62 protein-coding genes and 1 tRNA gene (2 of these 63 only partly in view) are annotated in these 55,523 nt (G+C 69.2%); 56 read left to right on the forward strand and 7 right to left on the reverse strand.

Annotation, left to right across the window (positions count from 1 at the left end):
• Nucleotides 1-236, reverse strand: the start of a protein-coding gene (locus tag D1350_RS02680; RefSeq protein ID WP_125773539.1) for an ABC transporter ATP-binding protein. 676 nt of this gene lie to the left of the window's left edge; the window shows 236 of its 912 coding nt (coding positions 1-236); it begins with the start codon at nt 234-236; the stop codon falls past the left edge of the window.
• Nucleotides 237-441: 205 nt separating this feature from the next.
• Here D1350_RS02680 and D1350_RS02685 point away from each other — a divergent pair.
• From D1350_RS02685 to rplA, 5 genes are all read left to right on the forward strand, one after another.
• Nucleotides 442-517 (forward strand) — tRNA-Trp (locus D1350_RS02685).
• 111 nt (nt 518-628) lie between these two features.
• The gene (secE, locus tag D1350_RS02690) at nt 629-895 is read left to right on the forward strand and encodes a preprotein translocase subunit SecE (protein WP_125773541.1); all 267 of its coding nucleotides are present in this window, start codon (nt 629-631) and stop codon (nt 893-895) included.
• 166 nt (nt 896-1,061) lie between these two features.
• Nucleotides 1,062-1,901, forward strand: coding sequence for a transcription termination/antitermination protein NusG (nusG, locus tag D1350_RS02695; RefSeq protein ID WP_125773543.1), 840 nt, complete (start codon nt 1,062-1,064; stop codon nt 1,899-1,901).
• Nucleotides 1,902-1,987: 86 nt separating this feature from the next.
• Nucleotides 1,988-2,419, forward strand: a complete 432-nt coding sequence (gene rplK, locus D1350_RS02700; protein WP_125773545.1) for a 50S ribosomal protein L11 — start codon at nt 1,988-1,990, stop codon at nt 2,417-2,419.
• A 97-nt stretch (nt 2,420-2,516) separates the two neighbouring features.
• Entirely contained in the window at nt 2,517-3,227 is a 711-nt protein-coding gene (gene rplA, locus D1350_RS02705; protein WP_125773547.1) for a 50S ribosomal protein L1, read from the forward strand.
• Between the two features lie 137 nt (nt 3,228-3,364).
• Here the strand turns inward: rplA and D1350_RS02710 are convergent, their stop codons facing one another.
• The gene (locus D1350_RS02710; protein WP_125773549.1) at nt 3,365-4,672 is read right to left on the reverse strand and encodes a glycosyl hydrolase family 18 protein; all 1,308 of its coding nucleotides are present in this window, start codon (nt 4,670-4,672) and stop codon (nt 3,365-3,367) included.
• Nucleotides 4,673-4,953: 281 nt separating this feature from the next.
• Here D1350_RS02710 and D1350_RS02715 point away from each other — a divergent pair, with 281 nt between their 5' ends.
• From D1350_RS02715 to D1350_RS02725, 3 genes are all read left to right on the forward strand, one after another.
• The gene (locus tag D1350_RS02715; RefSeq protein WP_125773551.1) at nt 4,954-5,592 is read left to right on the forward strand and encodes an RNA polymerase sigma factor; all 639 of its coding nucleotides are present in this window, start codon (nt 4,954-4,956) and stop codon (nt 5,590-5,592) included.
• Nucleotides 5,580-6,143, forward strand: coding sequence for a hypothetical protein (locus D1350_RS02720; protein WP_240643833.1), 564 nt, complete (start codon nt 5,580-5,582; stop codon nt 6,141-6,143). The genes D1350_RS02715 and D1350_RS02720 overlap by 13 nt, the downstream gene beginning before the upstream one ends.
• Before the next feature lie 113 nt (nt 6,144-6,256).
• A complete protein-coding gene (locus tag D1350_RS02725) occupies nt 6,257-7,765 on the forward strand; it encodes a S8 family peptidase (protein ID WP_125773553.1) in 1,509 nt (502 codons plus the stop codon).
• Nucleotides 7,766-7,906: 141 nt separating this feature from the next.
• On the opposite strand, the gene D1350_RS23540 is transcribed toward D1350_RS02725, so the two are convergent.
• Nucleotides 7,907-8,545, reverse strand: coding sequence for a hypothetical protein (locus tag D1350_RS23540; RefSeq protein ID WP_164544997.1), 639 nt, complete (start codon nt 8,543-8,545; stop codon nt 7,907-7,909).
• A gap of 336 nt (nt 8,546-8,881) precedes the next feature.
• Between D1350_RS23540 and D1350_RS23545 the strand changes: the two genes are divergently transcribed.
• The 40 genes from D1350_RS23545 (at nt 8,882) to rplQ (ending at nt 44,107) form a co-directional block, all read left to right on the forward strand.
• Nucleotides 8,882-10,513, forward strand: coding sequence for a CHAT domain-containing protein (locus tag D1350_RS23545; protein ID WP_164544998.1), 1,632 nt, complete (start codon nt 8,882-8,884; stop codon nt 10,511-10,513).
• Between the two features lie 257 nt (nt 10,514-10,770).
• Nucleotides 10,771-13,389: a CHAT domain-containing protein gene (locus tag D1350_RS02735; RefSeq protein WP_125773557.1), complete on the forward strand. Its 2,619-nt coding sequence runs from the start codon at nt 10,771-10,773 to the stop codon at nt 13,387-13,389.
• A 264-nt stretch (nt 13,390-13,653) separates the two neighbouring features.
• On the forward strand, nt 13,654-14,184 hold the full coding sequence (rplJ, locus tag D1350_RS02740; RefSeq protein WP_125773559.1) for a 50S ribosomal protein L10: 531 nt from the start codon (nt 13,654-13,656) through the stop codon (nt 14,182-14,184).
• 81 nt (nt 14,185-14,265) lie between these two features.
• Nucleotides 14,266-14,649 (forward strand): 50S ribosomal protein L7/L12, encoded by a 384-nt coding sequence (gene rplL / locus D1350_RS02745; protein ID WP_125773561.1) that lies wholly within the window; start codon nt 14,266-14,268, stop codon nt 14,647-14,649.
• Nucleotides 14,650-15,054: 405 nt separating this feature from the next.
• Nucleotides 15,055-18,567 (forward strand): DNA-directed RNA polymerase subunit beta, encoded by a 3,513-nt coding sequence (gene rpoB / locus D1350_RS02750; RefSeq protein ID WP_125773563.1) that lies wholly within the window; start codon nt 15,055-15,057, stop codon nt 18,565-18,567.
• Nucleotides 18,568-18,597: 30 nt separating this feature from the next.
• A complete protein-coding gene (locus D1350_RS02755) occupies nt 18,598-22,479 on the forward strand; it encodes a DNA-directed RNA polymerase subunit beta' (RefSeq protein WP_125773565.1) in 3,882 nt (1,293 codons plus the stop codon).
• Between the two features lie 419 nt (nt 22,480-22,898).
• A complete protein-coding gene (gene rpsL / locus D1350_RS02760; RefSeq protein WP_125773567.1) occupies nt 22,899-23,273 on the forward strand; it encodes a 30S ribosomal protein S12 in 375 nt (124 codons plus the stop codon).
• Between the two features lies 1 nt (nt 23,274).
• On the forward strand, nt 23,275-23,745 hold the full coding sequence (gene rpsG, locus D1350_RS02765) for a 30S ribosomal protein S7 (RefSeq protein WP_125773569.1): 471 nt from the start codon (nt 23,275-23,277) through the stop codon (nt 23,743-23,745).
• Nucleotides 23,746-23,841: 96 nt separating this feature from the next.
• The gene (fusA, locus tag D1350_RS02770) at nt 23,842-25,944 is read left to right on the forward strand and encodes an elongation factor G (protein WP_125773571.1); all 2,103 of its coding nucleotides are present in this window, start codon (nt 23,842-23,844) and stop codon (nt 25,942-25,944) included.
• 128 nt (nt 25,945-26,072) lie between these two features.
• Nucleotides 26,073-27,269, forward strand: coding sequence for an elongation factor Tu (gene tuf / locus D1350_RS02775; protein ID WP_125773573.1), 1,197 nt, complete (start codon nt 26,073-26,075; stop codon nt 27,267-27,269).
• Nucleotides 27,270-27,775: 506 nt separating this feature from the next.
• On the forward strand, nt 27,776-28,084 hold the full coding sequence (rpsJ, locus tag D1350_RS02780; RefSeq protein ID WP_019146773.1) for a 30S ribosomal protein S10: 309 nt from the start codon (nt 27,776-27,778) through the stop codon (nt 28,082-28,084).
• A gap of 14 nt (nt 28,085-28,098) precedes the next feature.
• On the forward strand, nt 28,099-28,752 hold the full coding sequence (gene rplC, locus D1350_RS02785) for a 50S ribosomal protein L3 (protein ID WP_125773575.1): 654 nt from the start codon (nt 28,099-28,101) through the stop codon (nt 28,750-28,752).
• Between the two features lie 5 nt (nt 28,753-28,757).
• Nucleotides 28,758-29,456, forward strand: a complete 699-nt coding sequence (rplD, locus tag D1350_RS02790) for a 50S ribosomal protein L4 (RefSeq protein WP_125773577.1) — start codon at nt 28,758-28,760, stop codon at nt 29,454-29,456.
• A complete protein-coding gene (gene rplW / locus D1350_RS02795; RefSeq protein WP_125773579.1) occupies nt 29,453-29,755 on the forward strand; it encodes a 50S ribosomal protein L23 in 303 nt (100 codons plus the stop codon). The genes rplD and rplW overlap by 4 nt, the downstream gene beginning before the upstream one ends.
• Before the next feature lie 33 nt (nt 29,756-29,788).
• Nucleotides 29,789-30,625: a 50S ribosomal protein L2 gene (rplB, locus tag D1350_RS02800; RefSeq protein ID WP_125773581.1), complete on the forward strand. Its 837-nt coding sequence runs from the start codon at nt 29,789-29,791 to the stop codon at nt 30,623-30,625.
• Between the two features lie 14 nt (nt 30,626-30,639).
• Nucleotides 30,640-30,921: a 30S ribosomal protein S19 gene (gene rpsS, locus D1350_RS02805; RefSeq protein ID WP_100348861.1), complete on the forward strand. Its 282-nt coding sequence runs from the start codon at nt 30,640-30,642 to the stop codon at nt 30,919-30,921.
• A 71-nt stretch (nt 30,922-30,992) separates the two neighbouring features.
• Nucleotides 30,993-31,361 carry a 50S ribosomal protein L22 gene (gene rplV / locus D1350_RS02810; protein WP_125773583.1) on the forward strand — a complete coding sequence of 123 codons (369 nt, stop codon included), beginning with the start codon at nt 30,993-30,995 and terminating at the stop codon, nt 31,359-31,361.
• Nucleotides 31,361-32,197, forward strand: coding sequence for a 30S ribosomal protein S3 (rpsC, locus tag D1350_RS02815; protein WP_125773585.1), 837 nt, complete (start codon nt 31,361-31,363; stop codon nt 32,195-32,197). The genes rplV and rpsC overlap by 1 nt, the downstream gene beginning before the upstream one ends.
• A 2-nt stretch (nt 32,198-32,199) precedes the next feature.
• Nucleotides 32,200-32,619, forward strand: coding sequence for a 50S ribosomal protein L16 (rplP, locus tag D1350_RS02820; protein ID WP_125773587.1), 420 nt, complete (start codon nt 32,200-32,202; stop codon nt 32,617-32,619).
• Nucleotides 32,619-32,858, forward strand: a complete 240-nt coding sequence (gene rpmC, locus D1350_RS02825; RefSeq protein ID WP_125773589.1) for a 50S ribosomal protein L29 — start codon at nt 32,619-32,621, stop codon at nt 32,856-32,858. The genes rplP and rpmC overlap by 1 nt, the downstream gene beginning before the upstream one ends.
• 7 nt (nt 32,859-32,865) lie before the next feature.
• Nucleotides 32,866-33,156: a 30S ribosomal protein S17 gene (rpsQ, locus tag D1350_RS02830; RefSeq protein WP_125773591.1), complete on the forward strand. Its 291-nt coding sequence runs from the start codon at nt 32,866-32,868 to the stop codon at nt 33,154-33,156.
• A 124-nt stretch (nt 33,157-33,280) separates the two neighbouring features.
• Nucleotides 33,281-33,649: a 50S ribosomal protein L14 gene (gene rplN / locus D1350_RS02835; protein ID WP_125773593.1), complete on the forward strand. Its 369-nt coding sequence runs from the start codon at nt 33,281-33,283 to the stop codon at nt 33,647-33,649.
• Between the two features lies 1 nt (nt 33,650).
• Nucleotides 33,651-33,992, forward strand: a complete 342-nt coding sequence (gene rplX / locus D1350_RS02840; RefSeq protein WP_125773595.1) for a 50S ribosomal protein L24 — start codon at nt 33,651-33,653, stop codon at nt 33,990-33,992.
• A 1-nt stretch (nt 33,993) separates the two neighbouring features.
• Nucleotides 33,994-34,569 (forward strand): 50S ribosomal protein L5, encoded by a 576-nt coding sequence (rplE, locus tag D1350_RS02845; RefSeq protein ID WP_125773597.1) that lies wholly within the window; start codon nt 33,994-33,996, stop codon nt 34,567-34,569.
• A 1-nt stretch (nt 34,570) separates the two neighbouring features.
• Nucleotides 34,571-34,756 (forward strand): type Z 30S ribosomal protein S14, encoded by a 186-nt coding sequence (locus D1350_RS02850; RefSeq protein ID WP_125773599.1) that lies wholly within the window; start codon nt 34,571-34,573, stop codon nt 34,754-34,756.
• A gap of 93 nt (nt 34,757-34,849) precedes the next feature.
• Nucleotides 34,850-35,248: a 30S ribosomal protein S8 gene (gene rpsH / locus D1350_RS02855; RefSeq protein WP_125773601.1), complete on the forward strand. Its 399-nt coding sequence runs from the start codon at nt 34,850-34,852 to the stop codon at nt 35,246-35,248.
• 20 nt (nt 35,249-35,268) lie between these two features.
• Complete coding sequence (gene rplF, locus D1350_RS02860) at nt 35,269-35,805, forward strand: 50S ribosomal protein L6 (protein WP_125773603.1); 537 nt, start codon at nt 35,269-35,271, stop codon at nt 35,803-35,805.
• Between the two features lie 2 nt (nt 35,806-35,807).
• Complete coding sequence (gene rplR, locus D1350_RS02865; RefSeq protein ID WP_125773605.1) at nt 35,808-36,179, forward strand: 50S ribosomal protein L18; 372 nt, start codon at nt 35,808-35,810, stop codon at nt 36,177-36,179.
• Nucleotides 36,180-36,213: 34 nt separating this feature from the next.
• Nucleotides 36,214-36,870 carry a 30S ribosomal protein S5 gene (gene rpsE, locus D1350_RS02870; protein WP_125773607.1) on the forward strand — a complete coding sequence of 219 codons (657 nt, stop codon included), beginning with the start codon at nt 36,214-36,216 and terminating at the stop codon, nt 36,868-36,870.
• On the forward strand, nt 36,870-37,052 hold the full coding sequence (rpmD, locus tag D1350_RS02875) for a 50S ribosomal protein L30 (protein WP_125773609.1): 183 nt from the start codon (nt 36,870-36,872) through the stop codon (nt 37,050-37,052). The genes rpsE and rpmD overlap by 1 nt, the downstream gene beginning before the upstream one ends.
• A 2-nt stretch (nt 37,053-37,054) precedes the next feature.
• Complete coding sequence (rplO, locus tag D1350_RS02880; RefSeq protein WP_125773611.1) at nt 37,055-37,552, forward strand: 50S ribosomal protein L15; 498 nt, start codon at nt 37,055-37,057, stop codon at nt 37,550-37,552.
• Between the two features lie 192 nt (nt 37,553-37,744).
• Nucleotides 37,745-39,040 carry a preprotein translocase subunit SecY gene (gene secY / locus D1350_RS02885; protein ID WP_125773613.1) on the forward strand — a complete coding sequence of 432 codons (1,296 nt, stop codon included), beginning with the start codon at nt 37,745-37,747 and terminating at the stop codon, nt 39,038-39,040.
• 86 nt (nt 39,041-39,126) lie between these two features.
• Complete coding sequence (locus D1350_RS02890) at nt 39,127-39,684, forward strand: adenylate kinase (RefSeq protein WP_125774009.1); 558 nt, start codon at nt 39,127-39,129, stop codon at nt 39,682-39,684.
• A 2-nt stretch (nt 39,685-39,686) separates the two neighbouring features.
• The gene (locus tag D1350_RS02895; protein WP_125773615.1) at nt 39,687-40,577 is read left to right on the forward strand and encodes a type I methionyl aminopeptidase; all 891 of its coding nucleotides are present in this window, start codon (nt 39,687-39,689) and stop codon (nt 40,575-40,577) included.
• A 276-nt stretch (nt 40,578-40,853) separates the two neighbouring features.
• Nucleotides 40,854-41,075, forward strand: coding sequence for a translation initiation factor IF-1 (infA, locus tag D1350_RS02900; protein ID WP_024286981.1), 222 nt, complete (start codon nt 40,854-40,856; stop codon nt 41,073-41,075).
• A gap of 128 nt (nt 41,076-41,203) precedes the next feature.
• Nucleotides 41,204-41,317 (forward strand): 50S ribosomal protein L36, encoded by a 114-nt coding sequence (gene rpmJ / locus D1350_RS02905; protein WP_009740505.1) that lies wholly within the window; start codon nt 41,204-41,206, stop codon nt 41,315-41,317.
• 161 nt (nt 41,318-41,478) lie between these two features.
• Entirely contained in the window at nt 41,479-41,853 is a 375-nt protein-coding gene (rpsM, locus tag D1350_RS02910) for a 30S ribosomal protein S13 (protein ID WP_125773617.1), read from the forward strand.
• Between the two features lie 65 nt (nt 41,854-41,918).
• The gene (gene rpsK, locus D1350_RS02915; RefSeq protein WP_125773618.1) at nt 41,919-42,323 is read left to right on the forward strand and encodes a 30S ribosomal protein S11; all 405 of its coding nucleotides are present in this window, start codon (nt 41,919-41,921) and stop codon (nt 42,321-42,323) included.
• A gap of 186 nt (nt 42,324-42,509) precedes the next feature.
• On the forward strand, nt 42,510-43,520 hold the full coding sequence (locus D1350_RS02920; protein ID WP_125773620.1) for a DNA-directed RNA polymerase subunit alpha: 1,011 nt from the start codon (nt 42,510-42,512) through the stop codon (nt 43,518-43,520).
• Nucleotides 43,521-43,573: 53 nt separating this feature from the next.
• The gene (rplQ, locus tag D1350_RS02925) at nt 43,574-44,107 is read left to right on the forward strand and encodes a 50S ribosomal protein L17 (RefSeq protein ID WP_125773622.1); all 534 of its coding nucleotides are present in this window, start codon (nt 43,574-43,576) and stop codon (nt 44,105-44,107) included.
• 94 nt (nt 44,108-44,201) lie between these two features.
• Here rplQ and D1350_RS02930 read toward each other — a convergent pair whose 3' ends face one another.
• Nucleotides 44,202-44,963 (reverse strand): ROK family protein, encoded by a 762-nt coding sequence (locus D1350_RS02930; RefSeq protein ID WP_125773624.1) that lies wholly within the window; start codon nt 44,961-44,963, stop codon nt 44,202-44,204.
• Between the two features lie 37 nt (nt 44,964-45,000).
• Here D1350_RS02930 and D1350_RS02935 point away from each other — a divergent pair, with 37 nt between their 5' ends.
• Nucleotides 45,001-45,906: a tRNA pseudouridine synthase A gene (locus tag D1350_RS02935; RefSeq protein ID WP_420807792.1), complete on the forward strand. Its 906-nt coding sequence runs from the start codon at nt 45,001-45,003 to the stop codon at nt 45,904-45,906.
• 201 nt (nt 45,907-46,107) lie between these two features.
• Here D1350_RS02935 and D1350_RS02940 read toward each other — a convergent pair whose 3' ends face one another.
• Complete coding sequence (locus D1350_RS02940) at nt 46,108-46,521, reverse strand: DUF5709 domain-containing protein (RefSeq protein ID WP_125773628.1); 414 nt, start codon at nt 46,519-46,521, stop codon at nt 46,108-46,110.
• Between the two features lie 430 nt (nt 46,522-46,951).
• Between D1350_RS02940 and rplM the strand changes: the two genes are divergently transcribed.
• From rplM to D1350_RS02960, 4 genes are all read left to right on the forward strand, one after another.
• Entirely contained in the window at nt 46,952-47,401 is a 450-nt protein-coding gene (gene rplM, locus D1350_RS02945) for a 50S ribosomal protein L13 (RefSeq protein ID WP_125773630.1), read from the forward strand.
• Between the two features lie 33 nt (nt 47,402-47,434).
• On the forward strand, nt 47,435-47,920 hold the full coding sequence (rpsI, locus tag D1350_RS02950; RefSeq protein WP_125773632.1) for a 30S ribosomal protein S9: 486 nt from the start codon (nt 47,435-47,437) through the stop codon (nt 47,918-47,920).
• 203 nt (nt 47,921-48,123) lie between these two features.
• A complete protein-coding gene (glmM, locus tag D1350_RS02955; RefSeq protein ID WP_125773634.1) occupies nt 48,124-49,485 on the forward strand; it encodes a phosphoglucosamine mutase in 1,362 nt (453 codons plus the stop codon).
• Between the two features lie 156 nt (nt 49,486-49,641).
• Nucleotides 49,642-50,490 carry a DedA family protein gene (locus D1350_RS02960; RefSeq protein WP_125773636.1) on the forward strand — a complete coding sequence of 283 codons (849 nt, stop codon included), beginning with the start codon at nt 49,642-49,644 and terminating at the stop codon, nt 50,488-50,490.
• Here the strand turns inward: D1350_RS02960 and coaA are convergent.
• On the reverse strand, nt 50,487-51,479 hold the full coding sequence (gene coaA, locus D1350_RS02965) for a type I pantothenate kinase (protein ID WP_125773638.1): 993 nt from the start codon (nt 51,477-51,479) through the stop codon (nt 50,487-50,489). The genes D1350_RS02960 and coaA overlap by 4 nt on opposite strands.
• 70 nt (nt 51,480-51,549) lie before the next feature.
• Between coaA and glmS the strand changes: the two genes are divergently transcribed.
• Both glmS and D1350_RS02975 read left to right on the forward strand, forming a co-directional pair.
• Entirely contained in the window at nt 51,550-53,439 is a 1,890-nt protein-coding gene (glmS, locus tag D1350_RS02970; protein ID WP_125773640.1) for a glutamine--fructose-6-phosphate transaminase (isomerizing), read from the forward strand.
• A 34-nt stretch (nt 53,440-53,473) separates the two neighbouring features.
• Entirely contained in the window at nt 53,474-53,824 is a 351-nt protein-coding gene (locus D1350_RS02975; protein WP_125773642.1) for a holo-ACP synthase, read from the forward strand.
• A 36-nt stretch (nt 53,825-53,860) separates the two neighbouring features.
• On the opposite strand, the gene D1350_RS02980 is transcribed toward D1350_RS02975, so the two are convergent.
• On the reverse strand, nt 53,861-54,892 hold the full coding sequence (locus tag D1350_RS02980) for an LLM class F420-dependent oxidoreductase (RefSeq protein WP_125773644.1): 1,032 nt from the start codon (nt 54,890-54,892) through the stop codon (nt 53,861-53,863).
• A gap of 89 nt (nt 54,893-54,981) precedes the next feature.
• Between D1350_RS02980 and D1350_RS02985 the strand changes: the two genes are divergently transcribed.
• A protein-coding gene (locus D1350_RS02985) for a bifunctional ADP-dependent NAD(P)H-hydrate dehydratase/NAD(P)H-hydrate epimerase (RefSeq protein WP_125773646.1) crosses the window boundary here: on the forward strand, nt 54,982-55,523 show its 5' end (the start). It continues 1,174 nt past the right edge of the window; the window shows 542 of its 1,716 coding nt (coding positions 1-542); its start codon is at nt 54,982-54,984; its stop codon lies beyond the right edge, outside the window.

The following is a 55,523-nucleotide window of genomic DNA, read 5'->3' on the forward strand; positions in this document are numbered from 1 at the left end:
TGGCCCAGGACGGCGACCTCCCCCGCGTCCCGCTCGCGGAAGCCCTCGAGGATCTCCACGGTGGTGGTCTTCCCGGCGCCGTTGGGGCCGAGCACCGCGACGATCTCGCCGCGGTCGATGTCCAGGTCCAGGCCGGCGACGGCGTGCTTGAAGCCGGCGCGTGGAGTGCCGTACCGCTTGCGCAGACCGCGCACCCGCACGGCCCTGCCCGACGAGATGGTGCCCGTTGTGTCCATGCCTCCACGATGGTCCGAGGATGGGCTGCGGCGGGACCCTCGCCTGGTGGAACGCCCGTCAACCGGTCGGTGGACGGGCGCGACGAGGCTGGTTCGACCCAGGGGCCCGGGTGCCGTACAGTTGTGCCTCGGTGATTGACGTCCGCGATGCTGGAGCGCGCCCAGGGAGACCTGAGTCGTTCGGCGGAAAGATGTCAAGCAGCGAAGGGTAGTGGCGCAATTGGTAGCGCAGCGGTCTCCAAAACCGCAGGTTGCAGGTTCGAGTCCTGTCTACCCTGCCAGCGTGATCCCCAGCGGGGCCGCGCGCAGCGGGGCCACGCACGTGGCTTCGGCAACGCCAGTCCGCGCCGCCGCCAGGCGGTGCACACCGTGTCACGGAGTGGGGTACACCAGTGAGCGAGTCGCCGGCTGAGGCCGTGGGAGCACCGGCCGAACGCGCCGCGGAGCGCCCGTCCAACGGGCGTCCCAACGTGTTTTCCCGGATCGTCATCTTCGTCCGCCAGGTTGTGGCGGAGCTGAAGAAGGTCGTCGCACCCACTCGTTCGGAGCTGATGACCTACACCTCCGTGGTGCTGGTGTTCCTGCTCGTGGTGATGCTCTTCGTGACGGTGCTGGACTTCGGCATCTCCAAGCTCGTCTTCTGGGTCTTCGGCGGCTGACGCCGGACACCGGTCGCCCCTCGTGGGCGACGCCCGGCCCTGACGGCCAGGCCAGTGGGCGTGCACGACGAGCGCCGTCCGGCGGCGTCGCGAGACAATTCTCGTCGTAAACGCACACAGGTGCCGGGGCGCAGCCCTGGCACGGGAGAAGAAAGCAGGTTCGTTCGTGTCCCAGGATTCGCTGGACCAGACGGAGAACATCGACGTCACGCCCGACGCCATCGGCGACGAGGCGACGGTCGACGTGCCCGCGGACGCCGAGCCTGCCGACGCGGCGGACGCGACGGACTCGGCGCAGGACGATGACGCGACGGAGCCGGAGGACGTGACGGAGCCCGAGGGCGACGACGCGGCCGAGGGCGACGAGGAGCGGCCGTCCGACGAGGACGGCGACGTCGTCGAGGACGAGATCGCGGAGTTCAAGCGGACGCTGCGCGCTCAGGCCGGTGACTGGTACGTCATCCACTCCTACGCGGGCTACGAGAACCGTGTGAAGGCCAACCTGGAGAACCGCATCCAGAGCCTGAACATGGAGGACTACATCTTCCAGATCGAGGTCCCCATGGAAGAGGTGGCCGAGATCAAGAACGCGCAGAAGAAGATCGTGCGCCGGGTGCGTATCCCCGGCTACGTCCTCGTGCGCATGGACCTGACGGACGAGTCGTGGGGTGCCGTGCGCCACACGCCGGGCGTCACCGGGTTCGTCGGCCACACGCACCAGCCGGTGCCGCTGACCCTCGACGAGGTCTTCTCGATGCTGGCCCCGACGCTGGCCCCGCGGCCGGACGGCGGCAAGAAGGGTGCCGGCGGCGCGTCCGCCAAGGCCACGATCGAGGTCGACTTCGAGGTCGGCGAGTCGGTCACCGTCACGGACGGCCCGTTCGACACGCTGCCTGCCACGATCTCCGAGATCAACGTCGAGGCGCAGAAGCTCAAGGTCCTCGTCTCCATCTTCGGCCGGGAGACCCCGGTCGAGCTGTCGTTCAACCAGGTCGCCAAGATCTGATTGCCGGCCGGGTCTCCCGGCCGCGGCAGCACTGCAACCGGGTCATCGCCCAGGGCGTCGGCCCACAACACCAGAAAGAATGAGAAATGCCTCCCAAGAAGAAGGTCTCTGGCCTCATCAAGCTCCAGATCAACGCTGGTGCTGCGACCCCCGCGCCGCCGATCGGCCCCGCGCTCGGTCAGCACGGCGTGAACATCATGGAGTTCTGCAAGGCCTACAACGCGGCCACCGAGTCGCAGCGCGGCAACGTGATCCCGGTGGAGATCACGGTCTACGAGGACCGTTCCTTCACCTTCATCACGAAGACCCCGCCGGCCGCTGAGCTCATCAAGAAGGCCGCAGGCGTGGCCAAGGGCTCGCCGACCCCGCACACCACCAAGGTCGCCTCGCTGACCGCGGACCAGGTGCGCGAGATCGCCACCCAGAAGCTCGCGGACCTGAACGCGAACGACCTCGACGCCGCGTCGAAGATCATCGCGGGCACGGCCCGTTCCATGGGTATCACCGTCCAGGGCTGATTCGTCCAGGGCTGATCCAGCCCCGCTGGCGCCTCGGCGCCGGACTGCACGAGTGGGAGGGCCGTCAGGCCCGACACGACCACAAGGAGAAAGAAACATGGCACAGCACAGCAAGGCCTACCGGGCCGCCGCGGAGAAGATCGACCGCGACAACCTCTACACGCCGCTCGAGGCGGTCCGTCTCGCCAAGGAGACGTCGACCATCAAGTACGACGCCACCGTCGAGGTCGCGTTCCGTCTCGGCGTGGACCCCCGCAAGGCGGACCAGATGGTCCGTGGCACCGTGAACCTGCCCCACGGCACCGGCAAGACCGCCCGCGTGCTGGTCTTCGCGAACGGCGCCAAGGCGGACGAGGCCCGTGCCGCGGGCGCCGACATCGTGGGCGGCGACGAGCTCATCGACCGGGTCGCCGCCGGCTTCACCGACTTCGACTCCGCCGTGGCGACGCCGGACCTCATGGGCAAGGTCGGCCGCCTGGGCAAGGTCCTGGGCCCGCGTGGTCTCATGCCGAACCCGAAGACCGGCACCGTGACGATGGACGTGACGAAGGCTGTCACCGAGATCAAGGGCGGCAAGATCGAGTTCCGCGTGGACAAGCACTCGAACCTGCACTTCATCATCGGCAAGGTCTCGTTCGACGAGACCAAGCTGGTGGAGAACTACGCCGCGGCGCTGGACGAGGTGCTCCGTCTCAAGCCGTCCGCCTCGAAGGGCCGGTACATCACCAAGGCCACGATGGCGACGACGATGGGCCCGGGCATCCCGCTGGACCAGACCCGCATCACGCGGCTCCTCGAGGACGGCTGAGCCTCCTCGCTGACCGAGGCTGAGCCTCGGTAGAGCACAGCTGCACGACGGCGGCCGGCCACCTTCCGTACGGAAGGTGACCGGCCGCCGTCGTCGTGCCCGGGGCTTGCGCTCCGGGTGCGTTCAGGGCCGGGGGATCAGCAGGCGCCGAGGTCGCGCCAGACGCCCCACTGGCCGCTCTGGCTCGGGATCTCGCCGAGCGTCCACCACTTGGCCTCGTAGAGGCGGCCGGAGTAGGAGACGCGGTTGCCGCCTGTGTAGACGGTGGTGGACGACCAGGCCGACACGGCGCCGCACGACGCCGGGGGCGGCGTCGGGGTGGGGGTCGGGGTGGGCGTGGGCGTCGGCTTCGGCGTGGGGCTGGCCGTGGGGGTCGGGGTCGGGCTGGGCGTGGGACCGGGCGGCGGGGTGCCGGTGCCTGAGCCGAGGCGCTGGCCCACGACGTTCGCGACCTGGTAGCCGTTGGTGGCGTCCCAGTTGATCGACCACGTCATGACGCCGCCGATCTTGCCGTACGGCGTGGCGGGCCGGAAGGAGCCGCAGCTCGTGCCCTTCTCCAGGCAGTCCACCGCGGCGACGACGTTGGCGATCGGCTGGTAGCCGCCGCCTGCCGCCGACCGGACGGCGGGCACGCCGATGCCGACCTGGTCGGGGCGCAGCCCCATCTGGAGCTGGATGCAGGTCAGGGCCGTGAGGAAGTCGACCGTGCCCTGCGCGTAGACCTTCTGGTCGCAGCCCATCATGGTGCCCGAGTTGTAGTACTGGGTGTTGACGATCGTGAGGATGTCCTTGATCTTCAGCGTGAGCTGGTAGTAGGGCATCGTCGTTGCCTGGTAGTCGATGGTCTGCGGGGCCATCGCAATGATCAGGCTCGGGCCGGCGAGCGACCGGAGCTGGCGGAGGGCCTGCTCCATGTAGGTGGCGTTGATGCCGTGCTCGAGGTCGATGTCGACCCCGTCGAACCCGTACTGCTGCATGAGAGACCACGCGGAGCTGGCGAAGTTGGCGGCCTGGGTCGCGTTGGTGACGCTGACGTTGCCCTTCTCGCCGCCCACCGACAGCACGACCTTGCGGCCCTGTGCCTTGATCGCCGCGAGGTCGGTCTTGAACTGCGCGTCGGTGTAGCCGCCCAGCTCGGACGACGCGACGGTGAAGGTGATGCCGCCCGGGGACGACGTCGAGGCGTCGGCGAACGCGACCGCGACCAGGTTGTAGGCGGCCGGGATCTGGGACAGCCGCAGGGTCGTCGAGCCGTTGTTGAAGTTGTGCCAGTAGCCGGTGAGCCACTGTGCGCCGGTGGCCGCGGGGGCGACGGCGGCCGGGGCGGGGGCCGCCGTGACAGCCGGCGCGGCCGAGGCGACGACGGCGCCGGTAAGAGTGGCGGTGAGGCCGGCGGCGACGAGCGCTACCAGCACGCGAGGGACGCGAGGTCGTGAAAGGGGCATGGTTTCCTCCTTGAGGGGCATGGCTCGTCCACGGTATTCGTTAGGAGTCTTTCTGTGGATGAGGGAAGTCCCGTACATCACCTCGTTGCACGTATCAAGACCGGGTGCTACCCCTCTTTCCCTGGTGAGCAAGGTTCATCGCGTCGAGCCGGGAGAGGGGTGAAACCCGCATGGGCAGCATCTTTCGTCGCCTGGGAACAAGCAGGACCGCCCTAGACTCGGTAGGTCCAAACCCTGTGCGTCCCGTCACGGCGGGCGCCGTGCACCCCCTCGGCGATGCGATGACACGACCCACCGATTCCCCTACGGGCGTCAACGACCAGACCGGGGCAAGCCTCGGTGACCGCGCGGCCTTCGCGCTCCTCGAGTTCCGGGAGGGGCGGCAGCAAGCACTGGGCGACCTGATCCGCGAGGCGTCGCCGCTGCTGTGGCACACGGTCCGCGCTCAGGGGGTCGCCCACCAGGAAGCGGATGACGTGGTGCAGCACACGTGGGCGGCGCTGGTGAAGCACGCCCACACCATCACGGAGCCGCACGCCGTGCTCAAGTGGCTGCTCGTGACCGCGCGCCGGGCGGCCTGGGAGGCCGTCCGCAAGACGCGGGACGATGCGAAGCGCAGGGCGGAGCTGCCTGACGACAGCCCCGACCACCCCGCGTCGCTCCCGTCGTCCGACCCGCTCCCGGACACCCAGGTGCTCCAGGAAGAGCGGGACCAGATGTTGTGGAACTCGTTCCGGCAGCTGCCGGAACGTTGCCAGGAGCTGCTACGGCTCGTGTCCCTCGCCGACCGCCCGGACTACCGGGCGATCTCGTCGGCGATCGGCATGCCGATGGGCAGCATCGGATCGACGCGCGGACGCTGCCTTGCCAAGCTGCGCACCATCCTTGACGAGCAGGGGGACTTCTCGTGGACGACCTGACCTTGGGCCCGGACGAGCTGGGCCCCGACGGCCTCGGCTACGACCCCGACGAGGCTCCCGACGACGTGGACGTTGCGGTGCTGGCCGCCGTCGCGCGGATCGCCAACCTGGTCGACCCGGTGCCGGCGGGGCTCGTGGAGCGGGCGCAGTTCGCGGCCACGCTCGCCAGCCTCGAGTGCGAACTCATGGAGCTCTCGTACATCGAGGCGCCCCTCACCGGGGTGCGGGGCAGCGACTCGCTGAGCGGGATGGCAGGTGATGCTGCCCCCGTCGAGGCCCGGACCATCACGTTCACGCACGACACGCTGACCGTGATGATCTCCCTCTCGGGTGCAGACGGCGGGCGCGTGCGCGTGGACGGCTGGGCCGCCCCGTCGGGCGCCCTGACCGTCGAGCTGCTCCGCCCAGGCGCCGAGGCGCTGTCAGTGGAGTCCGACGAGGACGGGCGGTTCGCCTTCGAGTCCGTCGACCGGGGGCCGGCAAGCCTCGTGGTGCGGCGGTCCGAGGCAGAAGGCGCCGGCGCCGTGAGTACGCCCGTCATCGAGCTGTGATCGCTTCGCCCTGACAAGGGCCGAGCGCCACCAGGCGGCTCATAACCGCCACCACCGGCTGCACGGGGGTACTGCCGGACTCGTGAGACACCCGACGATCGAGAGGTACTTCAGTGAGCGAGCCCATGCCTGAGCCTGTCCTGCGCGTTCGTGATCACGCGGGCGGTGGCTGGCGCCCCGTCCGCGAGCTCGACCCGGCCAGCGCGCAGCGCCGCCGCGGCGGCCGCATCGCGCCGACCCGGTACGTGGCGGACCGGCTGATCATCCGTGGCATCCCGGGCGCCGACGACGACGCCGTCATCGCCGCTGCCATCGCCGCCGCCCAGCGGCGTGGGCTTGCCTACACCCTGCAGGAAGCGCCGGTCGCTGCCTCGCGCGGCGAGGTGCGGCGCACCGCCGTGTCGCTCGTGGTCGAGGGCGACGACGCCGACGCCTGGGACCTGCTCGACGAGGCGGTCGCTGAGCTGGGCGACGAGGAGCGGGTGCGGGCGGGGCTGGACCATGTGCTGGTGGGGCACAAGAACACTGTGGGCTTGGGCAGGCCCGGTGGGCCCAAGCCTGGTCACCGGCCTGGCCCGCCCCCCCGGCGCACCCACGAGGTTGGCTCGAATCCAGAGATAACGGCTGACGGAGTGCGCCGCCCGGTTGTCGCGATCGTCGACACCGGGATCGGTCGCCACCCCTGGTTCGACGACAGCGACGCTGTGCTCCGCGGTGTCACACTCTCTGACGGGCCGATCGGTACCTACCCAGCGGAAGAGCCGGATGGTGACGCGCTGCCTCAGCGTTCCGAGGAAGGTGAGGTGATTCCCAGCCACGCCGGCCACGGCACGTTTATCGCTGGCATCGTGCATCAGGTTTGCCCGGACGCCGTGCTGCTGCCCGTCAGGGTGCTCGGCACCGACGGTCTCGTCTCGGAGTGGGACCTCGCCCGGACCCTGGAGCGACTTCTGGAGTATCACGTAAGCGGAGTTCGCGGGGCCGAGGATCGTTCAGGCGTTGACGTTGTCATCCTGGCATGCGGATTCCTCCCCGAGGATCTCGCGGACGACGACTACGAGGGCGTGCTCCGGGGTGTGCTGCGCGACCTGCGCCGCGAGGGAGTTCTGGTTGTCGTTTCAGCAGGCAATGACGGAACGCGGGCGCCCGTGTTCCCTGCCGCCTGGGCGCCCGTCGTTGAGGTTGTGGGTGACCGGGTGCGCCCTGCGAACCCGGACGATCTCACGGATGAGTATCCACCGCTGCTCGTAGTCGGGGCTGGCAATCCCAACGGAACGCTCGCAGACTTCAGCAACGACGGACCGTGGGTCACGACAGCACGTCCTGGGGTTGAGGTGCTCAGCACGATGCCGGTCAGTTATGACGGCCCTGCGGTCCCCCAGACCCGACGCGCAGACGGGGAGCAGGAGGCGCTTGACGCAGACGACTTCACGGGTGGCTTTGCTCTGTGGAGCGGCACGTCGTTCGCGGCGCCCGTGCTGGCGGGGGAGCTTGCGGCCGCCCTGCTGCAGGGGCGTGCTGGCGGTCCGGAGATCGACCGCCGCGATCGCTACGCCCGTGTCAGCACCGCGTGGGATGCTGTGTACTCAGTGGAAGGGCTGTACGAGGCGCCCACCGTGTGACAGCAGCCGAGGGGGTGCGGGCGTCTGATGGCAGGCGAGGCCTGGGAACGGTACGTGGCCCGTCTTCAGGAAGCACGAGAGTACAGCCTTCGTGCTGAGGCGGGTATGGCGTCGCTGCTCTACGAGCGACTCGCGAGCGACCTAGCCGTGGTGCGTCCGGCGCCCGATGATCCGGACCTCGAGCGCTGGGCGCACCTTCTCGTTCGCACGTATCTCGGGCAGAGTACCTGCGTTCTCCGGGAGCCGGACGGTATTCCGAAGGTATTCGAGATGCTCCGCCAAGCCGAGGAGGTCGCCAAAGCGGCGTCCTCGGCTTCTCTCGCCGGTCTGGTGGCTGGACAGCGAGGTCTGGTCTTCATCCGCACTGGCCATCCGCGTGAAGCCCTCAAGGCGCTCTCGACAGCAATTGACCTCCACAGTGCGGGGGAGCCAAGGGATCTCGCGACGTTCTTGTTGAATCGCGGAAGTGCCTACGTGGAACTTGGCGATTTTGAGGCAGCTCTCGCCGATTATGAATCTGCGTATAAGCACGCCGCCGCCCTCAATCATCCGTTCTTTGTAGCCTTTGCCCGCCACAACATGGGTTATGCGAGGTACCTGCTCGGAGACCTGCCAGTCGCACTCACGGACATGGCAGACGCAGCGCGAACCGCCCCTGATCAACGGGACGGAATACCACTTCTTGGCCGTGCGCAAGCGCTCTTTGAGGCCGGTCTTGTAGCGGACGCCGAAGCGCTCCTCAGTAGGGCGGTTCCGCAACTCACTGCCGCGGGTCTCCATCTCGACCTGGCAGAGGCTGAGTACTACCGCGCCCGCAGTTTGCTGGCGCTACGTCGCTACGAGGAGGCCCGGTCGTTGGCCAGGCGGTCCAGGCGTCACTTCACCCGGGTGGGTTACGCGCCGCGTGCCGTCCTCGCCCGCGTGCTGGAACTTGAAGTTGCGCTGACGCCCACTCGGCTTGAGGGATCCGCGAACCGGGCAACCGCGCTGCGCCGAGCACATGCCGCGCTCGAGGCTGCCGAAGGTGGGTTTACGGCGGGGCCAGTTCTGGGCCACCACCCGGGGCATGCGGCCCTCATAGTTGCGGCACAGTGGCTGCTCCAGGCGCGGGAGACCATGCGTGCCCGAGAGATCCTTGATCGAATCCCCCGGGATGATCCAGGCACCCCGCTGACTTTCCGCCTGCAGCGTTACGTCGCAACCGCCGAGCTCGCCTTCGCCGAGGGCGACCGCCGTCGCGGCCTCCGCGCCGTCCGCGAGGGCTTTGCGCTCCTGGCCGAGCACCGCTCGCGGCTGGGCAGCGTGGAGTCGGTGACGGCGGCCGCCGTCCACGGCGTCGAGCTCCAGTGGGTCGACGTCCGCGCCGCCCTCAAGACGGGCCGCGCTGCGGCCCTCTTCGACGCTCTCGAGCGGGGCCGAGCGGTGGGCGCCGGCGCCGGCCGGGTCACCCCGCCTGACGACCCAGAGGCAGCAGCCCTCCTCACCGAGGCGCGCGGCCTGCTCGCCAAGGCGCGTGAGCTGCCCGCCACGGGTGGCCGTGCGGTCACCGCCGAGCGGGAGGCCCTGACCCGCAAGGCACGCCGCATCCAGGCGGAGGTGCGTGAGCGATCTTGGCGGCACGCGGGGGAGACCGTCGCAGATCGCGCGGTCACTGCCCGCGAAGTGTCCCGGCTGCTCGCGGCCAGGGACGACGGTGCAGTCGTCGCCAACTACTCGGTCGTCGACGGTCAACTGCGAGCGGTCCGGATCGGCGCTCGCGGTACCACGATGCTCCACCTTGGCCCCATTATCGAGATCGCGGAGCGGGTCCGCCGGGTGCGGGCCGACCTCGTCATCACCGCCAACGACCTCATCCCCGCCCCGCTGCGCGCCGCCGCCCGCGGTTCGCTCGAACGCAGCCTCAAGGCGCTCGACGAGGCCCTGGTCGCACCGCTCGGTGCGTGTGGCGACCTGTACGTCGCGACCCGCGAGCCGCTGCTGAGCATCCCGTGGTCGGCGCTGCCGTCCAGGGCAGGCCGGCGCACGTCTGTGCGGTCGTACGTCGCACGCGGGCGTCACCACGCCGCCCCGACCGGCGGTCGTCGGATCTTCGCGGCTGCGGGTCCCGGAGTCGACGAGGGCGACACGGAGGCACGGGCAGTCGGCGCAGTCTGGGCAGGCGCGGTGCTTGACGATGTACCGGCAGCCGCCGAGAACAACACTGTCCACGCTGGGGAGTCAGCCTCCGAGCGCGATGTTGTTCTCGTGGGCCAGCCGGGTACGGTGGCCGAGCGCGTCCGAGAGGTGTCAGTCCTGACCGGCGCCGCAGCCACCACCGCCGCCGTCCGCGAGGCCCTCGCGACGAGCGACGTGGTGCACCTCGCCGCCCACGGCCAGCACGACGTCGACAACCCCCTTTTCGCGTCGATCGAGCTCGCCGACGGCCCGCTGTTCGCCCACGAGCTGGACGGCCTGCGGCTGCCGGACTCCGTCATCGTCCTCTCGTCGTGCGAGGTGGGCGGCCACACCGCGGTGCTCGGCGGAGAGGTCCTGGGCCTCACGTCGGTCCTGCTGCGCCTCGGCGCCCGCGCGGTGATCGCCTCCGTGGCCCCGCTCTCCGACGCGCTCGCCGCCGAAGTGATGCCCCGGCTGCACGAGCACCTGCGCGACACCGACGACCCGGAGGCGGCGCTCGCCGCTGCGATCGCGGACGTCGCGGAACCCGTCCCGCTGGTCTGCTTCGGCTCCGTGGAGGGCCTCACCTCCTGACGGCCCGCGCACATCACATCGGCACGTCGTCGTCGGTTCGGCAGTTCAAAATACCGAACCGACGACAATCTGCCGAACCAATGTGCGCGCGACCTGCACGGCGCACCCGGCCGGCCCGGTGCACCCGCCCGCCCCACCGCCGTCGGGCAAGCGATTCCCCGGTCACGATCCACTACGCCGCATTGAGCACCGCGCCCCCGCGGACGTACCGTTGGCCCCGGTCTGCCCCGCCGGGGCCGGGAAGAGGTGGGCGCGAGGTGTGGCCGGAGCTCGAGACGGAGCTGCTCGCTGCCCGGGACCTGCACTTCCGGTCGCGGCCGGCGCGGGCGCTGCGGCGCTTCCGCCGCATCCTGGACGGCCTGCGAGCCATCGACAAGGGCACGCTCGGCCCGGAGGACCATGCCCGCTGGGCCGACGCCATGGTCCGGTCCCTCATGGGCGAGGCGTTCGGGGTGCACGCCGTGGCCTCGGACCTGGACGGCGCCCTGACCATCCTCGACGACGCGGCCCGGCACGCCGCGCGGTCCCCGAAGCCGCTGCGTCGGGGGCTGGTCGCTGTGGCGGTCGGCTACCGCGGCCTGGTGCTCCTGCGGTCCGGGCGGTCGGCGGAGTCGCTGCCGCTCTTCGACAGCGCCCTCGCGGGCGCCGCCAGCCTTCCGGGCCGGACCAGCATCCCCGACCGCGACCTGGCCACGCTCCACGTGAACCGGGGCGCAGCCCTCACCGATCTCGGCAGGCTGGTGCCGGCACTCCGCGACTACGAGGCGGCGATCGTGGTGGCGCGCCGCAGCGGCAACACGGCGCTGGCCGCCCTCGCCCTGCACAACATCGGGTTCGTCCGCTACGCGCTCGGCAACCTGCCGGGCGCGCTCAGCGCCATGAACGAGGCCCGTGCCGCCGCACCCGACCGGGAGGACGGCGTCCTCGACATCGGGCGCGGCGCCGTCCTGTTCGAGGCCGGGCTCCTCGCCGACGCGGAGCGGGTCCTCGCGGCCGCCCTCCGCCGCATGCGGGGAGCGGGCCGCAGCCTCGACCGCGCGGAGGTGGAGTACTACCGGGCACGCTGCCTCCTCGCTCTCCACCGGTACGACGAGGCCCGCCGCAGCGCCGCCTTCATCCGCCGGCACGACGTCCGGAGCGGGCACGGGCCCCGCGCCGCCATGGCGCGCGTCTTCGAGCTCGAGGTCGACGTCGCCGAGGTCCGTGACGCGGTCCGGGCGGGCAAGCAGGTGCCGAGCGGGCTCGCCCGCCGTCGGGCCCGCCGAGCCCTGGCCGTCGCCGCTCACGCGGACGGTGCGGGCAAGGTGCTGGGGCGGGAGTCGGGCGGGGCCGCCCGGCTCGTCGCGGCGCAGTGGCACCTGGTCGTCGGCGACGTGAAGGAGGCCGCGCAGCTCCTCGCGGCGCTGCCCCGCGGTTTCGCCGGCGCGACCCTCACCCACCGCGTCCAGTACTACGGCACAGTCGCGGAGCTCGCGTTCGCCACCGGGCGGCGCGCCGCGGGCCTCCGCGCCGTGCGCTCCGGCTATGGGCTGCTCACCGCCCACCGGGCCCGGCTCGGCGCCGTCGAGTCGATCGCAGCGGCCGGCACGCACGCCGTGACGATCCAGCTCGTCGACGTCCGCGCGGCCCTCGGGACAGGCCGCGCCCCGGCGGTCTTCGACGCGATCGAGCGCGGCCGGGCCATGGGCGCGGGGTCGGGACGGCTCACGCCGTCGGGCGACCCGGGCGTGGCCGGGCTGCTGACGCAGGCCCGCGGCCTCATCGCCCAGGCGCGGCACCTGCCTGCAGGGTCGGGCGAGCGGGAGCGGCTCACCACCACCGCGCGTGCCCTGCAGGAGCAGGTCCGCGAGCAGACCTGGGTGCATGCGGGCGACGCGGACGTGGTGCGGCCCGTGACCGCCCGCGAGCTGCGCAAGGCCCTGGCCGACGGCGGCGAGGGCACCGTCGTCGCGAGCCTCGCCACGTTCGGTGGCCGGGTCGTGGCCGTCCGTGTCGACGCCCACGGCACCCGGCTGCTCGACCTCGGCGACCCCGCACAGGTCGCCGAGCAGGCCCACCGCGTCCGGGCCGACCTCGCGGTGGTCGCCAACGCGTTCGTCCCCCCGCCGCTGCGCGACGCCGCCCGCCGCTCCCTCACCCGCGGCCTCGACCGGCTCGACACGATGCTCGTCGCCCCGCTCCACGCACCCGGACCGCTGCACCTCGTGGCGCGCCACCCGTACGTGGGCCTGCCCTGGTCGGCGCTCCCGTCGCGGCGCGGCCTGGCGACCTGGGCCAGGTCCTACGTGGCGCGCAGGCGCCCGCTCCCGGTGGCCGACGACGGCGGTGCTCGCCGCGTGCTCGTGGCCGCCGGGCCGCAGGTGACGGAGGGTGCGGCCGAGGCGCTCGCGGTGGGGGCGGTGTGGCCGGGCTCGCTCGTCCTCCTGGGCCGGGACGCGACCACCGAGGCGGTGCGCGACGCCCTGGCGACCCACGACGTGGTGCACCTGGCGACGCACGGCCGGCACGACGCCGCCAACCCGCTCTTCGCCTCCGTGGACCTCGCCGACGGCCCGCTGTTCGCCCACGAGCTTGACGGGACCCGGCTCCCGGGGTCCGTCGTGGTGCTCTCGTCGTGCGAGGTGGGCGCGTCGTCGCCGCGGGGCGGGGGAGAGGTCCTGGGACTCACGTCGGTCCTGCTGCGCCTCGGGGCACGAGCGGTGATCGCGTCGGTCGGCCCGCTGTCCGACGCCGTCGCCGCCAAGCTCATGCCCCGCCTCCACGCCGAGCTGCGGGCGGGGCGCTCGCCCCAGGCCGCGCTCGCCACGGTGCTCGCGGACGAGCCGGACCCCGTCCCGCTGGTGTGCTTCGGCTCGGTGGACGGGCTGGCGCCGTGAGGGTGTGGCGAGGGCCACTCACATGAATGTGCACATCCGAATGGGCACAGGGTATGGTTCACCTGTAACCCAAGACCGCCGGTCGTCCGACGCTGCCTGGTAACGGGAGAGCAGAAGACCGAAGTCCCGCGAATGCGGAGCCTGCGCAGGTGAACGAACTCGAGCACGGTCCGCCGTGCATCCCCGAGCCCCGTGCGCCTGCGCCGGGGCTCCTTTCTTTTCCGGGGCGGAGATGCCGGTGGTACCACCACCGGAAGGATTGCCATGGCGAGGCCGGACAAGGCAGCCGCCGTCGCGGAGATCGCGGACAAGCTCCGCGGTTCGAACGCGGCCGTGCTGACCGAGTACCGCGGGCTCACCGTCGCGCAGCTGAAGACGCTGCGTCGGTCGCTCAGCGGCAACGCAACCTACGCCGTGGTGAAGAACACGCTGACCGCCATCGCGGCGAAGGAGGCCGGTGTCGAGGGTCTCGACGCCGAGCTGTCTGGTCCTTCCGCGATCGCGTTCGTGACCGGTGACCCGGTCGAGGCCGCGAAGGGTCTGCGTGACTTCGCCAAGGCGAACCCTGCACTGGTCATCAAGGGCGGTGTCCTCGACGGACGCGCCCTGACCGCTGCAGAGGTCACCAAGCTCGCGGACCTCGAGTCCCGTGAGGTTCTGCTGGCCAAGGCGGCCGGCGCGATGAAGGGCAAGATGTCCCAGGCTGTCTACGCCTTCACCGCGAAGCCCGCCCAGGTCGCCCGCATCATCGATGCCCTGCGTCAGAAGCAGGAATCGGAGGGCGCAGCCGCCTGACCAGGTGGCAGCGCCAATAAACACCCCCTGCTTCTGGCGGGCTGACAGCCCGCGAAGCGATTACCGAAAGGAACGCCGATCATGGCGAAGCTCAGCACCGACGAGCTCCTGGCCGCTTTCGAGGAGCTCACCCTCATCGAGCTCTCCGACTTCGTGAAGGCCTTCGAGGAGAAGTTCGACGTCACCGCCGCCGCTCCGGTGGCCGTTGCCGGCGCTGCCGGCCCCGCGGCCCCCGCCGAGGAGGTCGAGGAGAAGACGGAGTTCGACGTCATCCTCGAGGCTGCCGGCGACAAGAAGATCCAGGTCATCAAGGAGGTGCGCGCCCTCACGTCCCTCGGCCTCAAGGAGGCCAAGGACCTGGTGGACGGCGCCCCCAAGCCCGTCCTGGAGAACGTTGCCAAGGACGCCGCCGAGAAGGCCAAGGCCGCTCTCGAGGGCGCCGGCGCCACGGTCACCGTCAAGTGATCCTGCGGGCCGCCTGAGGACCTCGTGCCCGACGGCGCCCGCCCCGCATGACGTGAGGCCCGCACCCCTGGTGGGGTGCGGGCCTTCGCGCGTCTTTGCTCGTACGTCTCGTAGGCCCCCTGTGCGCCCCACTGGACGGTGGATGTGGTTGCGGATACGCACCAATTCACCGGTTCGACGTGCGCGTACTGAGGCAAGTAGACATACTTGAACTCATTAGGTATGCTAGCGCTTTGCGCCCGCGTGTGCCCTCGACGCCTCCACTGCCATCACGTATCCCCTGGTCATCAAGCCGCCCGCATCCCTGTTGAGGGATGCCCTGTGGCGACCGGTCACGTGGCAGTTTGCATCCTGCAGCACCGCAGAGCGTACAGCGTTCACCCGAACTGCAGGGAAGGACCCCTCTTGGCTGCCTCGCGCACCCCTTCAGCTCCGTCCGCCGACGCCATCGCGAACCGCACCGCCTCCCGTCGCGTCTCTTTCGCCAAGATCTATGAGCCCCTCGAGGTCCCCGACCTGCTCGGTCTCCAGACCGAGAGCTTCGACTGGCTCCTGGGCAACTCCGCCTGGCAGTCCAGGGTCGAGTCTGCCCTCGAGGCCGGCCGTAACGACGTCCCCGCGACGTCGGGCCTCGAAGAGATCTTCGAGGAGATCTCGCCGATCGAGGACTTTGGCGCCTCGATGTCGCTGTCGTTCTCCAACCACCGCTTCGAGCCGCCAAAGTACACGGCCGACGAGTGCAAGGAGAAGGACTTCACCTACGCGGCCCCGCTCTTCGTCACCGCGGAGTTCGTGAACTACACCACCGGTGAGATCAAGAGCCAGACCGTGTTCATGGGCGACTTCCCGCTCATGACCGAGCGCGGCACCTTCATCATCAACGGGACCGAGCGCGTCGTCGTCTCCCAGCTGGTGCGCTCGCCCGGTGTCTACTTCGAGCGCACGGCCGACAAGACGAGCGACAAGGACATCTTCTCCGCGAAGATCATCCCGTCGCGCGGTGCCTGGCTCGAGTTCGAGATCGACAAGCGCGACGCCGTCGGCGTCCGTGTCGACCGCAAGCGCAAGCAGTCCGTGACGGTGCTGCTCAAGGCCCTCGGCATGCCCGAGGCGCAGATCCGCGAGGAGTTCGCCAACTACCCGTCGGTCCTGGACACCCTCGAGAAGGACCACGTCCACACCGAGGACGAGGCCCTCGTCGACCTGTACCGCAAGATCCGCCCGGGCGAGCCGCCCACGGTGGAGGCGGGCCGCGCCCTCCTGGAGAACTTCTACTTCAACCCGAAGCGTTACGACCTCGCGAAGGTCGGCCGCTACAAGGTGAACAAGAAGCTCGGCCTGGACGCGCCGCTGTCCGACTCGACGCTCTCCGTCTCCGACGTCGTGGCGACGATCAAGTACATGGCCGCGCTGCACGCCGACCACGCCACGATGCCCGGTGTCCGCAACGGTGAGCCCGTGGAGGTGCGCGTCGAGACCGACGACATCGACCACTTCGGCAACCGTCGTATCCGCGCCGTCGGCGAGCTGATCCAGAACCAGGTCCGCACCGGCCTGTCCCGCATGGAGCGCGTCGTCCGCGAGCGCATGACCACGCAGGACGTCGAGGCGATCACGCCGCAGACGCTGATCAACATCCGCCCCGTCGTGGCGTCGATCCGCGAGTTCTTCGGCACGTCGCAGCTGTCGCAGTTCATGGACCAGAACAACCCGCTCGCCGGCCTGACGCACAAGCGTCGTCTGTCCGCGCTGGGCCCGGGTGGTCTGTCCCGTGACCGTGCCGGCATGGAGGTCCGTGACGTCCACCCGTCGCACTACGGCCGCATGTGCCCGATCGAGACCCCTGAAGGCCCGAACATCGGCCTCATCGGCTCGCTGGCCTCGTTCGGCCGGATCAACCCGTTCGGCTTCATCGAGACGCCGTACCGGAAGATTGTCGACGGCAAGGTGACGGACGACGTCCTGTACCTGACGTCGGACGACGAGGACCGCCACATCATCGCGCAGGCCAACACGCCGCTCGCGGCGGACGGCTCGTTCGCGGCCGACCGCGTCCTGGTCCGCACCAAGGGTGGCGAGACGAACGACGTCTCGAGCTCCGACGTCGACTACATGGACGTCTCGCCGCGCCAGATGGTGTCGGTCGCGACCGCCCTCATCCCGTTCCTCGAGCACGACGACGCGAACCGCGCCCTCATGGGTGCGAACATGCAGCGTCAGGCCGTGCCCCTGGTCCGCTCCGAGGCGCCGCTCGTCGGCACCGGCATGGAGCGCCGTGCGGCCATCGACGCCGGCGACGTCATCGTGGCGACCAAGCCCGGTGTCGTCACGGAGGTCTCGGCCGACCTGGTGCTCGTGGCGAACGACGACGGCACGACCGGCTCGTACCGCATCAAGAAGTTCGTGCGTTCCAATCAGGGCACGAGCTACAACCAGCGCGTCCTGGTCGACGAAGGCCAGCGGGTCGAGAACGGCTCCGTCCTCGCGGACGGCCCGGCGACGGACGAGGGCGAGCTCGCGCTCGGCCGCAACCTTCTCGTGGCGTTCATGTCGTGGGAGGGCCACAACTACGAGGACGCCATCATCCTCAGCCAGCGCCTGGTGGAGGACGACATCCTCTCCTCGATCCACATCGAGGAGCACGAGGTCGACGCGCGCGACACCAAGCTGGGCCCCGAGGAGATCACGCGGGACATCCCGAACGTCTCCGAGGACGTCCTGGCCGACCTGGACGAGCGCGGCGTCATCCGCATCGGTGCCGAGGTGGGCGCGGGCGACATCCTCGTCGGCAAGGTCACGCCCAAGGGTGAGACCGAGCTGACCCCGGAGGAGCGCCTGCTGCGTGCCATCTTCGGCGAGAAGGCCCGCGAGGTGCGTGACACGTCCCTCAAGGTGCCCCACGGCGAGTCCGGCACGGTCATCGGCGTTCGCGAGTTCAACCGCGAGGACGGCGACGAGCTGCCCGCCGGTGTGAACCAGCTGGTCCGCGTGTACATCGCCCAGCGCCGCAAGATCACGGTGGGCGACAAGCTCGCCGGCCGTCACGGCAACAAGGGCGTCATCTCGAAGATCCTGCCGCAGGAGGACATGCCGTTCCTCCCGGACGGGACCCCGGTCGACGTCGTCCTCAACCCGCTCGGTGTCCCCGGCCGTATGAACGTCGGCCAGGTCCTCGAGACGCACCTCGGCTGGGTTGCCAGCCGTGGTTGGGACGTCAGCCTCGCCGAGGACCCGAAGGCTGCGTGGCTCGAGAACGTGCCGGAGATCGCCCGTACGGGTGATCCCCGCACGCCCGTGGGCACGCCGGTGTTCGACGGTGTGCAGGAGGACGCTCTGCGCGGCCTGCTGTCCACCACGCTGCCCAACCGGGACGGCGACCGGATGGTCGGCGAGGACGGCAAGGCCGACCTGTACGACGGCCGCTCCGGCGAGCCGTTCCCCGAGCCGGTGTCCGTCGGTTACATGTACATCCTGAAGCTGCACCACCTCGTGGACGACAAGATCCACGCGCGCTCGACCGGTCCGTACTCGATGATCACGCAGCAGCCGCTGGGTGGTAAGGCGCAGTTCGGCGGTCAGCGTTTCGGTGAGATGGAGGTCTGGGCTCTCGAGGCGTACGGCGCTGCCTACACGCTCCAGGAGCTCCTGACCATCAAGTCCGACGACGTCCCGGGCCGCGTGAAGGTCTACGAGGCGATCGTCAAGGGCGAGAACATCCCAGACTCGGGCATCCCGGAGTCCTTCAAGGTGCTCCTCAAGGAGATGCAGTCGCTCTGCCTGAACGTGGAGGTGCTGTCCAGCGACGGTGTCTCCATCGAGATGAAGGAGTCCGACGACGAGGTGTACCGCGCGGCGGAGGAGCTGGGCATCGACCTGTCCCGCCGCCCGAACGCCGCGTCCAGCATCGACGAGATCTGATCGTTCAAGAGACTTAGGAAGTAGGAAACCTTGCTCGACGTCAACGTCTTCGACGAGCTGCGCATCGGTCTGGCCACGGCCGACGACATCCGTGCCTGGTCGCACGGCGAGGTCAAGAAGCCCGAGACCATCAACTACCGCACCCTGAAGCCGGAGAAGGACGGTCTCTTCTGCGAGAAGATCTTCGGTCCCACGCGGGACTGGGAGTGCTACTGCGGCAAGTACAAGCGCGTGCGCTTCAAGGGCATCATCTGCGAGCGCTGCGGCGTGGAGGTCACCCGTTCGAAGGTCCGCCGTGAGCGGATGGGCCACATCGAGCTGGCGGCCCCCGTCACGCACATCTGGTTCTTCAAGGGCGTGCCCTCGCGGCTCGGCTACCTGCTGGACCTGGCCCCGAAGGACCTCGAGAAGGTCATCTATTTCGCGGCGTACATGATCACCTCCGTCGACGACGAGGCCCGCCAGGAAGACCTCCCGAACCTCCAGAACGAGATCGACCTGGAGAAGAAGGAGATCGCGGACCGTCGCGACAACGACATCAACACCCGCGCCCAGAAGCTCGAGGCCGACCTGGCCGAGCTCGAGGCCGAGGGTGCCAAGGCCGACGCGCGCCGCAAGGTGCGCGACGCGGCCGAGCGCGAGATGTCGTCGATCCGCAAGCGTGCGGACGCGGAGATCGACCGGCTCGACCAGGTCTGGGACCGTTTCAAGAACCTCAAGGTCGCTGACCTCGAGGGCGACGAGATGCTCTACCGCGCCCTGCAGGACCGCTACGGGACGTACTTCGAGGGCTCGATGGGCGCCGCGGCGATCCAGAAGCGCCTCGAGAGCTTCGACCTGGACGCCGAGGCGCTCTCGCTCCGCGAGACGATCCGCAGCGGCAAGGGCCAGCGCAAGACCCGTGCCCTCAAGCGCCTCAAGGTCGTCAACGCGTTCCTGACCACCACCAACTCGCCCACGGCGATGGTGCTGGATGCGGTCCCGGTCATCCCGCCGGACCTGCGCCCAATGGTGCAGCTGGACGGTGGCCGCTTCGCGACCTCCGACCTGAACGACCTGTACCGCCGCGTCATCAACCGGAACAACCGCCTCAAGCGGCTCCTGGACCTCGGCGCGCCGGAGATCATCGTCAACAACGAGAAGCGGATGCTCCAGGAGGCCGTGGACTCGCTGTTCGACAACGGCCGCCGCGGCCGCCCGGTCACGGGCCCCGGCAACCGTCCGCTGAAGTCGATCTCCGACATGCTCAAGGGCAAGCAGGGCCGGTTCCGCCAGAACCTGCTCGGCAAGCGCGTGGACTACTCGGGCCGTTCGGTCATCGTGGTGGGCCCGTCGCTCAAGCTGCACCAGTGCGGCCTGCCCAAGCAGATGGCCCTCGAGCTGTTCAAGCCGTTCGTGATGAAGCGCCTCGTGGAGCTGAACCACGCGCAGAACATCAAGAGCGCCAAGCGCATGGTCGAGCGCACGCGCCCGGTTGTGTGGGACGTGCTCGAAGAGGTCATCACCGAGCACCCGGTGCTGCTGAACCGTGCGCCCACGCTGCACCGTCTCGGCATCCAGGCGTTCGAGCCGCAGCTCGTCGAGGGCAAGGCCATCCACCTGCACCCGCTCGTGTGCGCCGCGTTCAACGCGGACTTCGACGGCGACCAGATGGCGGTCCACCTGCCCCTGAGCGCCGAGGCGCAGGCCGAGGCCCGCATCCTCATGCTCTCGAGCAACAACATCCTCAAGCCGTCGGACGGCCGTCCGGTGACCATGCCCGCACAGGACATGATCATCGGCCTGCACCACCTCACGAGCGACCGTCCGGCCGCCGTGGGCGAGGGCCGGCAGTTCTCGTCCCAGGCCGAGGCCATCATGGCCTTCGACCAGGGCTCGCTGGACATCAACGCGCTCATCAAGGTCCGTATGACGGACCTGGTGCCGCCGGCCAAGGGCTTCGAGGCTCCGGAGGGCTGGGAGCAGGGTCAGCCGATCCTCTTCGAGACCACGTTGGGCCGCTCGATCTTCAACGAGACGCTGCCGATCGACTACCCGTACGAGAACGGTGTGGTCGACAAGAAGCGCCTCTCGACGATCGTCAACGACCTCGCGGAGCGGTACCCCAAGGTCGAGGTCGCGGCGTCGCTCGACGCGCTGAAGGACACCGGCTACAAGTGGGCCACCCGCTCGGGCGTCACGATCGCGATCTCCGACGTCGCCATGCCGGACGTGAAGAACGCGATCCTCGACGAGCACGAGGCGCGTGCCCTCAAGGTCCAGCAGCAGTTCGACCGTGGTCTCATCACGGACGACGAGCGCCGTCAGGAGCTCATCGAGATCTGGACCCAGGCCACCGACAAGGTCGCCTCGGTCATGCGTGAGAACCTCGAGTCCAACCCGCGCAACACCCTGCTGCGCATGGTCGGTTCGGGCGCCCGTGGTAACTGGATGCAGGTGCGTCAGATCGCCGGTATGCGCGGTCTCGTGGCGAACCCGAAGGGCGAGATCATCCCTCGTCCGATCAAGTCCAACTACCGCGAGGGCCTGTCCGTCCTCGAGTACTTCATCGCGACCCACGGTGCCCGTAAGGGTCTGGCGGACACGGCTCTCCGTACCGCCGACTCGGGCTACCTGACGCGTCGTCTGGTGGACGTCTCGCAGGACGTGATCATCCGCGAGGAGGACTGCGGCACAGAGCGTGGCCTCACGCTCCCGGTCGCGGAGCGCATCGGCGACACGCTGGTCCCGCACCCGCGCGTCGAGACGAGCATCTACTCGCGCACGTTCGCCACGGACGTCGTGGACGGTGACGGCAACGTCATCGCCGCCGGCGGTTCGGACGCGGGCGACGTCATCATCCGCGAGGTGATGGCGGCCGGCATCGAGAGCGTCAAGGTGCGCTCGGTGCTGACCTGCGAGTCGCGCGTCGGTACGTGCGCCAAGTGCTACGGCCGCTCCCTGGCCACGGGCAAGCTCGTGGACATCGGCGAGGCCGTCGGCATCATCGCCGCGCAGTCCATCGGTGAGCCCGGTACCCAGCTGACGATGCGTACGTTCCACACCGGTGGTGTGGCCTCCGCGGACGACATCACGCAGGGTCTGCCGCGTGTCACGGAGCTCTTCGAGGCCCGCACCCCCAAGGGTGAGGCGCCGATCGCGGAGTACACGGGCCGCGTCACGATCGAGGACACGGAGCGCACGCGCCACCTGGTCCTCACCCCGGACGACGGTTCCGAGGAGATCAAGTACCCGGTGACGAAGCGTTCCACGCTGCTGATCCGGGACGGCGACCACGTCGAGGTCGGTACCCAGCTGGTCAAGGGTGCTGTCGACCCCAAGAAGGTGCTGCGCATCCTCGGCCCGCGCGCCACGCAGAAGCACCTGGTGGACGAGGTCCAGGAGACCTACCGCAGCCAGGGTGTGGACATCCACGACAAGCACATCGAGGTCATCGTGCGGCAGATGCTGCGTCGCGTGACCGTGCTCGACTCGGGTGACGCACCGCTCCTGCCGGGCGAGCTCGCGGAGCGTACGCGCTTCGAGGACGCCAACCGCCGGGCCGTGTCGGAGGGTGGCCAGCCGGCCTCCGGCCGTCCCGAGCTGATGGGTATCACGAAGGCGTCGCTCGCGACCGACTCGTGGCTCTCGGCGGCCTCCTTCCAGGAGACCACCCGCGTGCTCACCGAGGCCTCCATGAGCGGTCGTCGTGACCCGCTGCTGGGCCTCAAGGAGAACGTCATCATCGGTAAGCTCATCCCCGCCGGCACGGGCCTCGCCCGCTACCGGAACGTCGAGGTCGAGCCCACCGAGCAGGCCAAGGCCGAGCTCTACCCGAGCTTCGGCTACGACGAGATCGACTTCCCGACGCTCGGTATGGGCTCCGGCGAGGCGATCCCGCTCGAGGACCTGGACTTCGGCGACTTCCGCTGATGTTCGACGTGAAGTAGCCCGCCCGTCCGGTTTCGCACGACACTCGTCGTGCGAAACCGGACGGGCGGACTGTTTCGCGGGGCCGACGTCGGCCATCTCACAAGCACTTGTTTTGACCGCCCGTGTACGCACGGGTAATCTAGGAAACCGTGCCCGCGCCGTCGGGCCGCAACCCCTGAGAGCCGCCGCGAAGCGGCTCCGGGAGCGGCCGATGTGAGTGCGCGGGCATTCCGGTGAATCCTTCCGCCGACGTCTTTTCGTCGCGGCTGGGCACCCGGACCATCGAGCCGGTGGTAAGTGGCGAATGCGGTCCCCGCGTGGGGCTGTGGGTGCCGCGTGCTGTCGGCACACACAAGCCACAAACCATCGGGGTCCGGCCGGGCCGGCCCCCGGAAGCTCGAGAAGACGACGGAGACGTAGTGCCTACGATCCAGCAGCTCGTCCGCAAGGGGCGGACCCGGAAGGCCGTGAAGTCCAAGACTCCGGCCCTCAAGGGTTCCCCCCAGCGGCGCGGCGTGTGCACCCGTGTGTACACGACCACCCCCAAGAAGCCGAACTCCGCCCTCCGCAAGGTGGCCCGAGTGAAGCTCTCGTCCCAGGTCGAGGTCACCGCGTACATCCCCGGTGTCGGCCACAACCTGCAGGAGCACTCGATCGTGCTCGTGCGCGGCGGCCGTGTGAAGGACCTTCCCGGCGTTCGCTACAAGATCGTGCGCGGCGCGCTCGACACCCAGGGTGTCAAGAACCGCAAGCAGGCTCGCAGCCGCTACGGCGCCAAGAAGGAGAAGTCCTGATATGCCTCGTAAGGGTCCGGCCAAAAAGCGGCCGCTCATCGTCGACCCGGTGTACGGGTCCCCGGTCGTCACGCAGCTGATCAACAAGGTCCTGCTCGACGGCAAGAAGTCCACAGCCGAGGCGATCGTCTACGGCGCCCTCGAGGGCGTCCGTGCGAAGACGGACGGCGACCCCGTCGTCGTGCTCAAGCGCGCGCTCGAGAACGTCCGCCCCGCCCTCGAGGTGCGTTCGCGCCGCGTCGGTGGCGCCACCTACCAGGTGCCGGTCGAGGTTCGCCCCGTGCGCTCGACGACGCTCGCGCTGCGCTGGCTCACGGACTACTCGCGGGCTCGCCGCGAGAAGACCATGACCGAGCGTCTGATGAACGAGATCCTCGACGCCTCGAACGGCCTCGGTGCCGCGGTCAAGCGCCGCGAGGACATGCACAAGATGGCTGACTCCAACAAGGCCTTCGCGCACTACCGCTGGTAGTCGCGCTCCCGCACGGCCCCGGGCAACCCCCGGGGCCGTGCGTGGATCCTCCCGGCCGCCGAGGCCGACAACCCACAGACCAAGGGGTAAGACACCGTGGCACTCGACGTGCTGACCGACCTGAAGAAGGTCCGCAACATCGGCATCATGGCTCATATCGATGCCGGCAAGACCACGACCACCGAGCGCATCCTCTTCTACACCGGCATCACCTACAAGATCGGTGAGGTCCACGAGGGCGCCGCGACGATGGACTGGATGGAGCAGGAGCAGGAGCGCGGCATCACGATCACGTCCGCCGCGACGACCTGCTTCTGGAAGAACAACCAGATCAACATCATCGACACCCCCGGGCACGTCGACTTCACGGTCGAGGTCGAGCGCTCGCTGCGCGTCCTCGACGGTGCTGTCGCGGTGTTCGACGGCAAGGAGGGCGTCGAGCCCCAGTCCGAGACGGTGTGGCGCCAGGCCGACAAGTACAACGTGCCGCGCATCTGCTTCGTCAACAAGATGGACAAGCTCGGTGCCGACTTCTACTTCACGGTCGACACGATCGTCAACCGCCTCAAGGCCAAGCCGCTGGTCATCCAGCTGCCCATCGGCTCCGAGAACGACTTCATCGGTGTCATCGACCTGATCGAGCAGAAGGCTCTGGTCTGGCGCGGCGAGACGAAGCTCGGCGAGGAGTACGCGGTCGAGGAGATCCCGGCCGACCTCGTGGAGAAGGCTGCTCAGTACCGCGTCGACCTGATCGAGGCCGTTGCTGAGTCGTCCGACGAGCTCATGGAGAAGTACCTCGCCGGCGAGGACCCCACGATCGAGGAGCTGAAGGCCGGCATCCGCCAGCTGACGATCTCGAGCCAGGCGTACCCCGTGCTGTGCGGCTCGGCGTTCAAGAACAAGGGCGTGCAGCCCATGCTCGACGCCGTGATCGACTACCTCCCGACGCCGCTCGACGTCCCCGCGACCGAGGGTGTCGACGTCCGGGACGCGGAGAAGATCATCGAGCGTCACCCCGACGCGACGGAGCCGTTCGCGGCCCTCGCGTTCAAGGTGGCGACGCACCCGTTCTTCGGCAAGCTGACCTACGTCCGGGTGTACTCCGGCAGGGTCGAGCAGGGCGCCCAGGTGCTCAACTCGACCAAGGGCAAGAAGGAGCGCATCGGCAAGCTCTTCCAGATGCACGCGAACAAGGAGAACCCGGTCGACAGCGCGTCGGCCGGTCACATCTACGCGTTCATCGGGCTCAAGGACGTCACCACCGGTGACACCCTCTGCGACCAGGCGAACCCGGTCATCCTCGAGTCGATGACCTTCCCGGAGCCCGTCATCGACGTGGCGATCGAGCCGAAGACCAAGGCCGACCAGGAGAAGCTGTCGATCGCGATCCAGAAGCTCGCCGAGGAGGACCCGACGTTCCGGGTCAAGCTCGACGAGGAGACCGGCCAGACCGTCATCGGCGGTATGGGTGAGCTCCACCTCGACATCCTCGTCGACCGCATGCGTCGCGAGTTCAAGGTCGAGGCCAACGTCGGCAAGCCCCAGGTGGCTTACCGCGAGACCATCCGCCGTGCGGCGGAGAAGGTCGACTACACGCACAAGAAGCAGACCGGTGGTTCGGGTCAGTTCGCCAAGGTCCAGGTGACCTTCGAGCCGCTCGACACCGCAGAGGGCGAGCTGTACGAGTTCGACAACGCGGTCAGCGGTGGCCGCATCCCGCGCGAGTACATCCCCTCGGTCGACGCCGGTATCCAGTCTGCGATGCAGCAGGGTGTCCTGGCGGGCTTCCCGATGGTGGGCGTCAAGGCGATCCTGCTCGACGGTGCCTACCACGACGTCGACTCCTCGGAGATGGCGTTCAAGATTGCCGGCTCGATGGTCTTCAAGGAAGGCATCAAGCGGGCGGACCCGGTTCTGCTCGAGCCGGTCATGGCGGTCGAGGTCCGTACGCCCGAGGAGTACATGGGCGACGTGATCGGCGACCTCAACTCACGTCGTGGGATGATCCAGTCCATGGAGGACGCCACCGGTGTCAAGGTGGTCCGGGCCCACGTACCGTTGAGCGAGATGTTCGGGTACATCGGCGACCTCCGGTCCAAGACCCAGGGCCGCGCCGTGTACTCGATGCAGTTCGACAGCTATGCCGAGGTTCCTCGGAACGTTGCCGAAGAGATCATCAAGAAGACCCGGGGCGAGTGAGTCCCCACAGGTCGACGACCCGCACAACCATCAACCTGTAGGAAACCCGCAACGCCCCGCAGCTGTAGGCTTCTTGGCCGAACAACTGCAACGTTCGGAACATCTACCCAAGTCCCAGGAGGACCCCAGTGGCTAAGGCCAAGTTCGAGCGGACCAAGCCGCACGTCAACATCGGCACCATCGGTCACGTCGACCACGGTAAGACGACGCTGACGGCTGCCATCTCGAAGGTGCTGGCGGACACGTACCCGGAGCTCCCGGCCAACGTGCAGCGCAACTTCGACGAGATCGACGCCGCGCCGGAGGAGAAGCAGCGCGGTATCACGATCAACATCGCGCACATCGAGTACGAGACGCCGGCGCGCCACTACGCGCACGTCGACGCTCCCGGTCACGCCGACTACATCAAGAACATGATCACCGGTGCGGCCCAGATGGACGGCGCGATCCTCGTGGTCGCGGCGACCGACGGCCCGATGGCGCAGACGCGTGAGCACGTCCTGCTCGCCCGTCAGGTGGGCGTGCCCTACCTGCTCGTCGCGCTCAACAAGTCCGACATGGTCGACGACGAGGAGATCCTCGAGCTCGTCGAGATGGAGGTGCGCGAGCTCCTCTCCGCGCAGGGCTTCGACGGTGACGACGCGCCGGTCGTGCGCGTGTCCGGTCTCAAGGCCCTCGAGGGTGACCCCGAGTGGACCGGCAAGATCCTCGAGCTCATGACGGCTGTGGACGAGAGCGTCCCGGAGCCGCTGCGCGAGCTCGACAAGCCGTTCCTCATGCCGATCGAGGACGTCTTCACGATCACCGGTCGTGGCACCGTCGTCACCGGCAAGGTGGAGCGTGGCACGCTCGACCTGAACTCGGACGTCGAGATCGTCGGTATCCGCAACCCGCAGAAGACCACGGTCACGGGTATCGAGACGTTCCACAAGCAGATGGACCAGGCCCAGGCCGGCGACAACACCGGTCTGCTCCTGCGCGGCATCAAGCGCGAGGACGTCGAGCGCGGCCAGGTCATCGTCAAGCCGGGTTCGATCACCCCGCACACGCAGTTCGAGGCGCAGGTCTACATCCTGGGCAAGGACGAGGGTGGCCGTCACAACCCGTTCTACTCGAACTACCGCCCGCAGTTCTACTTCCGTACCACGGACGTCACCGGCGTCATCACGCTGCCCGAGGGCACCGAGATGGTCATGCCCGGCGACAACACCGAGATGACGGTCGAGCTGATCCAGCCGATCGCCATGGAGGAGGGCCTCGGCTTCGCCATCCGCGAGGGTGGCCGCACGGTCGGTTCGGGCCGGGTCACCAAGATCCTCAAGTGATCTTGGGAGCCTCGAGCTCCGCTGACTGACGTCGGCTCGACGGGAGGGCCCGGGTGCCTGACGGCACCCGGGCCCTCCTGCGTCCGGGGTCACATCGGTTCCGCTTGGAGTTCTGCGGCACCGTATGGCAAGATTGCACAGTTGCCTGTCACGGGCGCGCTCTTTCTTGTTTCGAACAGTGTGCTGAACCGCAGTCACGACCACGGGTCGTTCTGACTGAGCGGACCTCTCCCGGTGGGGGAGTCGCGGGGTTTTGTTGCCAGCTGTCGATGCATAGAGCGCCCCGCGGAGCACACGCCTTCGGACCTTGTGTCCGGTTGCCACTGTTCCGAACAGGCTCGGCAAACGTTGTGGTCGGCCCAGAACTGTTTCGGTTCAGGGGCGGATCACTTTCCAACGGCCCCGCACCGGGTAGGTGCGTGCGCCCCGGGTGCGTCGCACAGAGCGACACGCCCGAGCGCGGGGGTCGGACAGTAGCGGTTCGAGAGAGAGAGTCAGACGACGCCATGGCGGGACAGAAGATCCGCATCCGGCTCAAGTCCTACGACCACGAGGTGATCGACAGCTCGGCGCGCAAGATCGTCGACACGGTCACTCGCGCTGGTGCGACGGTCGTGGGCCCGGTGCCGCTGCCGACGGAGAAGAACGTCTTCGTCGTGATTCGGTCGCCTCACAAGTACAAGGACAGCCGCGAGCACTTTGAGATGCGTACGCACAAGCGGCTCATCGACATCATCGATCCCACGCCCAAGGCTGTCGACTCGCTCATGCGGCTCGACCTGCCGGCGGACGTGAACATCGAGATCAAGCTCTGAGGCTGGAGGACATCATGACCAACCAGCAGATGAACGTGACCGCTGTGCTCGGGACCAAGCTCGGCATGACCCAGCTCTGGGACGAGGCCGGGCACCTGGTGCCGGTGACCGTGGTTGCCGTGGGCACGAACGTCGTGACCCAGGTCCGCACGGAGGACGCTGACGGCTACGCGGCTGTGCAGCTCGCGTACGGCCAGATCGACCCCCGCAAGGTGACGCAGCCCCTCAAGGGCCACTTCGAGAAGGCCGGCGTCACGCCGCGCCGTCACGTGGCCGAGATCCGCACGTCCAACGCCTCCGAGTTCGCGCTCGGTCAGGAGATCACCGCGGCGGCCTTCGAGGCCGGCTCCGTGGTCGACGTGATCGGCACGACCAAGGGCAAGGGCACCGCGGGTGTCATGAAGCGTCACGGCTTCCACGGCGTGGGCGCATCGCACGGTTCGCACCGTAACCACCGCAAGCCCGGCTCGATCGGTGGCGCTTCGACGCCGTCGCGAGTCTTCAAGGGCATGAAGATGGCCGGTCGGATGGGCAACGTCCGTCAGACCACCCAGAACCTGACCGTCCACGCGGTCGACGCTGAGAAGGGTCTGCTGCTCGTCAAGGGCGCGGTTCCCGGCCCCAAGGGTGGCGTCGTCCTCGTGCGTACCGCCTCGAAGGGAGCGTGACACCGATGGCTGCTCTGACCGTCGACGTCCTGGATGCCCAGGGCAAGAAGACCGGCACCGCCGAGCTCCCCGCCGAGGTGTTCGACGTCACCGTGAACATCCCGCTGATCCACCAGGTCGTCGTCGCGCAGCGCGCGGCGGCACGCCAGGGGACCGCCTCCACGAAGACTCGTGGTGAGGTCCGCGGTGGTGGGCGCAAGCCGTACAAGCAGAAGGGCACCGGCCGCGCCCGTCAGGGTTCGACCCGCGCACCGCAGTTCGCAGGCGGTGGCGTCGTCCACGGCCCGCAGCCGCGCTCGTACGACCAGCGGACCCCCAAGAAGATGAAGGCCGCCGCCCTGCGCGGTGCCCTCTCCGACCGCGCCCGCGCGGGCCGCGTGCACGTCGTCGCCGGTTTCGGTGTCGACGGGGCGCCGTCCACGAAGACCGCGATCACCACCCTGAAGTCGCTGTCGCCCCGCCCCCACGTCCTCGTGGTGACGGAGCGGACCGACGAGGTGACGATCAAGTCGCTGCGCAACGTCGCCGAGGTGCACCTCCTGGTCGCCGACCAGCTGAACACCTACGACGTTCTCGTCTCTGATGACATCGTCTTCACCGAGGGCGCGCTCAACGCGTTCCTCGAGGGCCCCACCAAGGGCGCGAAGGCCGTCGCTTCCTCGTCGGAGATCGAGTCCGAGCCCGCTGAGGAGTCCGCCAAGTGACCACCGTGACGAAGGACCCGCGCGACATCCTGCTCGCCCCGGTCGTCTCCGAGAAGAGCTACGGCCTGCTCGACGAGGGCAAGTACACCTTCATCGTCGACCCGCGCGCCAACAAGACCGAGATCAAGATCGCGATCGAGCAGGTCTTCGGTGTCAAGGTCGCCTCGGTGAACACGATCAACCGCAAGGGCAAGACGCGTCGTACGCGTTTCGGCCTCGGCAAGCGTAAGGACACCAAGCGTGCGATCGTCACCCTCCGTGAGGGAACGATCGACATCTTCGGTGGACCGGTCGGCTGAGCCGGACGAGAAGCAGATTGAGGACAGGTTTCCATGGGAATCCGTAAGTACAAGCCGACGACGCCCGGCCGCCGCGGCTCCAGCGTTGCCGACTTCGTCGAGATCACGCGCTCGCAGCCGGAGAAGTCGCTGGTCCGCCCCCTGAGCAAGACGGGTGGCCGCAACAACACCGGTCGCATCACGACGCGCCACAAGGGCGGCGGTCACAAGCGCGCCTACCGAGTCATCGACTTCCGTCGCCATGACAAGGACGGCGTGCCGGCCAAGGTCGCGCACATCGAGTACGACCCCAACCGCACGGCGCGCATCGCGCTCCTGCACTACGCGGACGGCGAGAAGCGCTACATCATCGCGCCGAACAAGCTGTCGCAGGGTGATGTGGTGGAGGCTGGCGCCGGTGCCGACATCAAGCCCGGCAACAACCTGCCGCTCCGTAACATCCCGACCGGTACGGTCATCCACGCCATCGAGCTCCGGCCCGGTGGCGGCGCGAAGATCGCCCGTTCGGCTGGTGTGTCGGTGCAGCTGGTGGCGAAGGACGGCGCTTACGCGCAGCTGCGCATGCCGTCCGGCGAGATCCGGAACGTCGACCTGCGCTGCCGCGCCACGGTCGGCGAGGTCGGCAACGCCGAGCAGTCGAACATCAACTGGGGCAAGGCCGGCCGCATGCGCTGGAAGGGCAAGCGCCCGACCGTGCGTGGTGTCGCCATGAACCCGATCGACCACCCGCACGGTGGTGGTGAGGGCAAGACGTCCGGTGGTCGCCACCCCGTGAGCCCGTGGGGTCAGGCCGAGGGCCGTACCCGCCGCCCGAACAAGGCGAGCGACAAGATGATCGTCCGCCGCCGCCGTACCGGCAAGAAGCGCTGATAGGAGCCTGGAACATGCCTCGTAGCCTGAAGAAGGGCCCCTTCGTCGACGGACACCTTCAGAAGAAGGTGGACGTCCAGAACGAGAAGGGGACCAAGAACGTCATCAAGACCTGGTCCCGTCGGTCGGTCATCACGCCCGACTTCCTCGGTCACACCTTCGCCGTGCACGACGGCCGCAAGCACGTCCCGGTGTTCGTCACCGAGTCGATGGTTGGCCACAAGCTCGGCGAGTTCGCTCCCACGCGGACCTTCCGCGGCCACGTGAAGGACGACAAGAAGGGTCGTCGCCGCTGAGCGGAGGGCTGACACCCACCGCACAGCTGAGCGAGACCCCGACGGTCAAGAGACAAGAAGGCAGGACTGCAATGGAAGCCAAGGCGCAGGCGCGGTTTGTCCGTGTCACGCCCCAGAAGGCCCGGCGCGTCGTGGACCTCATCCGTGGCAAGCAGGCCGCCGAGGCCGTCGCGGTGCTGAAGTTCGCACCGCAGGCCGCGAGCGAGCCCGTCCGCAAGGTCGTGGAGAGCGCAATCGCGAACGCCCGGGTGAAGGCCGACCGCGCGAGCGAGCGCTTCGACGAGGGTGACCTCGTCGTGAGCGCAGCGTTCGTCGACGAGGGCCCGACCCTCAAGCGGTTCCGGCCGCGTGCCCAAGGGCGCGCGAACCGGATCCTCAAGCGCACGAGCCACATCACCGTGGTCGTGGCGCCGCGAGCAGACAAGGAAGGGGCCCGATAGTGGGGCAGAAGGTACACCCGCACGGGTACCGCCTCGGCATCACCACCGACCACCGGTCGCGTTGGTTCGCCGATAGCACCAAGCCTGGTCAGCGGTACCGCGATTACGTCCGTGAGGACGTCCAGATCCGCAAGCTCATGAGCACCGGCCTCGAAAGGGCCGGTATCTCCAAGGTCGAGATCGAGCGCACCCGCGACCGTGTCCGCGTGGATATCCACACGGCACGTCCGGGCATCGTGATCGGCCGTCGTGGAGCCGAGGCAGACCGCATCCGCGGCGAGCTCGAGAAGCTCACGGGCAAGCAGGTTCAGCTCAACATCCTCGAGGTCAAGAACGCCGAGATCGACGCGCAGCTGGTCGCTCAGGGCATCGCCGAGCAGCTGGCGAGCCGTGTGTCGTTCCGTCGTGCGATGCGTAAGGGCATTCAGTCCGCGCAGCGCGCCGGCGCCAAGGGCATCCGTGTCCAGGTCTCCGGCCGCCTCGGCGGCGCCGAGATGAGCCGTTCGGAGTTCTACCGCGAGGGCCGTGTGCCTCTGCACACGCTTCGCGCGAACATCGACTACGGCTTCTTCGAGGCCCGTACCACCTTCGGCCGCATCGGCGTGAAGGTCTGGATCTACAAGGGCGACATCACCGAGAAGGAGTTCGCTGCGCAGCAGGCCGCTGCTGCACCGCGTCAGGGCCGTGGAGGCCCCCGTGGTGAGCGCGGTGGCGAGCGTGGTGGCGACCGTCGCGGTGGTGGGCGTCGTCCCGAGCGTCCGGCCGAGCGGGCCGACGAGGCCGCGCCTTCGGCGGCCCCTGCAGCTCCGGCCACCGAGACCGGAACGGAGGCCTGACCATGCTGATCCCGCGCAGGGTCAAGCACCGCAAGCAGCACCACCCGGACCGCCACGGCGCGTCCAAGGGTGGCAACCAGATTGCGTTCGGCGAGTACGCCATCCAGGCTCTTGAGCCGGCGTACGTCACCAACCGGCAGATCGAGGCAGCTCGTATCGCCATGACTCGCCACATCAAGCGTGGCGGAAAGGTCTGGATCAACATCTACCCGGACCGTCCGCTCACGAAGAAGCCTGCCGAGACCCGCATGGGTTCCGGTAAGGGTTCGCCTGAGTGGTGGATCGCTAACGTCAAGCCGGGCCGGATCGTCTTCGAGCTGGCCGGCGTCCCGGAGCCCCTGGCTCGCGAGGCCATGCGCCGCGCGATCCACAAGCTCCCGATGAAGTGCCGTTTCGTGGTGCGCGAGGGTGGTGTCAGCTGATGACTGTCGGTAGCAAGGGTCTGGCGCCCGCCGATCTGGACGCGTTCGACGACGAGGGACTCGTCGCCGAGCTGAAGAAGGCCAAGGAGGAGCTTTTCAACCTCCGCTTCCAGTCGGCCACCGGCCAGCTGGAGAGCCACGGCCGACTCAAGGCCGTTCGTCGCGACATCGCCCGGATCTACACGATCCTGCGTGAGCGCGAGCTCGGTATCCGTACGGCACCGAGCGTGAGTGAGTGAGGCACTGATGAGCGACAACACGAGCACGGCTGACGCCGTCGTGGCCGAGCGAGGCACCCGCAAGGTGCGTCGCGGCTACGTCGTCAGCGACAAGATGGACAAGACTGTCGTGGTTGAGGTCGAGGACCGGGTCAAGCACCCGCTCTACGGCAAGGTCATGCGTCGCACCAACAAGGTGAAGGCGCATGACGAGCAGAACGCCGCCGGTATCGGCGACCTCGTCATGATCATGGAGACCCGCCCGCTGTCCGCTACCAAGCGGTGGCGCCTGGTGGAGATCCTCGAGAAGGCCAAGTAACACCCCGGACCGGTCGGCGGCCGGGTGCTGAGCACCCGGCCCGCCGGCCCGGCCCACCTACTGCAGCTATCCGTTCGGCAAGGCTCGCGAAGCGAGAACCAGCTCGACGACAGGAGTTCACTCAATGATCCAGCAGGAGTCGCGAGTTCGCGTCGCCGACAACACGGGTGCCAAGGAGATTCTCTGCATCCGTGTTCTCGGTGGCTCCGGACGTCGCTACGCCGGTATCGGCGACACCATCGTCGCAACAGTCAAGGACGCGATCCCGGGCGGCAACGTGAAGAAGGGCGATGTGGTCAAGGCTGTCATCGTCCGCACCGTCAAGGAGCGTCGTCGTCCGGACGGTTCCTACATCAAGTTCGACGAGAACGCCGCCGTGATCCTCAAGAACGACGGCGAGCCGCGCGGCACCCGCATCTTCGGCCCGGTGGGCCGGGAGCTGCGTGACAAGCGGTTCATGAAGATCATCTCGCTGGCTCCGGAGGTGCTCTGACATGGCGAAGATCAAGAAGGGCGACCAGGTGATCGTCATCGCCGGTCGTGACAAGGGCAAGACGGGCCGCGTGCTCGAGGTGCTCAAGGACGCCGACCGCGTGGTCGTCGAGGGTGTCCAGCGCGTGACGAAGCACACCAAGGTGGGCCAGTCGCAGCGCGGTACCCGTACCGGTGGCATCGAGACGGTCGAGGCCCCGATCCACGTGAGCAACGTGATGGTTGTCGACCCGGAGACCAAGAAGGGCACCCGGGTCGGGATCCGCACGGAGCAGGTCGAGCGCGACGGCCGCATGAAGACTGTGCGCACGCGCGTGGCCAAGCGCTCCGGGAAGGACATCTGACATGACCGAGACCATCATCGAGGCCCCGGCCCTGCCGCGCCTCAAGCAGAAGTACCGCGAGGAGATCCTCGCGGGGCTGATGGAGGAGTTCGGCCACCAGAACATCCACCAGGTCGGCGGTCTCTCGAAGATCGTCGTCAACATGGGTGTGGGCGACGCCGCCAAGGACTCCAAGCTGATCGAGGGCGCGATCCGCGACCTGACCGCTATCACCGGTCAGAGGCCGCAGGTCACCAAGGCCCGCAAGTCCATCGCGCAGTTCAAGCTGCGCGAGGGCATGCCGATCGGCGCCCACGTCACCCTCCGCGGTGACCGCATGTGGGAGTTCCTGGACCGTCTGCTGGCGGTCGCGCTGCCGCGTATCCGCGACTTCCGCGGCCTGTCGCCGAAGCAGTTCGACGGCAACGGCAACTACACGTTCGGCCTCACGGAGCAGTCCATGTTCCACGAGATCGACCAGGACAAGATCGACCGGGTCCGCGGTATGGACATCACGGTCGTGACGACGGCCAAGACCGACGACGAGGGCCGTTCCCTGCTTCGCCGTCTCGGCTTCCCCTTCAAGGAGGAGAACTGACATGGCGAAGAAGGCCCTAGTCAACAAGGCGGCCGCCAAGCCCAAGTTTGCGGTCCGCGCTTACACCCGGTGCCAGCGGTGCGGTCGTCCGCACTCCGTGTACCGCAAGTTCGGCCTGTGCCGAATCTGCGTGCGGGAGATGGCCCACCGTGGCGAGCTTCCCGGCGTCACCAAGAGCAGCTGGTAACAACTACGTCGTAGGTCCGGACGGACGGAGAGCGAGCCGCATGACGACTCCCCTGTCCACCTGGATACCCCGGCGAGGAAGGGCAAGAGCCCGATGACTATGACCGACCCGATCGCAGACATGCTGACCCGTCTGCGTAACGCGAACTCGGCGCACCACGACACGGTAAGCATGCCGTCGTCGAAGCTGAAGTCGCACATTGCCGAGATCCTGCAGGCCGAGGGCTACATCGCCGGCTGGAACGTCGAGGACGCCCCCGTGGGCAAGAGCCTCACGATCACGCTGAAGTATGGCCCGAGCCGTGAGCGCGCCCTGGCGGGCGTCCGCCGCGTCTCGAAGCCCGGCCTGCGCGTCTACGCCAAGTCCACCAACCTGCCCAAGGTCCTCGGCGGCCTGGGCGTGGCGATCCTGTCCACGTCCTCCGGTCTCCTGACCGACAAGCAGGCTCACACCAAGGGCGTGGGCGGCGAAGTCCTCGCCTACGTCTGGTAACCCGGAAAGGAGATAACGCCATGTCTCGAATCGGCAAGATCCCCGTTCCGGTCCCTACCGGCGTGGACATCACCATCAGCGGTGCACTCGTGACGGTCAAGGGCCCCAAGGGGTCCCTTGAGCACAACGTGCCCGCTCCCATCAGCGTCTCGCAGGAGGACGGCACCCTCGTGGTGACCCGTCCCGACGACGAGCGCAGCTCCCGTGCCCTGCACGGCCTGACCCGTACGCTCCTCGCCAACATCGTCACCGGTGTGACCGAGGGCTACACCAAGAAGCTCGAGATCGTCGGCACCGGTTACCGCGTCGCCGCGAAGGGCTCGGACCTCGAGTTCGCCCTCGGCTTCAGCCACCCCGTCGTCGTGACGCCGCCTGCCGGCATCACGTTCGCCGTCGAGAGCCCCACGAAGTTCTCGGTCGCTGGTATCGACAAGCAGCAGGTCGGCGAGGTCGCAGCGAACATCCGCAAGATCCGCAAGCCCGAGCCGTACAAGGGCAAGGGTGTGCGGTACGCCGGCGAGGTCGTCCGCCGCAAGGTCGGAAAGGCTGGTAAGTGACGATGGCTCTCAAGATTCTGGGCAAGGGCAAGGGGATCGCGCGTCAGCGCCGCCACCTTCGCCTGCGCAAGAAGATCACCGGCACCCCGGTCCGTCCGCGCCTTGTCGTCACCCGTTCCTCGCGCCACATGGTGGCGCAGGTCGTGGACGACACGGTCGGCAAGACTGTGGCCTCGGCGTCGACCCTCGAGGCCGACCTGCGCGCGTTCGACGGAGACAAGACGGCCAAGGCCCGCAAGATCGGCGAGCTTGTCGCCGCTCGTGCCAAGGCCGTGGGTGTCGAGACCGTCGTGTTCGACCGCGGCGGCAACAAGTACCACGGTCGGGTGGCAGCAGTCGCCGACGGGGCCCGCGAAGGCGGTCTGGCCCTGTGACGACCTACACCGCACGAAAGAAGAGGACTCTCTGATGGCTGCAGGGCAGCGCACCGGCGCCCCCCAGGGTGCCGCCAACGAGAACACCAGCGAGCGCGGGGAGCGTCGCGGTCGCCGCGACGATCGTCGCGGTGACCGGCGCGAGCCGGAGAAGAGCGCCTTCGTCGAGCGCGTGGTGACGATCAACCGCGTCTCCAAGGTCGTCAAGGGTGGTCGCCGCTTCAGCTTCACCGCGCTGGTCGTGGTGGGCGATGGCGACGGCACCGTCGGCGTGGGCTACGGCAAGGCCAAGGAGGTGCCCGCGGCGATCGCCAAGGGTGTCGAGGAGGCGAAGAAGAGCTTCTTCCGCGTCCCTCGTATCCAGGGCACCATCCCCCACCCCATCCAGGGTGAGGCCGCTGCCGGCGTCGTGTTCCTGCGTCCGGCATCCCCGGGTACCGGTGTGATCGCCGGTGGTCCGGTGCGCGCCGTCCTGGAGTGCGCCGGCATTCACGACGTGCTGAGCAAGTCGCTCGGCTCGTCGAACGCGATCAACATCGTGCACGCCACCGTGGCGGCTCTGCGCGGGCTCGAGCAGCCCGAGGCCGTTGCCGCGCGTCGTGGTCTGCCGCTCGAGCACGTGGCTCCGGCCGCGCTGCTCCGGGCGCAGGCTGCTGGTCGTGCCGAGGCTGCTGCGAAGGCGGGTGCGTGATGGCTCGTCTCAAGGTGACCCAGACCAAGTCCGCCATCGGCGGCAAGCAGAACCAGCGCGACACGCTGCGGACGCTGGGCCTCAAGCGGATCGGTGACACCGCCGTGAAGGAGGACCGCCCGGAGATCCGCGGCATGGTCAACACGGTGGCGCACCTCGTCACCGTCGAGGAGGTCGAGTGACCATGGCCAAGGTTGAGAAGACCGAGGCGACGGAGGCGACTGTGACCGAGAAGGTCCAGCCGCTGAAGATGCACCACCTGCGTCCGGCCCCGGGCGCCAAGACCGCCAAGATCCGTGTGGGTCGTGGCGAGGGCGGCAAGAGGGGTAAGACGGCAGGCCGTGGTACCAAGGGCCAGAAGGCTCGGTACCAGGTTCCTGCGCGCTTCGAGGGTGGGCAGATGCCTCTGCACATGCGCCTTCCGAAGCTCCGCGGGTTCAAGAACCCGTTCCGCGTCGAGTACCAGGTCGTGAACCTGGACAAGCTCGCCGAGCTGTACCCCGAGGGTGGCTCTGTCACCATCGACGACCTCGTCGCCAAGGGCGCGGTCCGCAAGGGTCAGCCGGTGAAGGTGCTCGGCACGGGCGAGATCGCCGTCAAGCTGGAGATCGCGGTCGACGCGGTCTCCGGGTCTGCCAAGGACAAGATCCTGGCAGCCGGCGGCTCCATCTCGGAGGACTGAGAACGACACAGGGCCGACAGCGCAGCTGCGCTGTCGGCCCTGTGTGCTTGTGGTTGGTCAAGAGACTGCCGCGAGGCACGTAGAATCCGTCACGGTCCGGACGCACGGTTGCGGCGGTCCAGGATCGTCGTCATGACTCGCCGGATCCGACCGGCGACACGAGAACCCGCCTCGGCGGGCCAGGAGGACAGGGTGCTCAGCGCATTCGGCCGGGCTTTCCGGACGCCAGACCTGCGGCGCAAGCTGCTGTTCACGATCGCGATCATGTCGATCTTCCGCGTGGGGTCGTTCATCCCCACGCCGGGGGTTGATTACGGCAACGTTCAGCAATGTGTCGCTTCGAGCGAGGAAAACACGCTGCTCGGCGTGGTTGACCTGTTCAGCGGCGGTGCGCTGCTACAGCTCTCGATCTTCGCGCTCGGGATCATGCCCTACATCACCGCGAGCATCATCATCCAGCTCCTGCGTGTGGTGATCCCTCGCTTCGAGGCCCTGCACAAGGAGGGCCAGTCGGGTACCGCGAAGCTGACGCAGTACACGCGCTACCTGACGATCGGGCTCGCGATCCTCCAGTCGACGACGGTCATCACGACCGCGCGGCAGGGCATGCTGTTCCCGCAGTGCCCCGTCGAGGTGATCCCGAACGACGACATCGTCACGCTGATCCTCATGATCGTGACCATGACCGCCGGTACGGGCCTCGTCATGTGGCTCGGCGAGCTCATCACCGAGCGCGGTGTCGGCAACGGCATGTCGCTGCTCATCTTCACGTCGATCGCCGCGAGCTTCCCCACGTCCCTGTGGTCCATCGCGGGCGGCCCGGACGGTGTCCGCAACTTCATCCTCATGGTCCTGGTGATCGTGCTGGTCGTCGGCCTCGTCGTCTTCGTCGAGCAGTCGCAGCGCCGCATCCCGGTCCAGTACGCGAAGCGCATGGTGGGCCGTCGCATGTACGGCGGCACCAGCACGTACATCCCGATCAAGATCAACATGGCCGGCGTCATCCCGGTGATCTTCGCGGCCTCGATCCTGGCGATCCCGGGCCTCGCCGCGCAGTTCGGCGACCCCACGTCCGACTGGGTGGCCTGGATCTCCAGGAACCTGGTGGACCCGGCGTCGCCGCTCTACATCGGGCTGTACACGCTGATGATCATCTTCTTCTGCTTCTTCTACACGTCGATCACGTTCAACCCGGACGAGGTCGCGGACAACATGAAGAAGTACGGCGGCTTCATCCCCGGCATCCGCGCCGGCCGCCCCACTGCGGAGTACCTCGACTACGTCATCACGCGTATCACCTCCGCCGGTTCCCTGTACCTCGCGCTGGTCGCGCTGATCCCGACGCTGATGCTCGTCCTCCTGGGCGTGACGACGAACCTGCCGTTCGGTGGCAGCTCGATCCTCATCGTGGTCGGCGTCGGTCTCGAGACGGTCAAGCAGATCGACTCGCAGCTGCAGCAGCGCCACTACGAAGGATTCCTCCGTTGAGCGAAAGCACCGTGAACACCACGCCCGCGACGCGCCGCGCCCTGCACTCCCACGGCCCCGAGGGCCGGATCACCCGTCTGGTGATCATGGGCCCGCAGGGTGCCGGCAAGGGCACGCAGGCAGCCCGTCTGGCCGACACGTTCGAGATCGTGGCGATCTCGACGGGCGACATCTTCCGTGCCAACATCAAGGGCGAGACGGAGCTGGGCAAGCTCGCGCAGGAGTACACCAACAAGGGCGAGCTCGTCCCGGACTCCGTCACCAACGACATGGTCCGTGACCGTCTGTCGCAGGACGACGTCAAGAGTGGCTTCATCCTCGACGGGTACCCCCGCAACGCCGCCCAGGTGACGGAGCTGGACGCCATCCTCCGTGACCTCGGCTGGGAGCTGGACGGTGTCATCGAGCTCACCGCGGACCGCGGCGAGCTGCTCGCCCGTCTCGCCAAGCGCGCCGAGCTCGAGGGCCGCGAGGACGACACGGAGGACGCGATCGCGCGCCGGCTCGACATCTACGGCGAGCAGACCGCCCCGCTGACAGCGGCGTACGGGGAGCGCAACCTCCTCGTGCAGGTCGACGGCATCGGCGAGGTCGAAGAGGTCACGGAGCGCATCGTCAAGTCCCTCGCGGCCCAGCTGGGCTGACGATGGTCTTCGGGCGGGAGCGTATCGAGTACAAGTCACGGGACCAGGTCCGCCTCATGCGGCGGGCCGGTCTCGTGGTCGCCGACGCGCTGTCCGCCGTCCGCACCGCAGCCCGTCCCGGCATGACGACGTCGGACCTCGACGCCGTCGCCGCGAAGGTGATCGCCGACGCGGGCGCGACGCCGTCCTTCCTCGGCTACCACGGCTTCCCCGCCGTGGTCTGCACGTCGGTCAACGACGAGGTCATCCACGGCATCCCGGGCGACCGGGTGCTCGCTGTGGGCGACCTCGTCTCCGTCGACTGCGGCGCCGTCGTCGAGGGCTGGCACGGCGACTCCGCCCTGAGCTTCGTCCTGGGCCAGGAGGGCGCTCTACCCCTCTCCGGGCTGTCCGACGACGGCCTGGTCGCCGCGGGCGCGGACCTCGCCGACATGGCGCTCGTCCGGGCCACGGAGGCCGCCATGTGGGCCGGCATCGCCGCCCTGGCGGGCGGCCGCCGCCTGAACGACGTCGGCATCGCCGTCGAGGCCGCTGTGGACCTGGCGGGCGAGCTCGCCGGCGTCGAGCTGGGCATCGTCGAGGGCTACGTCGGTCACGGCATCGGCACCGCGATGCACCAGCCGCCGGACGTGGTCAACTACCGCACGAGCAGCGCGGGCCCCAAGCTGCGCCCGGGCATGTGCCTGGCGATCGAGCCGATGGTCACGCGGGGCACCGACGCGACGCACGTCCTGGAGGACGACTGGACCGTCGTCACCGACGACGGGTCCCGAGCGGCCCACTGGGAGCACTCCGTCGCCGTCCTCGACGACGGGATCGTCGTCCTGACGGCGCCCGACGGCGGGGCCGCTCGTCTCGCGGAGCTCGGTGTCACCGTGGCGTCGCTCGACTAGCGTGGCGCTTCTCACGCGCCCGGCGAGCCCGGACACGGCCTGCTGCGCTTTGAATGGTTGTCGTCATGACGTAGGCTAGATCGCTGGGTGTAGTCCGACCGTCCGTCGTTGCTTCTGAGTGTCTCCGCATCTGCGCGCTGCTCAGGCTCCGCCGGCCCGGCCCGCCACAGGCGACCGGTGGATACACACGACATCCACGTCCCACCCGACGCGTGCCGCATGGTGCGTGTCGCGAACGGACGTGGGAGCAGTCCAGACGAGAGTTAGCGGAGGATTATGGCAAAGAAGGACGGTGTCATCGAGATCGAGGGCAGCGTGGTCGAGGCTCTCCCCAACGCGATGTTCCGCGTTGAGCTGGCGAACGGCCACAGGGTCCTCGCGCACATCTCGGGCAAGATGCGCCAGCACTACATCCGGATCCTTCCTGAGGACCGGGTGGTGGTGGAGCTCAGCCCGTACGACCTGTCCCGCGGCCGGATCGTCTACCGCTACAAGTAGTCAGTCCCCGATCCGGGGTGCTGCCGTCGGAAGCCTTCGGGCTGCCGCCGGGCCCGCCACGCGATCGCCACCCACGACACTGCCGCCTTCGGACCGGATGACCGGGCCGGTGGTAGGTGGAGGATTCCATGAAGGTCAAGCCGAGCGTCAAGAAGATCTGCGACAAGTGCAAGGTGATCCGCCGGCACGGTCGCGTCATGGTGATCTGCGAGAACCTGCGCCACAAGCAGCGCCAGGGCTGATCGCACCCTGATCACCCGGTGGCGTCAGCCACCACAGAGCGCACCACTACGAACCTCTCCCGTCAGGGAGAGGGGAACCCCCGGCTCGGAGGCCGGGGCCCGCGGAAACGCGGGAGAGCGGTGCGGTAGACCTCCGACGAGAAACAGGAGCCGGAAGGCACATGGCACGTCTTATCGGCGTCGACCTCCCTCGCGACAAGCGACTCGAGGTTGCGCTCACCTACATCTACGGCGTCGGCCGTACTCGCGCCCAGCAGACGCTGGCCGCGACCGGGGTCAGCCCGGACCTGCGCGTGAAGGACCTCGGCGACGCCGAGCTCGTCGCGCTCCGCGACTACCTCGAGACGAGCTTCAAGCTCGAGGGTGACCTCCGTCGTGAGGTCGCGGCCGACATCCGCCGCAAGGTCGAGATCGGCACCTACCAGGGTCTGCGTCACCGCCGCGGGCTGCCGGTGCGCGGTCAGCGCACCAAGACCAACGCGCGTACCCGCAAGGGTCCCAAGCGCACCGTCGCGGGCAAGAAGAAGGCCCGCTGACCGCAGTCCGTGGTGCGGGCCACTGAGCCCGCCCCGGTCCGATCAGACCAGGAGAACACAAGCACATGCCTCCCAAGACTCGCGCAGTCGCCGGCCGCAAGCCGCGCCGCAAGGACAAGAAGAACGTCCCGCTCGGCCAGGCGCACATCAAGAGCACCTTCAACAACACGATCGTGTCGATCACGGACCCGTCGGGTGCCGTCATCGCATGGGCGTCCGCCGGCCACGTCGGCTTCAAGGGCTCCCGTAAGTCGACGCCGTACGCCGCGCAGCTCGCTGCCGAGTCGGCCGCGCGTCGCGCCCAGGAGCACGGCGTCAAGAAGGTCGACGTCTTCGTCAAGGGCCCGGGTTCGGGTCGCGAGACCGCGATCCGCTCGCTCCAGGCGACCGGCCTCGAGGTCGGCTCGATCCAGGACGTGACGCCCCAGGCCCACAACGGCTGCCGCCCCCCGAAGCGTCGCCGCGTCTGATTCCTTCTGCGCCGGGATGCGCCTGCGGAGCCTGAGGGCTCCGGGGGCGCATCCCGACCGCGGAACGTCGCTCACCGCTCGCCGGTGGGCAGCTTGCCCGGTCGGGGACAGAGATCCGTCCGGGCCGCGAGAGATCGCATGCCGTGATGCGTCATATAGCGGACGCACACTGAAAGGACACCCACAGTGCTCATCGCACAGCGCCCCACGCTGACCGAAGAGGTCATCTCGGAGAACCGTTCGCGCTTCTCCATCGAGCCGCTCGAGCCTGGCTTCGGCTACACGCTCGGCAACTCCCTGCGTCGCACGCTGCTGTCGTCCATCCCGGGCGCGGCCGTGACCTCCATCCGTATCGACGGGGTGCTCCACGAGTTCTCCACCGTGCCGGGTGTGAAGGAGGACGTCACCGAGATCATCCTCAACGTGAAGAACCTCGTGGTCTCCTCGGAGAACGACGAGCCGGTCGTGATGTACCTGCGCAAGCAGGGTGCTGGTGCCGTGACCGCCGCGGACATCGTTCCGCCGGCGGGCGTCGAGGTGCACAACCCCGACCTGCACATCGCCACGCTCAACGAGAAGGGCAAGCTCGAGATCGAGCTGACCGTCGAGCGAGGCCGTGGGTACGTGTCCGCCGCGCAGAACAAGCAGTTCGACGCGGAGATCGGCCGCATCCCGGTCGACTCGATCTACTCGCCCGTCCTCAAGGTCACCTACAAGGTCGAGGCCACCCGAGTCGAGCAGCGCACCGACTTCGACAAGCTCGTCGTCGATGTCGAGTCCAAGCAGGCGATCACGCCTCGTGACGCGCTCGCCTCGGCCGGCAAGACGCTCGTCGAGCTCTTCGGGCTCGCCCGTGAGCTGAACGTCGAGGCCGAGGGCATCGAGATCGGCCCGTCGCCGACGGACACCGCGCTGGCCGCGGACCTGGCGCTGCCGATCGAGGAGCTCAACCTCACGATCCGTTCGTACAACTGCCTCAAGCGCGAGGGCATCCACCAGGTGGGTGAGCTCGTGGCGCGCAGCGAGGCGGACCTGCTCGACATCCGCAACTTCGGTGCCAAGTCGATCACCGAGGTCAAGGAGAAGCTCGCCGAGCTCGGTCTGAGCCTGAAGGACTCGCCGCTGGACTTCGATCCGTCCGGCGCCCAGTACTTCGAGGCCGACGACGAGGCCGCGTACAGCGACGAGCAGTTCTGACGTCCCGCGCCCGCCCTGCGGGCGCGCGGAACCACTTCTAAGGAGCACAAGCAATGCCTACCCCCACCAAGGGTCCGCGGCTCGGCGGTGGCCCGGCTCACGAGCGTCTGATTCTCGCGAACCTGTCCACGGCGCTCTTCGAGCACGGCCGCATCACCACCACGGAGACCAAGGCCAAGCGCCTCCGCCCGCTGGCCGAGCGTCTCATCACGTTCGCCAAGCGTGGCGACCTGCACGCCCGCCGTCGCGTCCTGACGGTCGTGCGTGACAAGGGCGTGGTGCACACGCTGTTCACCGAGATCGCCCCGGCCATGGCCGAGCGCAACGGTGGCTACACGCGCATCACCAGGGTCGGCACCCGCAAGGGTGACAACGCCCCCATGGCGGTCATCGAGCTCATCACCGAGCCCGTGAGCCCCAAGCAGGCCGTTGTCCGCGAGGCCGCCAAGGCGACCGAGAAGGCCGCCAAGAAGCCGGCGAAGGCCAAGGCCGCCCCGGTTGAGGACGTCGTCGAGGACGCCCCGGTCGAGGACGCCCCCGCCGAGGACGCGCCCGCCGCCGAGGCCGAGGAGAAGAAGGAGGCCTGAGCCTCCCCTTCACCGGGCTGACGTAGTGAGGGCCCCGGTCCCGCCTTCGGGCGGGACCGGGGCCCTCTCGCGTGCGAGGACCCGGCCAGGCGCGTCAGAGGGCGCTGGGCAGGTCCCAGGCACGCGCCCCGCCGACGAGGGCGGCGGAGTTGGGCACGACGACGACGTCGTCCCCGAGCCGCGCGAGGACCGACGGCGTGATCCGGCGCGAGTTGCCGCCGCCGACGTAGAGGCGGTCCCAGAGAAAGACGGGCCGAAGGCCCTCCACCACGGTGATCACCCGGCGGGACCAGAGCGCGTCGCCGAGCCGACGACGTTCGGGCTCGCCGATGTACTGGTCGTACGTGAGGCTTCGCCGCACGGGGGCGTGCGACCACTCGAGGTGCGGCGCCAGCCGGCCACCGTGGAAGAGCGCCGACCCGAGGCCGGTGCCGAGGGTGAGGACGAGCTCCAGCCCGGACGCCGCGACCACGCCCGCGCCGTGCACCTCGGCGTCGTTCAGCACCAGCGCGGGGAGGCCCAGGCGTGCGGACACGGCGGCCTGCATGTCGAAGCTGTGCCACGCGGCCTGCAGCGCGGGGTCGACCCGGGACCGCGGGCCGGACCGCGTGATGTAGTGCGGCGTGTGCACCACCACGCCCCGCCGGATCATGCCGGGCATGCCCACGGTGGCCCTGCGCGCGTCAGGCAGCTCCGCGGCGATCCGGGCGATGGTGTCGACGAGGAGCTCGGGCGGCAGGGGGTACGGCGTAGGGACCCGCACCGGGTTCGCATGGGCTGTTCCCGCCGCGTCGAGCACCGCGGCCTTGATACCGCCGCCCCCGCAGTCCACCGCCAGCGTCAGGGTGTCGTCCATGCCGTCACTGTAGGTCGGGGCTGGGAGAATGTACGGCGTGAGCGACACCCCGACCGTCCGCGTACGACTCGACCTGGCCTACGAGGGCACCCGATTCGCCGGCTGGGCGCGGCAGCCGGTCCTGCGCACCGTCCAGGGAGCCCTCGAGGAGGCCCTGGCGATCATCCTGCGGACGGAGCCCCTGGGCCTTCCGGAGCCTCGCCTGACGGTCGCAGGCCGCACCGACGCCGGCGTCCACGCCCGCGGGCAGGTGGCGCACGTGGACGTCCCGCTCGAACGCTGGCGGGGGCTCCCCGGACGATCCGGCCGCGAGCCCGGCGACGCGCTCGTGACGCGCCTGGCCGGCCTGCTCGACGCCGACGTGGTGGTCCACCGTGCGACTCCCGCACCCGTCGGGTTCGACGCGCGGTTCTCCGCGCTCCACCGGAGCTACACGTACCGCATCGCCGACGATCCCACGCTGCGTGACCCGCTCCGGCGCGCCCACGTGCTGTGGAACCGGCGCCAGCTCGATCCCGCGGCGATGGCCGCGGCCATGGCACCCCTGCGTGGCGTACGGGACTTCGCCGCGTACTGCAAGCCGCGGCCCGGTGCGACGACCATCCGGGAGCTGCAGGAGATGACCTGGGAGCGGCCCACGGCGGGGCCGGACGCCGGACTTGTCGTCGCGCACGTCCGCGCCGACGCGTTCTGCCACAACATGGTCCGGGCGCTCGTCGGCGCGTCGATCGCCGTGGGGGAGGGAAGGCAGCACGTCGGCTGGCCGGCCGAGCTGCTCGCCTCGCGCCGCCGTGACGCTCGGGCGAAGGTGGTGCCTCCGCACGGGCTCGTGCTCGAGGCGATCAGCTACCCCAGCGACGCGGAGCTCGCGGAACGCGCGGACCAGGTCCGTGCCAAGCGGATGGACGAGGACGTGTGGGAGATCCCGTTGCGAGAGAGGTGAGGCGCGCTGGGCGTTGCGGTCACGGCTCTCTGTTCATGAGTCGTCGTGACCTGCACTCCGCTCCGGGCGGGTGCCTCGTCCCTCGGCCCCCACCCTGCGCTGCGTCACGGTCACGGCTCTCTGTTCATGAGTCGCCGTGACCTGCACTCCGCTCCGGGCGGGTGCCTCGTCCCTCGGCCCCCACCCTGCGCTGCGTCACGGTCACGGCTCCTCGACCCAGTGGACCGCTGCCTCCTCCGCGCTCGCCCCGGCGCCGTCGATCCCGGCGTCGTCCCCGTACAGGTCGTTCTCGCGCGCGCCGTCCTCGCCCGGGTCCGCGTCGGAGTCGGCGACCAGGCGGCCCGCCCGTGTGGTGTCGGGGCGGCCCAGCGGGTCCTGCTCCCAGTAGTCCGGCTCCTCCTCGGCAAGGCGCCGGTCCAAGGGCTCGCCATGGACCTCCTCCCACGGGGTCTCGCCCCAGTGGTTGGAGCGCGGGCGCTCCGGGGGCGAGTAGCCCTCGTTGAGCACGTCGTCGCCGCCGCGGTCGAGCAGCGTGTCGTCGTTCTGCAGCTGGTTCGTGTCGCCCTCGGCCCCGGTCTCCGGGTCCGGCGACGTCGCTGGGGTGTCGGCTGTCATCCCCCTACCGTGGCACTGCCCGCCCGGAGACGCTACCCGCGGTGCGCAGGGGCGGGCTCCGCGTATCACAGGCAAGGGTTGCGCACCCGGAAGGTGCGGGTAACCTCCAGGCATCGCAGAGGGGTGCGACGGGGATGAACAGGGGCGCGGGGGCGCTCGGGCGGGCGGGGGCGCTGGTGCGCCGCCGCCCGCCCGTCATCCGGGTGTGACCATCGCGACGGCCGTGTGATGCGCTCCGCTTTGACCGTCATCCCCAGTGGCAGGTATTGTGGTGAGTCGTTGTGCTATCCCTCCGACGTCCTGCGCTCGGCAGTGCGCCCACTCGCGTGCCGGCGTCTGGCCCGGTCGTCACCGGAGGCCCCGCGCACAACAACCGACTTCGGGCGCCGCTTCTCGCCCGACGACACCAAACACGAAAAGGTTACGAACCGTGCGTACGTACACCCCGAAGCCCGGCGACATCCAGCGTGACTGGTATGTCGTCGACGCGACCGACGTCGTCCTGGGCCGTCTGGCCACCCAGGTCGCCACCCTCCTGCGCGGGAAGCACAAGCCGACCTTCGCTCCGCACGTCGACGGCGGCGACTTCGTCATCGTCATCAACGCGGAGAAGGTCGCCCTGAGCGGCAACAAGCGCGAGGCCAAGATGGCCATTCGCCACTCCGGCTTCCCGGGCGGTCTGCGTTCCATCCCTTACGGCGAGCTGCTGGAGAAGAGCCCGCGCAAGGCCATCGAGAAGGCCGTCCGCGGCATGCTGCCGAAGACGTCCCTCGGTCGCGGCCAGATCGCCAAGCTCAAGGTGTATGCGGGTGCCGAGCACCCGCACGCCGCGCAGCAGCCCAAGCCGTTCGAGATCACCCAGGTTTCGCAGCAGGCCTGAGGCCTCTGCTAGACGTAACGCGAAGGACACCAAGTGGCCGAGACCACCGTCGACATCGAGCTGGACGACGAGACGCCCAGCACCTACACATCCGAGACTGCCGCCCCTGCAACGCGCGGTCAGTCGATCACCGCCCCGGGCCAGGCCCTCGGGCGCCGCAAGGAGGCCGTGGCGCGTGTGCGCCTCGTCCCCGGCACCGGCACCTGGAAGATCAACGGCCGCACCCTTGAGGACTACTTCCCCAACAAGGTGCACCAGCAGCTGGTCAACTCCCCGCTGAACCTGGTCGAGGTCGAGGGTCGCTTCGACGTCATCGCCCGCATCACGGGTGGTGGCTCGTCCGGCCAGGCCGGCGCGCTGCGCCTGGGCGTCGCTCGTGCGCTCATCGCGATCGACTCCGAGTCGAACCGCGCGGCGCTCAAGAAGGCCGGCTTCCTCACCCGCGACGCTCGCGTCGTGGAGCGCAAGAAGGCCGGTCTCAAGAAGGCTCGCAAGGCTCCGCAGTACAGCAAGCGCTGATCGGTCCTCTCGCTCTGCGAGAGACCGTTCCGCACAGGTGGCCCCGTCGGACTCTGTCCGGCGGGGCCGTCCTGTGTTCACGGCCGGCTGTTTCTGATTCACCCGCTCGCCCGCTACCGTGAGCAGGATCGCCCCGCGGTGCCCTGATGGCGCCGCGCGGGCCGGGCCTCGGGCCCCTGGCATCACCCACAAGGAGGACACGCATGGGCAGGCTGTTCGGCACGGACGGTGTACGCGGGCTCGCCAACCAGGACGTCACGGCGGAGCTTGCGCTCGCGCTGGGCAGCGCGGCGGCTCGGGTCCTCACCTCGGCGGTCCAGCCGGGCCACCGTCCGCGCGCGATCGTCGGCCGCGACCCGCGCGCCTCTGGTGAGTTCCTCTCCGGTTCTGTCGCCGCGGGCCTCGCGTCCGCGGGCGTCGACGTGGTCGTCCTCGACGTGCTGCCCACCCCGGCCCTCGCGTTCCTGGTGAGCGACCTGGGCGCCGACCTGGGCGTCATGGTGTCGGCGTCGCACAACCCGATGCCCGACAACGGCATCAAGTTCTTCGCGCGCGGCGGCCTCAAGCTCGACGACGAGCTGGAGGACGAGATCGAGGCACGCCTCTACGAGCAGTGGGACCGGCCCGTCGGTGCCTCGGTCGGACGGATCCGTAGCGACGCGGGCGTCGCGGCCGCGTCGTACGTCAACCACCTCACGGCGAGCGTCGGTACCACTCCCGACGCCCGTCCGCTGGAGGGCCTCCGGATCGCCGTGGACTGCGCCAACGGCGCCGCGAGCGACGTGGGCCCGCTCGCTCTGCGGGCTGCCGGCGCCGACGTGGTGGTCATCAACGCCAGCCCCGACGGACGCAACATCAACGAGAAGTGCGGTTCCACGTACCCGGAGCAGCTGCAGGCCGTCGTCGTGGCGTCAGAGGCAGACTTCGGCGTCGCCTTCGACGGTGACGCCGACCGCTGCATCGCCGTCGACCACACCGGCGCGCTGGTGGACGGGGACCAGATCCTGGGCATCCTCGCGCAGGGCCTCAAGGCCGAGGGGCGGCTCCCGCAGGACACGCTCGTCGTGACCGTGATGAGCAACCTGGGCCTGGTCCTGTCGATGCGGGAGCAGGGGATCCGGACGATCCAGACCGCGGTGGGCGACCGGTACGTGCTCGAGGAGATGCGGGCGCACGGGTACGGGCTCGGTGGGGAGCAGTCCGGTCACATCATCCTCGCCGACTACGCGACCACCGGCGACGGGGTGCTCTGCGCCCTGCATCTGGCCGCCCGCGTGAAGGCGGCAGGCCGTCGCCTCGCGGACCTCGCCACGGACGTGCCACGGCTGCCGCAGACCCTCGTGAACGTCAAGGGTGTCGACAAGGGGCGCGCGGGATCCGACGTGGGGGTGAAGTCTGCGGTCGCCGAGGCAGAGGCGCGCCTCGGCGAGACCGGCCGCGTCCTCCTCCGTCCGTCGGGCACCGAGCCGCTCGTCCGGGTCATGGTGGAGGCCACCACCCAGGTAGAGGCGGATGCTGTCGCGGAGGAGCTGGCCGGCGTGGTGCGGGAGCGGCTCGCGCTCTAGGTCGCGGGGGGGTTGACGGCACGTCGATACCCGGGGGGATCCAGGGGATGACCCTGGTGACTCTCAGGGTGCCCCGATGCGTACGCTTGAGCCGACGGCACCCGCAGGTGTCACCTCCCTTCCCCGTTGTCCCGGGGGCTGACGAACCGAGGTCTCGTGCTCGAACCGCTGACCGTCTTCCTGGGCTCGATCGAGTCCTGGATCCTCGCCCTGGCGGCGTCGCCGTGGGTGTACCCGGCCATGTTCGGTTTCGCGACGATCGACGGGTTCTTCCCACCGCTCCCCAGCGAGTCCGTCGTCATCACCCTCACCGTCACGGCGCACACGACGGGGACACCGATCCTGCCGCTCGTGCTCCTCATGGCCGCGGCGGGTGCCTGGGTCGGCGACATCATCGCGTACCACATCGGCCGGGCGATCGGCACGGAGCGCGTCCCCTTCCTCCGGGGGCCGCGCGGGCGCAAGGCTGTCGCGTGGGCGGAGCGGGCCTTGTCCCGGCGAGCCGCGTCGTTCATCCTCGCTGCCCGCTACATCCCGATCGGCCGCGTGGCCGTGAACATGACCGCTGGGGCCGTCGGCTTCCCGCGCAGGCGCTTCGTCGGCATCGCCGCCGTGGCCGCCGTCATGTGGGCCATCTACTCCATGCTGATCGGTCTGGTCGCCGCCGAGTGGCTGGGCCACGAGAACACGCTGCTGGCGATCGTGTTCGGGGTCGTCCTCGGCGTCTCGCTCGGCTTCGTGGTCGACAAGGTCGTCATGCGGCTCTCCCGGCGCCAGGGCACGCCGGACGGCGACCAGCCCGAGGCCGACCAGCGCGACGCCCAGGACACGCCCGACGCCGAGGACCAGGCCGAAGCCGCCGTCGGCACACCGGACGCCGCGGCCGGCACACCGGACGCCGCGGCCGGCACATCGGACGCCGCGGCCGGCGCCCGCGTGCCCGTGCCCACGAGGGGCGACGGTCCGGCGTCGGGCACAAGCGGCGGGGACCTCGCGGCCGGCTAGAGCTTGCGGAGCCGCACCCGCTGCACCGTGTGGTCCGAGCCCTTGGTGAGGACCAGCGTGGCCCGCCCCCGGGTGGGGAGGATGTTGTGCTCCAGGTTCGGGGCGTTGATGGACTCCCAGATGGAGAGAGCGCGTGCGGTCGCCTGCTCGTCCGTGAGGTCGGCGTAGCGGCGGAAGTACGACTCCGGCCGCGTGAAGGCCGTGCGGCGGAGCTCGAGAAAGCGGTCGACGTACCACTGCCGGATGTTGCGGGTCCGGGCGTCGACGTAGATCGAGAAGTCGAAGAAGTCGCTGACCGCGACGGTCGTCTCGTCCACGGCGCTCGGGCGCGCCGGCTGCAGCACGTTGAGACCCTCGACGATCAGGACGTCCGGCTTGCGCACCACGACCTCCTCGCCCGGGACGATGTCGTAGGAGACGTGCGAGTACACGGGCGCCCGGACCTCCGACTGCCCGGCCTTGATGCGGGACAGGAAGCGGATCAGCGCACGCCGGTCGTACGACTCGGGGAAGCCCTTGCGCTCCATGAGCCCGCGCCGGGAGAGCTCGGCGTTCGGGTAGAGGAAGCCGTCCGTGGTGACCAGCTCGACGCGGGGCGTCTCGGGCCAGCGGGCCAGCATCTCCCGCAGCACGCGGGCGGTCGTCGACTTGCCGACGGCGACGGAACCGGCGACGCCGATCACGTACGGGGTGCGGGGCGGGTCCTCGCGCAGGAACGTCGACGTGGCCTCGTGGAGGCTCGTCGTCGCGTTCACGTACAGGTTGAGCAGGCGCGACAGCGGGCGGTACACCGCGTCGACCTCGGCGAGGTCGATCGGGTCGCCGAGGCCGCGCAGGCGGGTGACGTCATCGTCGGTCAGCGGGAGGGGCGTGGACGCGGAGAGCTTGCTCCATGCCGCCCGGTCGAGGTCCACGTACGGGGACGCCGGGGCGAGGGACAGGAGGTGCTCGCCGACGTCCGTGCCGGAGAACTGGGAGACCACCTGCATGATTCTGCCGTACGTGGCGCTGTGTCCTGCGTCATGGGGCGGTGGCAGGCACCCGGCTAGACTCTGCCGCATGTGTGGGATCGTCGGATATACAGGTCTAGGTCAGGGCGCGGCCGGTGGCGTCGCGACGCCGTCGCGTACGCCGTTGGACGTCGCGCTCGAGGGCCTTCGCCGGCTGGAGTACCGGGGGTACGACTCCGCGGGCGTCGCGCTCGTCGCGCCCGGGTTCGAGCGGGTGGCCACCGCCAAGAAGGCGGGCAAGCTGGCGAACCTCATCGAGGAGGTGGACCTTCATCCGCTGCCTGACGCGACGGCGGCGATCGGTCACACCCGCTGGGCCACGCACGGCGGCCCCACGGACACCAACGCGCACCCGCACCTCGCCGACGGCGACCGGCTCGCCGTCATCCACAACGGCATCGTCGAGAACTTCGCCCTCCTGAAGCAGGAGCTCCTCGCCGACGGCGTGACGTTCCACTCCGAGACCGACACGGAGGTCGCGGCGCAGCTCATCGCCAAGGCCTACCGGGAGACCGGCAACCTCACCGCCGCGATGGGCGTCGCCGCCCGCCGGCTCCACGGCACCTTTACCCTGCTCGCCGTGCACGCCGACGTCCCCGACACCGTCGTGGGCGCGCGGCACGACTCGCCGCTCGTGGTCGGGCTGGGCGAGGGCGAGAACTTCCTCGGCTCGGACGTCGCCGCGTTCATCGCGCACACGCACGAGGCGCTCGAGCTCGGCCAGGACCAGATCGTCACGATCACGCCCACCTCGGTGGCCGTGACCGACTTCGACGGCAACCCCGCCGAGGCCAAGCGCTTCACGGTGGACTGGGACGCCGAGGCCGCCGAGAAGGGCGGTTTCGACTCCTTCATGGACAAGGAGATCCACGACCAGCCGCACGCGGTCGGGGACACGCTCCTGGGCCGCACCGACGCGTCGGGGAACCTCGTGCTCGACGACCTGCGGATCGACGAGTCGCTCCTGCGCGCGGTGAACAAGATCATCGTGGTCGCCTGCGGCACCGCCGCCTACTCCGGCCACGTCGCGAAGTACGCCATCGAGCACTGGTGCCGCATCCCGGTCGAGGTCGAGCTGGCGCACGAGTTCCGCTACCGCGACCCGATCGTGGACGAGAAGACGCTCGTCGTGGCGGTCACGCAGTCCGGCGAGACCATGGACACGCTCATGGCCGTGCGGCACGCCCGCGAGCAGGGCGCCAAGGTGATCTCGATCGTGAACACCCACGGGTCGACGATCCCGCGCGAGTCCGACGCGGTGCTCTACACCCACGCGGGACCCGAGATCGCGGTCGCCTCGACGAAGGCGTTCCTCGCCCAGATCACCGCCGCCTACCTCCTGGGCCTCTACCTGGCGCAGCTGCGCGGCAACAAGTTCCCCGACGAGATCTCCGCGATCCTCGACGAGCTGCGTGACATGCCGCGCAAGATCCAGACGGTCATCGAGCGGGGCGAGTACGTGCGTGCCACGGCCCGCTCGATGCGCGACGCGTCGTCGGTGCTGTTCCTCGGCCGGCACGTGGGCTTCCCCGTCGCCCTCGAGGGGGCGCTCAAGCTCAAGGAGCTCGCCTACATCCACGCCGAGGGCTTCGCCGCCGGTGAGCTCAAGCACGGCCCCATCGCGCTGATCGACGAGGGCCAGCCGGTGTTCGTGGTGGTCCCGTCGCCCCGTGGGCGCGACTCGCTCCACTCCAAGGTGGTGTCGAACATCCAGGAGATCCGCGCCCGCGGTGCCCGCACGCTCGTGATCGCCGAGGACGGCGACGACGAGGTGCGCAAGTACGCGGACGAGATCTTCTGGATCCCGCAGGCGCCCACGCTGCTCCAGCCGCTGCTGGCCGTGGTGCCGCTCCAGATCTTCGCGATGGCGCTGGCCACCGCCAAGGGCCTGGACGTGGACCAGCCGCGCAACCTGGCCAAGTCCGTCACGGTGGAGTGAGCCGCGCGGCCGGGGCGGTGCGTAGGGTGAGCCCATGATCATCGGCGTGGGCATCGACGTGGTTGACGTCGACCGGTTCATGGCCACCCTGGAACGCACGCCCCGGCTCCGCGAGAAGCTGTTCACCGAGGTGGAGCGGGACATGCCGGCCTCGTCGCTCGCCGCCCGGTTCGCTGCCAAGGAGGCCATCGCGAAGGCGCTCGGGGCTCCCGGCAACATGCGGTGGCACGACGCCACGGTCCACCGGGTCATCGGCGGTCCGCCCGAGGTCGAGCTCCGGGGGACGGTCGCCGCCCGGGCTGCCGAGCTGGGCGTCCGGTCGTGGCACCTGTCGATCTCGCACGACGCCGGCATCGCGTCGGCCATGGTGGTGGCCGAGGGCTGAGCCGCCCCACGGGGCGGCCCAGCCCTCGCGGACCAGCTACTGGAGCGCCGGGATCACCTGGCGGCCGAACAGCTCGATGCCGGACCGGTCGTACGCGGCCTCCAGGAAGTACGTGATGGCGTAGCCCATCCCGCGTGCCCGCATCGCCTGCAGCTTCTCCACCAGCTGCTCGGGCGTGCCCGACAGGTAGGCGTTGCGCCACGACCCGGCGATCTCCTGCTCGGCCCGCTCGGGTGCCCATTTCCGCAGGTGCGACTCGATCCAGGCCAGCTTGTCGGCGACGTCCTTCTCGGTCTCGCCGATGACCACGTTGTAGTCGGCCGTGCGGGTGATCTCCCCGAAGTCGCGGCCGACGTCCTGGCAGTGCTGCTCCAGGATCCCGGACTTGTGCGTGAAGCCCTCCGGCGAGCCGTCGAAGTTGGTGTACTGCGCCCACTGCGCCGCGATGCGCAGCGTCTTCTTCTCGCCGCCGCCCGCGATCCACAGGGGGATGGACGGGCGCCCGTCCAGCTGCTGCAGCGGCTGCGGGTAGCAGCGCGCGCCGTCGACCTGGTAGCGCTTGCCGTCGAACGTGGCCGAACCCTCGCGCCACATCTGCGCCATGATCTGCACGCCCTCGTCGAGCGCGCGGAGGCGCTCGCCGGCCGACGGGAACCCGTGGCCGTACGCGCGCCACTCGTGCTCGTACCAGCCGGCGCCGATGCCCATCTCCATGCGGCCGCCGGAGATGATGTCGGCCGTCGAGGCGACCTTGGCCAGGTACGCGGGCTCGCGGTACGCCATGCACGTGCACATCTGGCCCAGGCGGACGCGCTGCGACGCCGCGGCGAACGCCGCCATCAGGGTCCACGCCTCGTGGGTGGCCTCGGTCGTCACCTGCGGCACCGTGTGGAAGTGGTCGTAGACCCACACGCTCTCCCACGCAAAGCTCCCGCCCGGGATCGGCTCGCCCGCGGCAGCGTTGTCCGCGTGGTGCAGGAGCCCGAGCATGGTCTCCCAGTGCTTCTCCGGGGCGATGCCCACGAGGTCCATCCGCCAGCCCTGAGGAATGAAGAGTCCGAATCGCATGTCCCGAGCCTAGCCGCGGGGCACGTCCCGCTGCGGGGTTCATCCACCAGTCGTCCGACGAGCGCCGCCGGAAGGGGCATCATGTCCCCATGATCCAGGCGTGGACTGCATCCGACGTGCGCGCGGCAGAGGAGCCCCTCCTCGCCGCCGGTGATCCGCTGATGGCTCGGGCGGCGCACGCGCTCGCTGCGGCCGTGGTCCGGGACGTCGCCCGACGTCGCCCGGCTCGCCCCGCGCGGCCACCTCGCCTTCGTGGCGGGCTCGGCACGGACGGGCTGCCGGGCGAGGCCACGGTCCGGGCCGTGCGCCCGTCGGGTGGCGCTCGCGACGCTGCGCGCGGAGCCCGGGCCGTCCTCCTCGTCGGCTCGGGGAACAACGGTGGTGACACGCTGTTCGCCGGGGCCCACCTCGTCCGGCGGGGCCTGGCCGTGACGGCCGTGGTCGTCACGCCGTCGGCCCACGAGGAAGGGCTGGCGGCGTTCCGGGCGGCCGGCGGCACGGTCGTCGGCCTGTACGAGACGCGGGTGCCCGCCGTCGTGGAGCAGGTCCGCGAGAGCGACGTGGTGGTCGACGGCCTGGTCGGCATCGGGTCCCGCGGCGCCCTCCGCCCGCCCGCGGGCGGGCTCGTCCG

The organism is Antribacter gilvus, from assembly GCF_003946865.1.
Lineage (GTDB): Bacteria > Actinomycetota > Actinomycetes > Actinomycetales > Cellulomonadaceae > Antribacter > Antribacter gilvus.

What these genes read in the sequence shown, in the direction of transcription:
- rpsK (WP_125773618.1), top strand. Translation starts at nt 41,919, where the DNA reads ATGCCTCCCAAGACTCGCGCAGTCGCCGGCCGCAAGCCGCGCCGCAAG.
- rplV (WP_125773583.1), top strand. Translation starts at nt 30,993, where the DNA reads ATGGAAGCCAAGGCGCAGGCGCGGTTTGTCCGTGTCACGCCCCAGAAG.
- rplN (WP_125773593.1), top strand. Translation starts at nt 33,281, where the DNA reads ATGATCCAGCAGGAGTCGCGAGTTCGCGTCGCCGACAACACGGGTGCC.
- rpmC (WP_125773589.1), top strand. Translation starts at nt 32,619, where the DNA reads ATGACTGTCGGTAGCAAGGGTCTGGCGCCCGCCGATCTGGACGCGTTC.
- D1350_RS02940 (WP_125773628.1), bottom strand. Translation starts at nt 46,521, where the DNA reads ATGACAGCCGACACCCCAGCGACGTCGCCGGACCCGGAGACCGGGGCC.
- rplA (WP_125773547.1), top strand. Translation starts at nt 2,517, where the DNA reads ATGGCACAGCACAGCAAGGCCTACCGGGCCGCCGCGGAGAAGATCGAC.
- D1350_RS02980 (WP_125773644.1), bottom strand. Translation starts at nt 54,892, where the DNA reads ATGCGATTCGGACTCTTCATTCCTCAGGGCTGGCGGATGGACCTCGTG.
- rplO (WP_125773611.1), top strand. Translation starts at nt 37,055, where the DNA reads ATGGCCAAGGTTGAGAAGACCGAGGCGACGGAGGCGACTGTGACCGAG.
- rpmJ (WP_009740505.1), top strand. Translation starts at nt 41,204, where the DNA reads ATGAAGGTCAAGCCGAGCGTCAAGAAGATCTGCGACAAGTGCAAGGTG.
- rplJ (WP_125773559.1), top strand. Translation starts at nt 13,654, where the DNA reads ATGGCGAGGCCGGACAAGGCAGCCGCCGTCGCGGAGATCGCGGACAAG.
- D1350_RS02715 (WP_125773551.1), top strand. Translation starts at nt 4,954, where the DNA reads ATGACACGACCCACCGATTCCCCTACGGGCGTCAACGACCAGACCGGG.
- D1350_RS02895 (WP_125773615.1), top strand. Translation starts at nt 39,687, where the DNA reads ATGGTCTTCGGGCGGGAGCGTATCGAGTACAAGTCACGGGACCAGGTC.
- rplX (WP_125773595.1), top strand. Translation starts at nt 33,651, where the DNA reads ATGGCGAAGATCAAGAAGGGCGACCAGGTGATCGTCATCGCCGGTCGT.
- rpsJ (WP_019146773.1), top strand. Translation starts at nt 27,776, where the DNA reads ATGGCGGGACAGAAGATCCGCATCCGGCTCAAGTCCTACGACCACGAG.
- D1350_RS02850 (WP_125773599.1), top strand. Translation starts at nt 34,571, where the DNA reads ATGGCGAAGAAGGCCCTAGTCAACAAGGCGGCCGCCAAGCCCAAGTTT.
- glmS (WP_125773640.1), top strand. Translation starts at nt 51,550, where the DNA reads ATGTGTGGGATCGTCGGATATACAGGTCTAGGTCAGGGCGCGGCCGGT.
- D1350_RS02930 (WP_125773624.1), bottom strand. Translation starts at nt 44,963, where the DNA reads ATGGACGACACCCTGACGCTGGCGGTGGACTGCGGGGGCGGCGGTATC.
- rplF (WP_125773603.1), top strand. Translation starts at nt 35,269, where the DNA reads ATGTCTCGAATCGGCAAGATCCCCGTTCCGGTCCCTACCGGCGTGGAC.
- rplE (WP_125773597.1), top strand. Translation starts at nt 33,994, where the DNA reads ATGACCGAGACCATCATCGAGGCCCCGGCCCTGCCGCGCCTCAAGCAG.
- rplQ (WP_125773622.1), top strand. Translation starts at nt 43,574, where the DNA reads ATGCCTACCCCCACCAAGGGTCCGCGGCTCGGCGGTGGCCCGGCTCAC.
- infA (WP_024286981.1), top strand. Translation starts at nt 40,854, where the DNA reads ATGGCAAAGAAGGACGGTGTCATCGAGATCGAGGGCAGCGTGGTCGAG.
- rpsM (WP_125773617.1), top strand. Translation starts at nt 41,479, where the DNA reads ATGGCACGTCTTATCGGCGTCGACCTCCCTCGCGACAAGCGACTCGAG.
- rpmD (WP_125773609.1), top strand. Translation starts at nt 36,870, where the DNA reads ATGGCTCGTCTCAAGGTGACCCAGACCAAGTCCGCCATCGGCGGCAAG.
- rpsS (WP_100348861.1), top strand. Translation starts at nt 30,640, where the DNA reads ATGCCTCGTAGCCTGAAGAAGGGCCCCTTCGTCGACGGACACCTTCAG.
- rplP (WP_125773587.1), top strand. Translation starts at nt 32,200, where the DNA reads ATGCTGATCCCGCGCAGGGTCAAGCACCGCAAGCAGCACCACCCGGAC.
- D1350_RS02710 (WP_125773549.1), bottom strand. Translation starts at nt 4,672, where the DNA reads ATGCCCCTTTCACGACCTCGCGTCCCTCGCGTGCTGGTAGCGCTCGTC.
- D1350_RS02890 (WP_125774009.1), top strand. Translation starts at nt 39,127, where the DNA reads ATGGGCCCGCAGGGTGCCGGCAAGGGCACGCAGGCAGCCCGTCTGGCC.
- rplB (WP_125773581.1), top strand. Translation starts at nt 29,789, where the DNA reads ATGGGAATCCGTAAGTACAAGCCGACGACGCCCGGCCGCCGCGGCTCC.
- rpsG (WP_125773569.1), top strand. Translation starts at nt 23,275, where the DNA reads ATGCCTCGTAAGGGTCCGGCCAAAAAGCGGCCGCTCATCGTCGACCCG.
- rpsE (WP_125773607.1), top strand. Translation starts at nt 36,214, where the DNA reads ATGGCTGCAGGGCAGCGCACCGGCGCCCCCCAGGGTGCCGCCAACGAG.
- rplL (WP_125773561.1), top strand. Translation starts at nt 14,266, where the DNA reads ATGGCGAAGCTCAGCACCGACGAGCTCCTGGCCGCTTTCGAGGAGCTC.
- coaA (WP_125773638.1), bottom strand. Translation starts at nt 51,479, where the DNA reads ATGCAGGTGGTCTCCCAGTTCTCCGGCACGGACGTCGGCGAGCACCTC.
- rpsH (WP_125773601.1), top strand. Translation starts at nt 34,850, where the DNA reads ATGACTATGACCGACCCGATCGCAGACATGCTGACCCGTCTGCGTAAC.
- D1350_RS23540 (WP_164544997.1), bottom strand. Translation starts at nt 8,545, where the DNA reads ATGGAGACCCGCGGCAGTGAGTTGCGGAACCGCCCTACTGAGGAGCGC.
- rpsQ (WP_125773591.1), top strand. Translation starts at nt 32,866, where the DNA reads ATGAGCGACAACACGAGCACGGCTGACGCCGTCGTGGCCGAGCGAGGC.
- rplC (WP_125773575.1), top strand. Translation starts at nt 28,099, where the DNA reads ATGACCAACCAGCAGATGAACGTGACCGCTGTGCTCGGGACCAAGCTC.
- D1350_RS02975 (WP_125773642.1), top strand. Translation starts at nt 53,474, where the DNA reads ATGATCATCGGCGTGGGCATCGACGTGGTTGACGTCGACCGGTTCATG.
- rplR (WP_125773605.1), top strand. Translation starts at nt 35,808, where the DNA reads ATGGCTCTCAAGATTCTGGGCAAGGGCAAGGGGATCGCGCGTCAGCGC.
- D1350_RS23545 (WP_164544998.1), top strand. Translation starts at nt 8,882, where the DNA reads ATGCGTGCCCGAGAGATCCTTGATCGAATCCCCCGGGATGATCCAGGC.
- rplK (WP_125773545.1), top strand. Translation starts at nt 1,988, where the DNA reads ATGCCTCCCAAGAAGAAGGTCTCTGGCCTCATCAAGCTCCAGATCAAC.
- rplD (WP_125773577.1), top strand. Translation starts at nt 28,758, where the DNA reads ATGGCTGCTCTGACCGTCGACGTCCTGGATGCCCAGGGCAAGAAGACC.
- glmM (WP_125773634.1), top strand. Translation starts at nt 48,124, where the DNA reads ATGGGCAGGCTGTTCGGCACGGACGGTGTACGCGGGCTCGCCAACCAG.